Source organism: Ruegeria sp. D4, assembly GCF_056534475.1.
On the sequence record NZ_JBQFPJ010000003.1, the window covers coordinates 170,238 to 227,497 of the forward strand.

Annotated in this window: 54 protein-coding genes (2 of these 54 cut by a window edge); 18 read left to right on the forward strand and 36 right to left on the reverse strand. The window is 59.4% G+C overall.

Going from position 1 to position 57,260, the window contains the following annotated elements; genetic code table 11:
* Window positions 1-692, forward strand: the 3' portion of a protein-coding gene (locus tag ACR0MI_RS06740) for a CoA transferase (RefSeq protein ID WP_170613501.1). Its footprint begins 664 nt before the window's first position; the window shows 692 of its 1,356 coding nt (coding positions 665-1,356); its start codon lies off the left edge, out of view; its stop codon occupies window positions 690-692.
* Between the two features lie 189 nt (window positions 693-881).
* Here the strand turns inward: ACR0MI_RS06740 and ACR0MI_RS06745 are convergent, their stop codons facing one another.
* Window positions 882-3,263 (reverse strand): mechanosensitive ion channel domain-containing protein, encoded by a 2,382-nt coding sequence (locus tag ACR0MI_RS06745; protein ID WP_170613503.1) that lies wholly within the window; start codon window positions 3,261-3,263, stop codon window positions 882-884.
* 172 nt (window positions 3,264-3,435) lie between these two features.
* On the opposite strand from ACR0MI_RS06745, the gene ACR0MI_RS06750 reads away from it, so the two are divergent.
* Genes ACR0MI_RS06750 through ACR0MI_RS06785 form a run of 8 tightly spaced genes read left to right on the forward strand, consistent with a single transcriptional unit; the run spans window position 3,436 to window position 10,135 of the window.
* Window positions 3,436-3,576, forward strand: a complete 141-nt coding sequence (locus ACR0MI_RS06750; RefSeq protein ID WP_170678349.1) for a hypothetical protein — start codon at window positions 3,436-3,438, stop codon at window positions 3,574-3,576.
* 59 nt (window positions 3,577-3,635) lie between these two features.
* A complete protein-coding gene (locus ACR0MI_RS06755; RefSeq protein ID WP_170613505.1) occupies window positions 3,636-4,850 on the forward strand; it encodes a glycosyltransferase in 1,215 nt (404 codons plus the stop codon).
* Window positions 4,847-6,094: a glycosyltransferase family 4 protein gene (locus ACR0MI_RS06760; RefSeq protein ID WP_170619445.1), complete on the forward strand. Its 1,248-nt coding sequence runs from the start codon at window positions 4,847-4,849 to the stop codon at window positions 6,092-6,094. Before ACR0MI_RS06755 ends, ACR0MI_RS06760 begins: the two co-directional genes overlap by 4 nt.
* Window positions 6,094-7,170, forward strand: coding sequence for a glycosyltransferase family 4 protein (locus tag ACR0MI_RS06765; RefSeq protein ID WP_170619446.1), 1,077 nt, complete (start codon window positions 6,094-6,096; stop codon window positions 7,168-7,170). Before ACR0MI_RS06760 ends, ACR0MI_RS06765 begins: the two co-directional genes overlap by 1 nt.
* Window positions 7,167-7,751, forward strand: coding sequence for a histidine phosphatase family protein (locus tag ACR0MI_RS06770; protein WP_170613511.1), 585 nt, complete (start codon window positions 7,167-7,169; stop codon window positions 7,749-7,751). Before ACR0MI_RS06765 ends, ACR0MI_RS06770 begins: the two co-directional genes overlap by 4 nt.
* Window positions 7,748-8,890 carry a glycosyltransferase gene (locus tag ACR0MI_RS06775; RefSeq protein WP_170613513.1) on the forward strand — a complete coding sequence of 381 codons (1,143 nt, stop codon included), beginning with the start codon at window positions 7,748-7,750 and terminating at the stop codon, window positions 8,888-8,890. The genes ACR0MI_RS06770 and ACR0MI_RS06775 overlap by 4 nt, the downstream gene beginning before the upstream one ends.
* Window positions 8,887-9,672 (forward strand): polysaccharide deacetylase family protein, encoded by a 786-nt coding sequence (locus ACR0MI_RS06780; RefSeq protein ID WP_170816774.1) that lies wholly within the window; start codon window positions 8,887-8,889, stop codon window positions 9,670-9,672. Before ACR0MI_RS06775 ends, ACR0MI_RS06780 begins: the two co-directional genes overlap by 4 nt.
* The gene (locus tag ACR0MI_RS06785; RefSeq protein ID WP_170816773.1) at window positions 9,659-10,135 is read left to right on the forward strand and encodes a class I SAM-dependent methyltransferase; all 477 of its coding nucleotides are present in this window, start codon (window positions 9,659-9,661) and stop codon (window positions 10,133-10,135) included. Before ACR0MI_RS06780 ends, ACR0MI_RS06785 begins: the two co-directional genes overlap by 14 nt.
* A gap of 20 nt (window positions 10,136-10,155) precedes the next feature.
* Here ACR0MI_RS06785 and ACR0MI_RS06790 read toward each other — a convergent pair whose 3' ends face one another.
* Window positions 10,156-11,298: an alpha-D-ribose 1-methylphosphonate 5-triphosphate diphosphatase gene (locus tag ACR0MI_RS06790; RefSeq protein ID WP_170613519.1), complete on the reverse strand. Its 1,143-nt coding sequence runs from the start codon at window positions 11,296-11,298 to the stop codon at window positions 10,156-10,158.
* A 53-nt stretch (window positions 11,299-11,351) separates the two neighbouring features.
* On the opposite strand from ACR0MI_RS06790, the gene ACR0MI_RS06795 reads away from it, so the two are divergent.
* On the forward strand, window positions 11,352-12,035 hold the full coding sequence (locus ACR0MI_RS06795) for a DUF1045 domain-containing protein (protein WP_170613521.1): 684 nt from the start codon (window positions 11,352-11,354) through the stop codon (window positions 12,033-12,035).
* Here the strand turns inward: ACR0MI_RS06795 and phnN are convergent.
* The 4 genes from phnN to ACR0MI_RS06815 are packed head-to-tail and all read right to left on the reverse strand — an operon-like array spanning window position 12,017 to window position 14,897.
* The gene (gene phnN / locus ACR0MI_RS06800; RefSeq protein WP_170613523.1) at window positions 12,017-12,565 is read right to left on the reverse strand and encodes a phosphonate metabolism protein/1,5-bisphosphokinase (PRPP-forming) PhnN; all 549 of its coding nucleotides are present in this window, start codon (window positions 12,563-12,565) and stop codon (window positions 12,017-12,019) included. The genes ACR0MI_RS06795 and phnN overlap by 19 nt on opposite strands.
* Window positions 12,562-13,245, reverse strand: coding sequence for a phosphonate C-P lyase system protein PhnL (phnL, locus tag ACR0MI_RS06805; protein ID WP_170613525.1), 684 nt, complete (start codon window positions 13,243-13,245; stop codon window positions 12,562-12,564). The genes phnN and phnL overlap by 4 nt, the downstream gene beginning before the upstream one ends.
* A gap of 24 nt (window positions 13,246-13,269) precedes the next feature.
* Window positions 13,270-14,040, reverse strand: a complete 771-nt coding sequence (gene phnK, locus ACR0MI_RS06810; protein ID WP_170613527.1) for a phosphonate C-P lyase system protein PhnK — start codon at window positions 14,038-14,040, stop codon at window positions 13,270-13,272.
* Complete coding sequence (locus ACR0MI_RS06815; protein WP_480440678.1) at window positions 14,037-14,897, reverse strand: alpha-D-ribose 1-methylphosphonate 5-phosphate C-P-lyase PhnJ; 861 nt, start codon at window positions 14,895-14,897, stop codon at window positions 14,037-14,039. The genes phnK and ACR0MI_RS06815 overlap by 4 nt, the downstream gene beginning before the upstream one ends.
* A 13-nt stretch (window positions 14,898-14,910) precedes the next feature.
* Between ACR0MI_RS06815 and ACR0MI_RS06820 the strand changes: the two genes are divergently transcribed.
* The gene (locus ACR0MI_RS06820; RefSeq protein ID WP_480853964.1) at window positions 14,911-15,153 is read left to right on the forward strand and encodes a hypothetical protein; all 243 of its coding nucleotides are present in this window, start codon (window positions 14,911-14,913) and stop codon (window positions 15,151-15,153) included.
* Between the two features lie 6 nt (window positions 15,154-15,159).
* On the opposite strand, the gene ACR0MI_RS06825 is transcribed toward ACR0MI_RS06820, so the two are convergent.
* Genes ACR0MI_RS06825 through phnG form a run of 4 tightly spaced genes read right to left on the reverse strand, consistent with a single transcriptional unit; the run spans window position 15,160 to window position 17,881 of the window.
* Window positions 15,160-15,756 carry an HAD family hydrolase gene (locus ACR0MI_RS06825; RefSeq protein ID WP_170613529.1) on the reverse strand — a complete coding sequence of 199 codons (597 nt, stop codon included), beginning with the start codon at window positions 15,754-15,756 and terminating at the stop codon, window positions 15,160-15,162.
* Window positions 15,753-16,844: a carbon-phosphorus lyase complex subunit PhnI gene (locus ACR0MI_RS06830; RefSeq protein WP_170613531.1), complete on the reverse strand. Its 1,092-nt coding sequence runs from the start codon at window positions 16,842-16,844 to the stop codon at window positions 15,753-15,755. Before ACR0MI_RS06830 ends, ACR0MI_RS06825 begins: the two co-directional genes overlap by 4 nt.
* Window positions 16,845-16,847: 3 nt before the next feature.
* The gene (gene phnH / locus ACR0MI_RS06835; protein ID WP_170613533.1) at window positions 16,848-17,423 is read right to left on the reverse strand and encodes a phosphonate C-P lyase system protein PhnH; all 576 of its coding nucleotides are present in this window, start codon (window positions 17,421-17,423) and stop codon (window positions 16,848-16,850) included.
* Window positions 17,420-17,881 (reverse strand): phosphonate C-P lyase system protein PhnG, encoded by a 462-nt coding sequence (phnG, locus tag ACR0MI_RS06840; protein ID WP_170613535.1) that lies wholly within the window; start codon window positions 17,879-17,881, stop codon window positions 17,420-17,422. Before phnG ends, phnH begins: the two co-directional genes overlap by 4 nt.
* A 103-nt stretch (window positions 17,882-17,984) precedes the next feature.
* Between phnG and phnF the strand changes: the two genes are divergently transcribed.
* Entirely contained in the window at window positions 17,985-18,695 is a 711-nt protein-coding gene (gene phnF, locus ACR0MI_RS06845; RefSeq protein WP_170613537.1) for a phosphonate metabolism transcriptional regulator PhnF, read from the forward strand.
* 156 nt (window positions 18,696-18,851) lie between these two features.
* Here phnF and ACR0MI_RS06850 read toward each other — a convergent pair whose 3' ends face one another.
* The 5 genes from ACR0MI_RS06850 to phnC all read right to left on the reverse strand — a co-directional run bounded on the left by ACR0MI_RS06850 (window position 18,852) and on the right by phnC (window position 23,598).
* Window positions 18,852-19,469: an LbetaH domain-containing protein gene (locus ACR0MI_RS06850; protein ID WP_170613539.1), complete on the reverse strand. Its 618-nt coding sequence runs from the start codon at window positions 19,467-19,469 to the stop codon at window positions 18,852-18,854.
* A gap of 24 nt (window positions 19,470-19,493) precedes the next feature.
* Complete coding sequence (gene phnE / locus ACR0MI_RS06855; RefSeq protein ID WP_170613541.1) at window positions 19,494-20,861, reverse strand: phosphonate ABC transporter, permease protein PhnE; 1,368 nt, start codon at window positions 20,859-20,861, stop codon at window positions 19,494-19,496.
* Window positions 20,858-21,739, reverse strand: coding sequence for a phosphonate ABC transporter, permease protein PhnE (gene phnE / locus ACR0MI_RS06860; protein WP_155148826.1), 882 nt, complete (start codon window positions 21,737-21,739; stop codon window positions 20,858-20,860). The genes phnE (ACR0MI_RS06855) and phnE (ACR0MI_RS06860) overlap by 4 nt, the downstream gene beginning before the upstream one ends.
* Window positions 21,740-21,805: 66 nt before the next feature.
* Complete coding sequence (gene phnD / locus ACR0MI_RS06865; protein WP_155148824.1) at window positions 21,806-22,708, reverse strand: phosphonate ABC transporter substrate-binding protein; 903 nt, start codon at window positions 22,706-22,708, stop codon at window positions 21,806-21,808.
* A gap of 68 nt (window positions 22,709-22,776) precedes the next feature.
* The gene (phnC, locus tag ACR0MI_RS06870) at window positions 22,777-23,598 is read right to left on the reverse strand and encodes a phosphonate ABC transporter ATP-binding protein (protein WP_170613543.1); all 822 of its coding nucleotides are present in this window, start codon (window positions 23,596-23,598) and stop codon (window positions 22,777-22,779) included.
* 207 nt (window positions 23,599-23,805) lie between these two features.
* Between phnC and rpe the strand changes: the two genes are divergently transcribed.
* Window positions 23,806-24,492, forward strand: a complete 687-nt coding sequence (gene rpe / locus ACR0MI_RS06875) for a ribulose-phosphate 3-epimerase (protein ID WP_170613545.1) — start codon at window positions 23,806-23,808, stop codon at window positions 24,490-24,492.
* 131 nt (window positions 24,493-24,623) lie between these two features.
* On the opposite strand, the gene ACR0MI_RS06880 is transcribed toward rpe, so the two are convergent.
* Window positions 24,624-25,562: a transferrin-binding protein-like solute binding protein gene (locus tag ACR0MI_RS06880; RefSeq protein WP_170815896.1), complete on the reverse strand. Its 939-nt coding sequence runs from the start codon at window positions 25,560-25,562 to the stop codon at window positions 24,624-24,626.
* Between the two features lie 237 nt (window positions 25,563-25,799).
* Between ACR0MI_RS06880 and ACR0MI_RS06885 the strand changes: the two genes are divergently transcribed.
* On the forward strand, window positions 25,800-27,056 hold the full coding sequence (locus ACR0MI_RS06885) for a tetratricopeptide repeat protein (protein ID WP_170613549.1): 1,257 nt from the start codon (window positions 25,800-25,802) through the stop codon (window positions 27,054-27,056).
* Between the two features lie 218 nt (window positions 27,057-27,274).
* Here ACR0MI_RS06885 and ACR0MI_RS06890 read toward each other — a convergent pair whose 3' ends face one another.
* The 5 genes from ACR0MI_RS06890 to rpsL form a co-directional block, all read right to left on the reverse strand.
* Complete coding sequence (locus tag ACR0MI_RS06890; protein WP_480853971.1) at window positions 27,275-28,987, reverse strand: amidohydrolase; 1,713 nt, start codon at window positions 28,985-28,987, stop codon at window positions 27,275-27,277.
* A 238-nt stretch (window positions 28,988-29,225) separates the two neighbouring features.
* Entirely contained in the window at window positions 29,226-30,401 is a 1,176-nt protein-coding gene (gene tuf, locus ACR0MI_RS06895) for an elongation factor Tu (protein ID WP_170613553.1), read from the reverse strand.
* Window positions 30,402-30,461: 60 nt separating this feature from the next.
* Window positions 30,462-32,579, reverse strand: a complete 2,118-nt coding sequence (gene fusA / locus ACR0MI_RS06900; protein ID WP_480853973.1) for an elongation factor G — start codon at window positions 32,577-32,579, stop codon at window positions 30,462-30,464.
* Between the two features lie 18 nt (window positions 32,580-32,597).
* The gene (gene rpsG / locus ACR0MI_RS06905; protein ID WP_039529242.1) at window positions 32,598-33,068 is read right to left on the reverse strand and encodes a 30S ribosomal protein S7; all 471 of its coding nucleotides are present in this window, start codon (window positions 33,066-33,068) and stop codon (window positions 32,598-32,600) included.
* Window positions 33,069-33,083: 15 nt separating this feature from the next.
* Window positions 33,084-33,455, reverse strand: coding sequence for a 30S ribosomal protein S12 (rpsL, locus tag ACR0MI_RS06910; RefSeq protein WP_005621086.1), 372 nt, complete (start codon window positions 33,453-33,455; stop codon window positions 33,084-33,086).
* Window positions 33,456-33,823: 368 nt separating this feature from the next.
* Here rpsL and ACR0MI_RS06915 point away from each other — a divergent pair, with 368 nt between their 5' ends.
* Window positions 33,824-34,630 (forward strand): putative rhamnosyl transferase, encoded by an 807-nt coding sequence (locus ACR0MI_RS06915; protein WP_170613557.1) that lies wholly within the window; start codon window positions 33,824-33,826, stop codon window positions 34,628-34,630.
* Here ACR0MI_RS06915 and ACR0MI_RS06920 read toward each other — a convergent pair.
* From ACR0MI_RS06920 to rplJ, 6 genes are all read right to left on the reverse strand, one after another.
* Window positions 34,615-35,484, reverse strand: coding sequence for a DMT family transporter (locus ACR0MI_RS06920; RefSeq protein ID WP_170613559.1), 870 nt, complete (start codon window positions 35,482-35,484; stop codon window positions 34,615-34,617). The two genes, ACR0MI_RS06915 and ACR0MI_RS06920, sit on opposite strands and share 16 nt — an antisense overlap.
* A gap of 233 nt (window positions 35,485-35,717) precedes the next feature.
* Window positions 35,718-36,497, reverse strand: coding sequence for a methyltransferase domain-containing protein (locus tag ACR0MI_RS06925; RefSeq protein ID WP_170613561.1), 780 nt, complete (start codon window positions 36,495-36,497; stop codon window positions 35,718-35,720).
* A gap of 205 nt (window positions 36,498-36,702) precedes the next feature.
* Window positions 36,703-40,944, reverse strand: a complete 4,242-nt coding sequence (gene rpoC / locus ACR0MI_RS06930) for a DNA-directed RNA polymerase subunit beta' (RefSeq protein ID WP_170816770.1) — start codon at window positions 40,942-40,944, stop codon at window positions 36,703-36,705.
* Between the two features lie 50 nt (window positions 40,945-40,994).
* A complete protein-coding gene (gene rpoB / locus ACR0MI_RS06935) occupies window positions 40,995-45,131 on the reverse strand; it encodes a DNA-directed RNA polymerase subunit beta (protein WP_170613565.1) in 4,137 nt (1,378 codons plus the stop codon).
* Window positions 45,132-45,381: 250 nt separating this feature from the next.
* Entirely contained in the window at window positions 45,382-45,759 is a 378-nt protein-coding gene (rplL, locus tag ACR0MI_RS06940; protein WP_170613567.1) for a 50S ribosomal protein L7/L12, read from the reverse strand.
* An 80-nt stretch (window positions 45,760-45,839) separates the two neighbouring features.
* The gene (gene rplJ, locus ACR0MI_RS06945; RefSeq protein WP_170613569.1) at window positions 45,840-46,358 is read right to left on the reverse strand and encodes a 50S ribosomal protein L10; all 519 of its coding nucleotides are present in this window, start codon (window positions 46,356-46,358) and stop codon (window positions 45,840-45,842) included.
* 422 nt (window positions 46,359-46,780) lie between these two features.
* On the opposite strand from rplJ, the gene ACR0MI_RS06950 reads away from it, so the two are divergent.
* Window positions 46,781-47,758 (forward strand): phosphotransferase, encoded by a 978-nt coding sequence (locus ACR0MI_RS06950; RefSeq protein ID WP_170816769.1) that lies wholly within the window; start codon window positions 46,781-46,783, stop codon window positions 47,756-47,758.
* A gap of 95 nt (window positions 47,759-47,853) precedes the next feature.
* Here the strand turns inward: ACR0MI_RS06950 and rplA are convergent, their stop codons facing one another.
* Both rplA and rplK read right to left on the reverse strand, forming a co-directional pair.
* Entirely contained in the window at window positions 47,854-48,552 is a 699-nt protein-coding gene (rplA, locus tag ACR0MI_RS06955; protein ID WP_170613573.1) for a 50S ribosomal protein L1, read from the reverse strand.
* A 1-nt stretch (window position 48,553) separates the two neighbouring features.
* Window positions 48,554-49,003, reverse strand: a complete 450-nt coding sequence (rplK, locus tag ACR0MI_RS06960) for a 50S ribosomal protein L11 (RefSeq protein ID WP_010440985.1) — start codon at window positions 49,001-49,003, stop codon at window positions 48,554-48,556.
* Between the two features lie 313 nt (window positions 49,004-49,316).
* Here rplK and ACR0MI_RS06965 point away from each other — a divergent pair, with 313 nt between their 5' ends.
* Window positions 49,317-50,177 carry a hypothetical protein gene (locus tag ACR0MI_RS06965; protein WP_170816768.1) on the forward strand — a complete coding sequence of 287 codons (861 nt, stop codon included), beginning with the start codon at window positions 49,317-49,319 and terminating at the stop codon, window positions 50,175-50,177.
* Entirely contained in the window at window positions 50,174-50,938 is a 765-nt protein-coding gene (locus ACR0MI_RS06970; RefSeq protein WP_170613577.1) for a hypothetical protein, read from the forward strand. Before ACR0MI_RS06965 ends, ACR0MI_RS06970 begins: the two co-directional genes overlap by 4 nt.
* A 132-nt stretch (window positions 50,939-51,070) precedes the next feature.
* Here ACR0MI_RS06970 and nusG read toward each other — a convergent pair whose 3' ends face one another.
* The 7 genes from nusG to ccoP all read right to left on the reverse strand — a co-directional run.
* Window positions 51,071-51,604, reverse strand: a complete 534-nt coding sequence (gene nusG, locus ACR0MI_RS06975) for a transcription termination/antitermination protein NusG (RefSeq protein WP_170407498.1) — start codon at window positions 51,602-51,604, stop codon at window positions 51,071-51,073.
* A 201-nt stretch (window positions 51,605-51,805) separates the two neighbouring features.
* Complete coding sequence (secE, locus tag ACR0MI_RS06980) at window positions 51,806-52,003, reverse strand: preprotein translocase subunit SecE (RefSeq protein ID WP_050605011.1); 198 nt, start codon at window positions 52,001-52,003, stop codon at window positions 51,806-51,808.
* A gap of 67 nt (window positions 52,004-52,070) precedes the next feature.
* The gene (gene ccoS, locus ACR0MI_RS06985; RefSeq protein ID WP_170613579.1) at window positions 52,071-52,229 is read right to left on the reverse strand and encodes a cbb3-type cytochrome oxidase assembly protein CcoS; all 159 of its coding nucleotides are present in this window, start codon (window positions 52,227-52,229) and stop codon (window positions 52,071-52,073) included.
* A 4-nt stretch (window positions 52,230-52,233) separates the two neighbouring features.
* Window positions 52,234-54,411 carry a heavy metal translocating P-type ATPase gene (locus ACR0MI_RS06990; protein ID WP_170816767.1) on the reverse strand — a complete coding sequence of 726 codons (2,178 nt, stop codon included), beginning with the start codon at window positions 54,409-54,411 and terminating at the stop codon, window positions 52,234-52,236.
* Between the two features lie 4 nt (window positions 54,412-54,415).
* Window positions 54,416-54,874: a FixH family protein gene (locus ACR0MI_RS06995; protein WP_170613583.1), complete on the reverse strand. Its 459-nt coding sequence runs from the start codon at window positions 54,872-54,874 to the stop codon at window positions 54,416-54,418.
* 2 nt (window positions 54,875-54,876) lie between these two features.
* Window positions 54,877-56,304, reverse strand: coding sequence for a cytochrome c oxidase accessory protein CcoG (ccoG, locus tag ACR0MI_RS07000; protein WP_170613585.1), 1,428 nt, complete (start codon window positions 56,302-56,304; stop codon window positions 54,877-54,879).
* Between the two features lie 339 nt (window positions 56,305-56,643).
* A protein-coding gene (gene ccoP / locus ACR0MI_RS07005) for a cytochrome-c oxidase, cbb3-type subunit III (RefSeq protein WP_170613587.1) crosses the window boundary here: on the reverse strand, window positions 56,644-57,260 show its 3' portion. 247 nt of this gene lie beyond the right edge of the window; the window shows 617 of its 864 coding nt (coding positions 248-864); its start codon lies beyond the right edge, outside the window; the stop codon is at window positions 56,644-56,646.

Below are 57,260 nucleotides of genomic sequence, written 5' to 3' on the forward strand. Positions count from 1 at the left end.
TGCGGATCGATCCCCCCGGTTGGGACGAGCCCGGGGTCATTCCCGACATCTCGCTGGGCAAACGATGCACCTATCTGAACTTGAAATCTCCTGCCGGGGTTCAAAAGTTGCATGACCTACTGGCCGAGGCGGACGTCTTTGTTCACGGCTATCGTCCCGGCGCACTGGACGCGCTTGGATTGACCAAAACCAAACGGGATGAACTGGCCCCGAACCGGGTTGAGGTGACACTGGACGCCTATGGGTGGCAAGGCCCCTGGTCGACCCGACGCGGGTTTGACAGCCTTGTCCAGATGAGCGCCGGGATCGCCGATGCCGGGCGCATCTGGGCGCAGGCGGACAAGCCTACCCCCCTGCCCGTGCAGGCGCTGGATCACGCCACCGGTTACCTGATGGCCGCATCAATCCTGTCGGCGCTTGCTCAGGCCGCGCGGGGGAACCCGGTGATGCACGCCAAACTGTCACTTGCACGCACCGCAGAGTTGCTGGTGGCACTCAGCAAATCCGACCCCGAGGTCGAGATGCAGGGTGCCACCCCGCAGGACTATGCCCAGGCTACCGAGGTTTCGGGTTGGGGGCCTGGCCACCGCCTGAAATCCGCGCTGAGCGTCGGGACTGCCAGGATGCACTGGCCGCTGCCCGCATCAAGGCTTGGCACCTCCCCGCCGCAGTGGGCTGGTCTGTCTGCCTGACGCTTTTCCGACAGACCCTCGCTCGCAAAAACCCCAACCGCTCTGCACGTTCTCGGCCCGCCGTGGCTCAAAGGCGTGTCAGTTTATCCCACTCATCCAAAGAGCCACCGCTGCGCGGGACGCGCGGCCCAGCCCAACTCTTTGCTGGCGTCTCGTCAGAGACGCCGGTCAAAGGGGCGGGAGGATGCGCTATCTGTCATCGCCGCCGCCCGGGCCAATATCGTCAAGATAGTCTTCATCAATCGCCGCCTGCACTGCGCCTGTTACGGCCTCGCGCTGCTTGGGCGTCAGGTCCTCGGCATTCTTGTCATCGGCCAGACGCACGGTGACCTCGCGGTGGGCGAAACGAATGCCCTCGCGCGCGAACAGCTCGCGAATTTCCTGATAGACCTTCTTGCGCACCAACCACTGGTCGCCCGGCTTGGTCATGAACTTGACCCGGATGATCATCGCTGAATCCTGCATCTCGATCACGCCTTGCGATTTCAATGGCTGAATGAAGTTCTCGCCGATCACCGGATCGCTCAGCAACTGCTGGCCCAGCTTCTTGATTAGCTTGCGCACTTGCTCGACATCGGTGTCATAGGTCACACGCAGCGGCAGCTTCATGATCACCCAGTCGCGTGAGTAGTTGGTCAGCACCTTGATCTCGCCAAACGGAATGGTGTTGAGCGCCCCAAGATGGTGGCGCAGCTGGAAGGACCGGACCGAGATTTTCTCAACTGTCCCCTTCACGTCGCCGATATCGATATATTCGCCTTTACGGAAGGCATCATCCATCAGGAAAAACGCGCCCGAGAAGATGTCCCGCACCAGCGTTTGCGAGCCGAACCCGACGGCCAGACCAACAACACCGGCACCCGCGAACAGCGGACTGACGTTGATGCCCAGCTCCATCAGCACAATCAGAACTATGGTCACGACGACAACTGCAAGGATCGCACCGCGGAACAGCGGCAGCAGGGTGGCCAGACGGCTTTGCCCCCCTTCGCCGCCTTCATCGCCCAGTTCCGCTTCGCCGACATCGACCTCTTCTTCGGCGATTTTGGAATCGATCCAGATGCGGAAGAAATGGAACAGGATATAGCCCATGAAGATGATTACCATCACATCGAGCACCCGCTCGATCGGAAGATCCTCGCTCCAGTTGGCGTCCGGGTTCCAGATCACCACCAGTGCGTAGGCACCAACCACAAAGGCCAGAATGCCCGCAACGCGCCGGGCCAGATCCTCGTAGGTCAGGATGGTGTGCTTTCTCTGCTCAGCTTCAGGTGTTTCCGCTGCGCCTTGCCCCTCTTCGGTTTCGGCCTCTTCCGCGCGGGCGTTCATTTCCTCGATCTGACGGTTACGGTCGAAATACCGCTCCAACAGATAGTTCATGGCGCCGTAAGCAATCACGACGGACATGAAAATGAGATAGCTGCTGGCGACAATCGGTATTGAGTTCTGATTTTCCAGCAACAGATCCACGGCCAGTTTCAGCCAGCTGAACACCAGATACACGATCAGCACAGGAGCCCAGGCGAACGAGATGAACCGCAATATCCACGACACCTGATCCGGCGCGCGTCCGCCGCGAATGGCGTTCGAGATAGCACGGGCATTGAATAGGATCATGAAGACATTGGCGACAGCGCCCAGCATCGTCAGACTTCCGTAGACCATCGCGTAGACGTTGTAGTTCAGCCCGAAATCGGCAACCCAGGTGGAAAACAGAACGACCGAAATGTCATAGGTCGCGATGGCCGAAGCCCAGATGTACAACCGCTTTGCGTCCCTGTCGGAAAAGGGTGGCAGTCGGTATTGGCTCAGGTAGGGCGACAGGACCATCCGCCACAGATCCGACACTGTCCGCGACAGGAAGAACGCCGTGAAGATGGCTGTGACCGTGAACTGGATCGAGATGTCCTCGGCCTCGCCAAGAAACAGATACCCCACGATCAGCGCCAGCAACATGGCAAACACGGTGGCCCCGATCCCCATCAGGAAACGGAACACCAGGAACGGCATCTTCTCACGGTACCCCTGGGGGTTGTCCTTGGATCGCGCCACCACGATACGCCGCGCGATACGCTTGCCGTAGATCTCGATGGACAGCCACCGTCCCAGCAGCAGGAACAGGACATTCCAGGCCAGAACCTCGACATAGGTCATGATCCGCCCGTCCGGGCTGGTCTGGCGCAGAATGTACTGCACTTCGAAGATCGAATAGGGCAACGCCTCCAGCCGCGACTGAACCGACTCCCGGAAAGTCCTGAACCTCTCCTGCGCCTTCATCAGTTGCGAGCCTTCACCCATCGGGTCGTTCTCGTCGCCCGCAGCCGCACCGGCGGCTCCGGTGGTTCCGGCAGTTGCGACCTGCCCGGCGCTGTCGATCACGATCACGCTTGCGCCAGCTTCGGTCGCGGCGCGGATGGCTGCGGCTATGTCTCCGTCGGCGCTCGTCTCGGCACTGGTGTCGCCAGCAGTCGGGTATCCCGGAATCAAAGATGTCTGAGCGACGGCCCCCGTTCCGGCAGCAAGCACTGCCCAGAAAGTGAAAACCAGCGCGGCAAACAGTTTGAAGTGCATGGGTTTAGGTCCAGTTCGCATGTTGCCGCACAGAATACTCAAGCGTTTACAGGTGTTCAAATTATCCAACCTTCCCATCTCGATAAAGTGTCCAGCCGTGTTCCTGGCGCACAGTTTTGGACAAGGCTGTTTTCAACCTGACAAAAACTGAATATGACCAATCCTGTAACAAGTGAACACCGTCAGACCGGTTTGGGCGGGACAATCCGGTGCCACGCGCCTGTTCTGCTCTGGAATTGATGTTGCCAAATCGCAATGCATGGCGCATTTGCAGGTCGGGCAGCGCTCGTTTGGCGGGCAGAGACTGAAATAATAAGATACGGGTGCATTTGCGCGGATACTGCACCGAAATGACAAAAAACGGGCGAAGGCATGAGCCTAGAACGACATAGTGAGATATCCGGCCGCGCGCCGCGCATTTTGTTTTACAGCCACGATACGTTCGGGTTGGGACATTTGCGCCGTTCCCGTGCTTTGGCCGCCGCAATCACCCAGGCAGATCCGACGGCCTCCGCGCTGATCCTGACGGGCTCGCCCGTGGCGGGGCGGTTTACGTTTCCACGCCGCGTCGACCATGTGCGCCTGCCCGGTGTCACCAAGCGGGCCGACGGTTCATATGCCTCGCAGACCATTGGCATGGGCATCGAAGAAGTCACGGAGCTGCGCGCGCGCCTGATTCAAACCGCGGTCGAGCAGTACGATCCTGACGTCTTTGTCGTGGACAAAGAGCCGACAGGGTTTCGGGGCGAGTTGCTGCGCACATTGGAAACCCTTGAACGTTCGCGCCGGACACGGCTTGTCTTGGGTCTGCGGGATGTTCTGGACGAGCCCGAGGTTCTGGCCGCCGAGTGGGCCAGAAAGGACGCAGTGGCCGCGACGGAGCGGTTTTACGACGAAATCTGGGTATACGGCTTGCGATCGGTCTACGATCCGACCAAGGGGCTGCCGCTCAGCCCGGCGGCGCAATCCCGTATTCACTGGACAGGTTATCTTCGGCGCGATCTTGGCCCCGTTGGCGACCCACCCAAACAGCCTTATGTGCTGATCACGCCCGGCGGCGGCGGAGACGGCAAGGCGCTCGTCAATCTGGTGCTGTCCGCTTACGAAAGCGACCCCGACCTGTCGCCAAGGGCGGTGCTGGTCTACGGACCGTTCCTGTCGGGCGAATTGCGGGAAGAGTTCGAAACGCGCGTTGCCGCGCTTGATGGGCGTGTTACCGCGGTAGGATTTGAATCGCAGATTGAAACCCTGTTTGCCGGCGCCACCGGAGTTGTCTGCATGGGTGGTTACAACACCTTTTGCGAGGTTCTGTCCTTTGACAAACGCGCGGTCATCGTACCGCGCACGACACCGCGCCTGGAACAGTGGATCCGGGCTTCCCGGGCCGAAAACCTGGGCCTGATCCGCATGCTGGACGAACGCCGGGAAGGGTTGACAACCGAGGCAATGATCCAGGCCATTCGCAATATTCCGCACCAGCCGCTGCCGTCAGAAGCCATCCGGGGCGGATTGTTGGGCGGGCTGGATTACGTGACCGATCGCATTGAGGTTCTGCTGGGCCGCAAACGGGAACGGGCCACCGGATGACCGCAGACCTGCCGAAACTGGCGGTGCTGGTCAAAGGTTGGCCGCGCCTGTCCGAGACGTTCATCGCCCAGGAACTGGTGGCCCTGCAAGAGGCTGGCCACCGCTTTGATATCTGGTCCCTGCGCCACCCAACGGATGTCAAACGCCACCCTCTGCACGACCGATTTCAGGGTCGTGTCCATTACCTGCCCGAGTACTTGTACGAAGAACCCGGCCGTGTCTGGGCTGCCCGTCATGTGGCGCGGGCTTTGCCTGGCTACAAGCAGGCGTATCGGGCCTGGCGCGATGATCTGCGCCGCGACCCTAGTCACAATCGCATCCGGCGCTTCGGGCAGGCCTGCGTTCTGGCCGCCGAACTGCCGGAGCAAACGCTGGCGCTTTATGCGCATTTCATGCACACGCCTTCCTCAGTCGCGCGATATGCCGCGATCATGCGGGGATTGCCGTGGAGCTTTTCCGCCCACGCCAAGGACATCTGGACCTCACCAGAATGGGAGAAGCGGGAAAAACTGCGGTCCGACACGTTTGGTGCCACCTTCGGGGCCACTTGCACCGCAATTGGCGCAAAACACCTGCGTGGGCTTTCTGATGATCCCGCGCGGATTGAACTGATCTATCACGGGCTGGATCTGTCGCGCTTTCCGTCCCCTCCCAACCGTATGATCCGGGCCGCAAACGACCCGTTTCACATGCTGTCCGTCGGCCGGTTGGTCGAAAAAAAAGGGTTTGACCGACTGATCGACGCATTCGCCCTGTTACCGGATGCACTGGACTGGCACTGGACCCATATCGGGGGCGGTTCATTGAACAAACAGCTGCAGGAACGGGCCGTCGCTGCGGGTTTGGCGGACCGGATCAGCTGGAAAGGTGCCTGCGATCAGCCCGAAGTGATCGAGGCGATGCGGCGTGCCGACCTGTTTGTTCTTCCCAGCCGGATTGCGGTGGACGGCGACCGTGATGGTTTGCCCAACGTGTTGATGGAAGCGGCCTCTCAGCAGTTGCCAATCCTGTCCACCCCGGTTTCCGCCATTCCCGAGTTCATCGAGACCGGCGTGCACGGTGTTCTGGCGGACGATGATCCCGCAGCGCTGGCATCCGCAATGTCCGGTGTTGCCGCCGATCCGGAAGAGGCGGCCAGAATGGCTGCGGCGGCTTACAAGCGCCTGATCACCGAATTCCAAATGGATCCCGGCATTGCCCGGCTGTCCGCCCGCCTGAACGCCTTGTGTCTGGAACCTGCCTGATGGCACGGGTTGCCTTTTACGCCCCCATGAAATCTCCGGACAGCCCGGTTCCCTCGGGCGACCGCGAAATGGCGCGCAATCTAATGAAGGCGATCGGCGCGCAGGGGGACAAGGTCGACCTCGTTTCCACGCTCCGCATCTATGACAAGACCGGAGATACCGGAATCCAGCAGGCGCTGCATGCCGCGGCACGGGTCGAAGTGGAACGCGTTCTGGACACGATGCCAGCCGAAACGGCTCTGTGGGTGACCTATCATAATTATTACAAGGCCCCTGATCTGCTGGGGCCACAGGTCTGCAAGGCCCGGGGTATTCCGTATGTGCAACTAGAAAGCACCCGCGCCTCCAGCCGGCTGAACGGCCCATGGGCCGATTTTGCCAGCGCTGCGCACCGGGCCTGCGATGCGGCGCGGGTGATCTACTATCACACCGCCAACGACCTGATCACGCTGGAACGGGACCGATTTGGCGATCAAATCCTGGCCGAGTTGCCGCCGTTTCTGCCCATTGCAGATCTGCCCGCCGTTTCGGAACGCAACGGGCCCATGCTGGCGGTCGGCATGATGCGGCATGGCGACAAGCTGACCTCGTACCGGGTTCTTGCCGACGCACTGGCCCAGCTTGACGGGGAATGGGCCTTAAATATCGTTGGCGATGGGCCCGCCCGACCCGAAGTCGAAGCACTGATGGCCCGGTTTAACGGGAAGGTGCGTATTCTGGGTCTGCTGGACCGGGCCGGGGTCCAAACTGCCTACCTAAAGTCGTCCTTTCTTGTCTGGCCCGGCGTGAACGAAGCCTATGGCATGATCTATCTTGAGGCTCAGGCCTGTGGCCTTCCGGTTGTTGCGCAGGACAGACCCGGTGTTTGCGATGTTCTGGCCCCCTCGGACCATCCGACTGTCGAAGCGGGCGCTCAAGGCCTGGCCGACCGGATGCAGCTGTTGCTGAATGACTCGGTCCTGCGCCGCGCGCTGGGAGAAAACGCGCGCGCGCATGTGGCAGCGCGCAACCTGATGCCCGAAGCCACCAGGCGCTTCTGGCAACACGCCCGCCCGCTATTGGGGGTGCCTACATGACCCGGCTTGCCCTTCTTCGCCATGGCCACACGCATTGGAACCGTGCGGGGCGCATTCAGGGGCGCAGCGATATTGCACTGGATGACGACGCGCAAGCCGAGCTTTCGGGTTCCGCCCTCCCTTCCCCGTGGGACACGGCCGAGCTGTGGTCCAGCCCTCTGACGCGTGCAAGCGAAACGGCGCGACTGGTGTCCGGACGCGCGCCGCAGACATCAGACGCCCTGATCGAAATGAACTGGGGGGCCTGGGAGGGTAAGCGTGGCGTTGACCTGATCGCAGATGCCAGCAGCGGTTACCGCCATATCGAGGACTGGGGATGGGATTTCCGCCCCCCAAACGGAGAAAGCCCGTCCGACGTCCGAGCCCGTCTGGCCCCTTGGCTGTCAGGCCTGCAAAGGGACACACTTGCCGTCTGCCATATCGGTATCATGCGGGTCATTCTGGCGCAGGCCTGGGGGTGGGACTTTAACGGCCCCGCACCCTTCAAAATCAAGCGCAACCGGCTGTATATCGTCGACATGAGAAACATGCACCCTGATCCCGAACCGGTTCGCCTGCTGCGCCCGAAGGGCAGTTCATGAAGGTTCTGATCGTAGTCACGCACCTGTTGGGCACTGGTCATCTCAGCCGTGCCCTGACACTTGGGCGCGCCTATGCGCGGGACGGGGCTGAGGTGTTGGTCGTATCTGGCGGGATGCCCGCACCGCAACTGAACAGTGCGGGGCTGACGCTTTTCGGGCTGCCTCCCCTGCGGTCGGATGGAACGGACTTCACGCGACTTCTGACCGAAACAGGCTCTGTTGCGGACGACATATATCTGTCAGCCCGGATCGTCGCGCTGACGCAGGCCGTTCGGCGTTTTCAGCCGGATGTTCTGATCACCGAACTGTTTCCGTTTGGTCGGCGCTCGCTGGCCCGAGAGTTCACGGCTGCCCTTGAAGCAGCACATGGCCTGCCGCGCCGCCCGCTGATTCTGGGGTCGATCCGCGACATCCTTGCGCCGCCCTCCAAACCAGAGAAAGCTCATCGCGCACTTGCGATGGTGATGCGGTACTATGACGGCATCCTTGTCCACTCGGACCCAAAATTCACGAAACTGGATGTCAGTTGGCCTGTCACGGCTGAGCTGTCCGAGCGGTTGCACTACACCGGTTTTGTTGCCCCACCGGCACCGCAACCGCACGCGGACGGCGTCGGCCGGGACGAGGTCATCGTCAGCGCCGGTGGCGGATCGGTGGGCCAGCCGATCTTTCGCGCGGCCATCGAGGCCGCCCAAAAGATGCCAGACAGGCGCTGGCGCCTGCTGGTCGGCGGACGAGACGCAAGCGCGCGCATCGCCGATCTGTCGAAACAGGCCGAAGGCACCAACATCACGCTGGAACCGGTCCGGCCGGATTTTCGTGAAATGCTTCCAATTGCCGCCGCTTCGGTCAGCATGTGCGGTTACAACACTGCGCTGGATATTCTGCAAAGCGGAACGCCGGCGGTTTTCATACCCTTTGACGACGGCAATGAGGTCGAACAGGGTTTGCGCGCTCAAAGCCTTGCAGATCTTCTGGGCATCGGGGTGCTGCCCAGCGCCCGGTTAAGCGGCACTGCTCTGGCCGAGGCTGTCGGCACAGTCTTGTCAGACGGTGCACGCGTGGTTCCGACACAAGGGTTCGATGGCGCACGGAAAGCCGTCGAGATCACGAAAACGCTGCTGGAGCGGTGCCGATGACCGCAAACTGGAACCCTCTGACACACGAACTGAAACTCTGGTCGGATGCAGAGTTGACCCTGCCGCTTTGGTGGCGGGACGACGATGCGGTAACCGTGACGCCGCAGCTTGAAACCCTGTCGGCTCTGTCTTGCCGCATCGGCCTGCCCGTACATCTTGCCGTAATCCCCCGCGACGCAGACCAAGCCCTGGTCGATTATGTCGCGCAGCATTCCGAACTGGTCCCGGTGGTGCACGGGTGGTCCCATCAAAACCATGCGCCGACCACCGAGAAAAAAGCTGAATTCCGCCTGCATCGTCCAATGGCGCAAGTTGCGCAGGACGCGGGGGCTGGGTTTTCGACTCTGCACAAACTGTTCGGCGACCGGCTCAGGCGTGTTTTCGTTCCGCCATGGAACCGCATCACCCCCGAAGTGGCGCAGGTTTTGCCCGATCTCGGCTATCGCATTCTGTCAACGGCAACGCCGCGTGCGTCAAGGCTGGCCGCGCCTGGTCTGGAACAGGTGAATACCCATCTGGACCCGATCGACTGGCGTGGGACACGGGGACTTGTTGATCCGGACATACTGATCACCCGAACCGCAGGCTTCCTGCGCGACCGGCGCGAAGGTCGCGCGGACAATGCCGAACCGTTTGGCGTGCTGACCCACCACCTGGTGCACGATCCAGACATCTGGCGATTTACCGAAACCCTGCTGGCCAGATTGCTGGACGGACCCACAGAAATCTGGGTCGCCCCCCCCATCCGATACACCCACGGAGTACCCGATGAGCCGACTTGATTCCATGCTGCGCCGCCTGACCGCGCAACGCGACGGTCTGAACTGGGCTGCAGCCCGGATCGCCGAAACACCTGGGGATATTCTGGATATGGGACTTGGCAATGGCCGGACCTATGACCATTTGCGGGAGATCCTGCCCGACCGGCGCATCTGGGTCATGGATCGCGTGTTGCAATGCCATCCCTCCAGCACACCCCCGGCCGAAGATTTTCTGCAGGGCGAGGCAGAACCGATGCTGGAAAAGCTGGCAGAAAACGGCCCCTGCATCGCCATGGCCCACTATGATTTCGGACGCGGCATCAAGGAAGAGGATGTTGCCGAGGCCACCCGCCTCAGCCCGCTGATCGCGCGGGTCATGCTGCCGGGCGGATTGCTGATCTCCGGCCAGCCCCTGGTGGGATTCAAGCAATTTGCCGGACCCGAGACCATAGCCCCGGACCGCTATCTGTTCTACAGGACCTGAGCGGCCTTTACCCTGCCGCTCTAAGCGACGCGGCGCCCTCGCGACCAAGCCGCGCTCAGCGCCGGAATACCATCGCGCAGGCGAAAGCGGATCAGATCGGCACGCAAACCCGCGCGCAGTTCACCCCGATCGGCCAGACCGGCGGCCTGCGCGGGGGTCTGTGTCACTGTCTTCAGGCCCTGCGCCATGTTGCCCCACAGCTCACCCAGCATCGTGGCGGACAGCAGCAGCGCCGACGGCACGTAGTCCGAAGACAGAATATCCAGATGTCCAAGTTCGGCCAGATCACGGGCGGCCACATTGCCCGAATGCGAACCACCCCGGATCACGTTCGGCGCGCCCATCATAACCTTGATGTCATGCGCATGGCAGGCCTGCGCCGCCTCGACCGTTGTGGGAAACTCGGCCAGACGAATGCCGTGACCGGCTGAGATACGAACCTGATCTGCTGTGGTGTCGTCATGGCTGGCAAGAACCGCACCGAACCTACGGGCGGCCTTGACCGCCTCGGTTTCGTGTTTGTCACCATTGCGTTCCCGCAGCCCCCTGAGCTGGGCCACGTGCCGCGTGAACATCGCGTCATCCATCGCGTATTTGCCCTTCAGATAGGCTTCAAGCTTGTTCATGTCCCGGAACTGCCGCTGCCCCGGCGTATGATCCATCAGCGAGACCAGCCCGACACGATCTTCGGGGCCGAATTCGGCCAACTCCTCGATCAGCGTTTCCGAACAGACCTCGGCCCGCAAATGCAGAAAATGGCTGATCTTCAATGCGTCCTGCTCGCGCAACTGCCACAGCTCGCGCGACAAACCCCGGGCATATTTTCCGTAACGCCCCGCGCCCGAAGGTATGGAACCCACGCGCATGGCATCAAAGACGGTCGTAATGCCGGTGCTAGCAAGTTCCGCATCATGGGCAATGATGGCCGCGGCGTGCGGCCAGTGTACGTTTGGACGCGGCTGAATGTGACGCTCCAGATTGTCGGTATGCAATTCGACAAGACCGGGGCTGACGTAATCGCCTTCGCAATCCGCCGCCCCCTTGGGGACTGCCACCCCAGTATCGACCTGAGCAATGGTTTCGCCGAGGATGCGAATGCTGCCCGTAACCGTTTCATCGGGCAAAACAAGCGTCGCATTGGCAAGGATCAATTCTTCTGTCATCTGAACTTCACGCAGTTTGGGCTATGGATCGGCCACACAGGTAGGAGGCCAATGTGACATTCACGCGATACGCGATCTATTTTGCGCCACCCGGCGACGCGGACTGGACAAGGTTCGCAACAAGCTGGTTGGGTTGGAACATGGAAACGGGCTCCGTGGCAGCGCATCCGTCCGTGGACGGCGTTGACGTAGCCACCGTCACCGAGGTTCCGCGCAAATACGGCCTGCATGCGACGATGAAACCGCCCTTCCGCCTGCACAAAACCCGAACAGCCGCAGAACTGCAGGACGCCTGCATACGACTGGCGGCATCCTACGCTCCGGTCAAGTTGGAGGGTCTGGAGATTGCGCGGCTCGGCCGCTTCCTCGCCCTGTGCCCCTTGGGAGACACCGCGAAACTTGGCGAACTGGCCGCCGCTTGTGTTCGCGATCTTGATACGTTCCGCGCCCCTGCGACCGACGCGGATCTGGCCCGCCGTCGTGGCAACGGCCTGACACCGGAACAGGACGCCAATCTGGTCAACTGGGGCTACCCTTACGTGTTGGATTCGTTCCGATTTCACATCACGCTTAGCGGCAAACTGGACAAACCCACCCTTCGCAGCGTTCAGGCAGCGCTTGCAACACACCTTGAACCGATGCTGCCAAACCCGTTTCGGATCGACGACTTGGCATTGGTGGGCGAGGCTGAAGACGGTCGGTTCCATCTGATCCATCGCTACGCTCTTTCCGGCTGAAGCCGGGACAGGATCTCATCCACTGTGGCATCAAGGGGCCCTGAGTTGTCGATTTCGATCACCCGGTTCAAACCTTCGGGCAGCGGAGCCTCCGCCCGACCCAGACGACGCGCTTGTTCCGCTGCACTTTCACGTCCGCGCGCCGACAGGCGTTGTGCCAGAACGTCCGGATCTGCGGTCAGCGTCACGACAATCAGCTCACCAAACACATCCTGCGCCTGCAACAGGACCGCACGCGACAGGTTGACCAGCAACGCCTCGGCCCTGCGGCGCTGATCCGCGACCCCGCCCGGAATTCCGTACTGCAACCCATGGGCGCACCAATGCAGCGCAAACGCGCCATCCTGTGCCATTAGTCGGAACATCTCGACCGGAACACGTTCGAAATCTTCACCGCCTTCGCCTTCGGGTCGCGTGATCACCCGCCGCACCCGCTGAATGCCGTCCACCCGCGCCTCCAACGCCTCCATCACACTGTCCTTGCCCACACCCGAAGGGCCAACAATCGCTATGACGGGGGCCAAGGTCATGCAGCCACCCCCGGCGTGAAATCCGAGACGTTGACCTCGCGATCGCACACCCGCTCCCGCGCCGCGACATCGTGGAAAATCCCGACAATCGCAGCGCCGCGCTCCTTCGCCTCCTGGATCAGCGACAGGACGGTTTCACGATTTTGCGCATCCAGACTGGCTGTAGGCTCGTCCAGCAGCATGGCAGGATATTCATGCGCAAGACCACGCGCGATGTTCACCCGCTGCTGTTCGCCGCCCGAAAATGTCGTCGGGCTGAGTGTCCAAAGGCGTTCGGGAATACTCAGACGCCGCAGCAACCCGGCCGCGCGGTCCAAGGCCGCCTGCCTGTCGCAGCCAACCGCCAACAACGGCTCGGCCACTACCTCAAGCGTCGGCACCCGGGGCACCACGCGCAGGAACTGGCTGACATAGCCCAACGTCTCTCGCCGTAACGCCAAAATCTCGCGCGGTTCAGCCCGCGCCACATCCACCCCGCCGACCCGCACCTGACCCGAGGCGGCCAGATAATTTCCGTAGATCAGCCGCATCAGGGTCGACTTGCCCGCTCCGGAGGCTCCGGTCAGGGCCACGCATTCACCCGGTCCGACTTGCAGACAGGCACCTTCCATCACCGGGATCACCGCGCCGCCCTGATTGTGCAGGGTGAAGCTCTTGCTCACGTTGACTAACTCAATCATCGCACTTCATCTTTTCCCAAATAGTCAAACCTGCAGAACGCTCGACACAAGCAGCTGCGTATAGGCGTGTTGCGGGTCGTCCAGCACCTGATCCGTCAACCCAGCTTCGACCACGCGACCATCCTTCATCACTATCAGCCGGTCTGCCAGCAGGCGCACCACGGCCAGATCATGGGTGACAATAATGGCGCTAAGCCCCATTTCACGCACAAGCCCACGCAGCAGATCCAGCAGACGCGCCTGAACCGAGACATCCAGTCCGCCGGTTGGCTCATCCATGAACACCAGCCGCGGTCCGGTCACCAGATTCCGCGCGATCTGCAACCGCTGCTGCATCCCGCCCGAAAACGCGGTCGGGCGGTCATCGACACGCTCTGCCTCGATTTCGACCCGGCCCAGCCAGTCGATGGCCTTGTGGCGGATATTGCCGTAGTGACGATCGCCGACCGCCATCAGCCGCTCGCCGATATTGCCGCCGGCACTGACCGACATGCGCAAACCATCCCGCGCATGCTGATGCACAAAAGCCCAGTCGGTACGGCCAAGCATCCGACGTTCGGGTTCCGACATGGTAACGGTGTCAACCGGTCCATTCGCCCGAGTTTCAAAGATCACCTGACCCGCATCCGGTTCCAGATGCCCCGCCAGGCAGTTCAGAAGGGTCGACTTGCCTGACCCGCTTTCGCCCACGATCCCCATCACCTCGCCAGGGTAGAGGTCGAAGCTTACATCCATGCACCCGATCCGTGCACCATAGCGTTTCCGGATGCCTTTGACCTGCAACAAAGGGGTCATGCCGCGCTCTCCTCAGCCAATCGGCCCACATGGCCTGCCTCACGGCGTGACCGGCAATAGTCAGTGTCAGAACAAACAAACATCCGGTTGCCCGCATCATCCATGATCACCTCGTCCAGATAGCTGTCCTCGGCCCCGCACAGATTGCACGGATGGTCGGCCTTCGTCGCTTCAAACGGATGGTCTTCGAAATCGAGGCTCACGACTTTGGTGTGCGGCGGGACCGCGTAAATCCGCTGCTCCCGGCCCGCGCCAAACAGCTGGATCGCATCCATTTCAAGCTTGGGGTTGTCGAATTTCGGGATCGGCGACGGGTCCATGACATAGCGGCCCGACACCTTGACCGGATAGGCATACGCGGTCGAAATCGCGCCGTGCTGGCTGATATCCTCATACAGCTTCACATGCATAAGCCCGTATTCCTCAAGGCTGTGCATCTTGCGCGTCTCTGTCTCGCGCGGCTCCAGAAAACGCAGCGGCTCCGGGATCGGCACCTGATAGACAAGTATCTGATCTTTGGTCAGCTTCGCCTCGGGGATGCGGTGGCGGGTCTGAATGACTGTGGCCTTGGCCGTCTCTTCGGTTGTCGCGACGCCCGCCGTATTCTCGAAGAACTTGCGGATCGACACCGCATTCGTCGTGTCATCCGCGCCCTGATCGATCACTTTGAACGTGTCATCAGGCGTCAACGTCGCCGCTGAAACCTGCACACCCCCGGTGCCCCAGCCGTAAGGCATCGGCATTTCACGGCTGGCAAACGGCACCTGATAGCCCGGAATGGCAAGGCCTTTGAGGATGGCCCGGCGTATCATTCGCTTGGTTTGTTCGTCCAGATATGCGAAGTTATACTCAGTCATTTGGCGTATCGTTTTGTTTTTTGGTGTTTTTGTGGACGTAATGTTAATTGGTTCGTTCTTATTGATCGTTTTCTTCTATTTGCTTTGGCACACCCGCCATGCAAAACGGCGACGTGAGGCGCAACAACGCGACCCAACAGACGAATGGAGCGCGATCGGCGCTCCGACGCAGACCTCTCTCGGCAAAAATCCGCCAGCCCGCGCGGATACACCGGAGCGTTCCCCAGCTCACTTCGCCCCGGACGGACAATCCTGAACCCCGTCACAGGAAACCCCTTTCGGTCAGTTCTGCCTCCAGCGCCCGCGGCGTCGTAAAGTGAATACCATCCATGCCAACCGCACGCGCGCCTTCGACATTGTGCAGACCGTCATCGATGAACACACACTCCTCGGGCGCAATACCGGCACGAGCGCAAAGCAGTTCGAAAATTCGCGCGTCGGGCTTCATCACGCCCTCCTGCCCCGAAACGACCAATGTTCCGAACACCTCGCCCAGACGCGGGTGCACCTTCAGTCCTTCTGGCCAGGTTTCGGCTGACCAGTTGGTGATGGCATGAACTGGAGTACCCTGCGCCCTGAGCCGGTCCAGAACATCCCAGGTTCCATGGATCGCGTTTTCAACGGTACGCGTGTACAATCCTACATATGCCGCAAAAAGGCGCTGGTCCTGCGGATCGTCAAGTTCCTGTGCCAGATCGGCAAAACGCTCGCCATTGTCTCCGCGCGCATTGCGCGCCAGGAAGTCCGTACGTTCGATAAACGCATGTGCGGCGTCTTCCGACCCAAGCGCCTCGGCCCAGGCCAGATGCGGTTTCCAGTCGACCAGTACACCGCCAATATCAAAAACAACCGCCTTCATTCTGCTGCCTCCTTCCCTGTAATCCGTTCTTCGGCTTCCCGGCGCAGTTTTCGCACCAATTCCAGTTCAGACTGGAAATCCACGTAGTGCGGCAACTTGATATGCTCGAGAAAGCCCGTGGCCTGAATGTTGTCCGCGTGGCTCAGAACAAACTCCTCGTCCTGGGCCGGGGCGCCCAGATCGTCCTCGCCCAGTTCTTTCCAGCGCAGGGCACGGTCAACCAGAGCCATTGCGATGGACTTTCGCTCGGACTGGCCGAAGACCAGACCATAGCCGCGCGTAAACTGCGGCGGTTCGGTTTTGGACCCTTTGAACTGGTTCACCGTTTCGCATTCGGTCAGTTCGACCTCGCCAATCTCGATGGAAAAGCCCAACTCTGGGATGTCCATCTCGACCGCGACCTTGCCAATCCGCAACTCTCCCACGAACGCATGATTGCGGGCATAGCCGCGCTGGGTCGAGTAAGCCATGCCCAGCACAAACCCCTCATCCCCGCGCGTTAGGGATTGCAGGCGCAGTGGCCGGTTAGACGGGAACTCCATCGGCTCGCGTGTCAGGTCTCCCGGTGTCTCGTCGCTGGGCGGTTCATCCTGAATGATATCCTCACCCTTCAGGAATTCGGTGATATGCGGTGTTGGTTCCTGCCTGGCAGACCCTTCGGGCGCAGCAGCCACCTCTCCGTCAGCGGCCAGTTTGAAATCCAGCAGACGGTGCGTGTAATCAAAAGTCGGCCCAAGAACTTGTCCACCCGGCGCATCCTTGAAGGTGGCCGAGATGCGGCGATCACATGCCATGCCACCCGTCTCAACCGGACTGGAATAACCAAACCGCGGCAGTGTCGTGCGATAGGCCCGGATCAGGAAAATCGCCTCGATCAGATCACCGCGCGCCTGTTTGATCGCCAGCGCCGCAAGATCTGGATCGAACAGGGACCCTTCGGCCATCACGCGGTTCACGGCGAGGCTCAGTTGTTCCCGGATCTGCGCAAGGCTCAGCTCGGTAACATCCGTTGATCCGCGCCGTTCCTCGGCCAACCAGGCATGGGCGTTTTCGATGGCTTTCTCGCCACCTTTGACAGCAACATACATCGCTTAACCCTCTGCCCTGATCTGCGTGCTGCGCGGCAACGCCGCGACCTGGGTGCCACAGGTGAAAAAGAAGTCACATCCCAGCGGGTAGAGCGCCGCATTGCCTTGCAAAGCCGAGACGTCCGGCAGCGACAGATGCGCCACCTCCTTGATGCCCGGCCCGCTGAGTGCCGCGCCCTGCTGTTCGAGCGCGTCGCATTCCACGATCAGCGTGGCAGACCGGTCGGGATATTCCGGCGTGCCAATCCGGTAGGAGTTCAGCGGCATGAGATCTTCCCAGCGGCCAACCGAGAAATCGGCCTCGGCCGCGGGAACAATCGGCGCTCCGGTATGGAAGGTCAGCCATTTCCGCACCGCTTCGGTATCAGCCTCCCCAGCAAGGTGAACGCGGGTTTCAGGATCACATAGGGTCAACAGCAACGTACCCGCCGCTATGGACAAAGGTGCAGGGGGTTCAGCACCAGTCAGGTCACGCACCTCTCCGGGTCGCGCCATGACGGTCATTGCCGCACGAAAGGCATGTGCGGCATCAATCGGCGCATTTAGGAACCCACCCGAGAATTGGGTTTGCGCGCTCATTGATTTTCTCCGCGTACCATGGTGAAGAACTCGACTTTGGTGGCCGCTGCCTTGGCCGCACGTGCCGTCTTGGTGGCCTGCATCTCCCGTGCGAGCGGATCAATCACTTTTGCCCGGACCATGTCGGCAGACCCGGTCTGCATCAGCGCATCGACCAGAGCCGCCGTTCGGGCCTTATCCCGGGATCGGCCCTGAACATAGCCGTGCCCGACCGTGCCATCCTCCAGCACCAGTGAGCATCGCGTCACTGTCATCTCACCCAGATTAAACGGGGCACCCGTGCCACCCGTGCGACCGCGCACCATGACGCCACCGATTTCGGGCGCACGCAGCCATTCATATGTCGGGTTCAGCTGCAGGCCGTCCCATAGCGCCATCAGGGCATCCTGCGGCGCCCGGGCCAGCACACCCATCCATGCCTGCCTGGTTTCGGCTGATTTATCTGTCTGTTCCACCATCAAAGCCTCTTGGCCAGGTTGTCTATTTTTACTATACAACTAGACAAATATTACACCTGTTGATCTCGAGTCGCAATCTCCGCAGCCGTGAAGTTTTTATGACATGAGCAAAACACCGATCTGGAAAAGCATCGCCCTGACCCTGACCTCGGACATAGCCGAGGGCCGCTACAACACCGGCGACCGCCTGCCGACCGAAGCGCAATTGGCCGCAACCCATGGCGTAAACCGGCATACCGTTCGACGGGCTTTGTCCGATCTGGCCGAGCATGGGTTGGTCCACGCCCGGCGCGGTGCAGGCGTGTTTGTTTCGGCCCGCCCCACCGACTACCCGATTGGCAAACGTGTCAGATATCACAAGAACATCTCGGCCAGCGGCAAGATCCCGGGCAAACGGGTACTGGCCCTGACGACCCGCACATCTGATGAGGCCGAAGCGGAAGCGCTCGGCCTGCAAACAGGTGACCCGGTTCATGTCTATGACGGCTTGTCTCTGGCTGACGGGCAACCTGTGGGTCTGTTTCAGAGCGTCTTTCCGGCAGAGCGATTTCCCGACCTACTGGACGCCCTGTCCGAAAACGCATCGGTGACAAAGGCCCTGCAAACCTGCGGTGTACCGGATTACACCCGTATTTCGACCCGCCTGACCGCGCGGTCCGCCAGCGCAACGCAGGCACTGCATTTGCATTTGACCGAAGGTGCCCCCGTGCTGCATTCGCTGGGGATAAACGCTGATCCTGACGGACAGCCCGTTGAATATGGCAAGACCGTATTCGCGGGTGAGCGCGTAACACTAACCCTAAGCGAAGAATAAAACGGGATTGCTCCCGCCCGTCTTCAACCTCCTGACGGAGGCCTCATCCCGTTGGGCATAGCGCCGCGCAATGCGCGGCGCCGGGCCCAAGGCCGCCAAGGGGCGTCGGCGCAGCCGATGTCCCCGCAGGCGCGGGAGCCGTCTTGGCTGACTTGATCACGCCTCGTGTTTTTCCAGAAATGCTTCGGCAGACATGGCACGGAAATCTGGCAGGGCAATACGAAGCCTGCTGTTGTCCCAATCCCACCAGGCCAGTGCCATCATGCGATCTGCAATATCCTCGGGAAAGCGACGACACACTGGTTGTGCAGTCACACCAGCAACAATCGTGTATGGCGCTACATCCTTGGTGACAATCGCACCAGAGGCGACGACCGCGCCATGGCCGATGGTAACCTCGGGCTTGATGATCGCGGCATGACCAATCCACGTGTCATGGCCGATAAACGCTGTGCGACCCGCGCGATGGGCAAACCAGTCGGCATCGTCCTCGGCATCGTCCCAATAGTCAGCTGACCGATAGTGGAAATGATGCAGCGAGGCTTTCTCCATCGGATGATCGGTCGCCCCGATCCGAGTGAAGCTGGCGATGTTCGCAAACTTGCCGATCCGGGCATTGGCGATGTCGCAGGTCCGGTCGCAATAGGAGTAATCGCCGAACTCGGAATTCGCCACGCGGGTACCGGCACCGATCTCGACAAACTCGCCAAAGGTGCTGCCGGCAATCTGGCAATCGGGATGGATGAACGGCTGGTCGGAACGCAGTCGCGCCATGGTCTTTTTGTCCTTGTTCTTAGGTCACGGCAATAGGAACGGCTTGCCCTTGCGATCCCGCGGTTTGCGCGTCTTTCCGGTTTCACCCTGGATCAGACGTCGGCGCAGCCAGCCCGAGAACCAATCCATCAACATCACCATCAGGATGATCAGGACGATGTAATAGGCGACCTCTTCCCAGTCTTTTTGCGTGATGATGGCCTGCGTCAGCAGCAGGCCGATCCCGCCGCCGGTGATCGCACCGATCACGGTAGCGCTGCGGGTGTTGGATTCGAGGAAGTAAAGCAACTGGCTCAACAACACCGGAGTGATCTGCGGGATCACCCCAAAGCGATAGCGCTGTGGCGCGTTCGCTCCGGTGGATTGCACGCCTTCGATCTGCTTCTGATCCACATTTTCCAACGCCTCCGAGAAAATCTTGCCGAATGTGCCTGTGTCCGTCACCAGAATGGCCAGTGCCCCCGTCAACGGGCCGGGACCAAAGGCCCGGGCCAGAACAACCGTCCAGATCAATGCGTCCACGCCACGGACAAAATCGAACACCCGGCGCGTGATAAAGCGTACCGACCGCAACGGATTGAAATTGCGCGTCGCCATGAAGGCCAGCGGCAATGCGATCAGGCCAGCCCCAAGGGTTCCCAGAAAGGCCATCAGAATGGTCTCAAAGATCGCCCAGGCCACATCTTGATGCCGCCACATCTTGTTGGTCCAGAAGTCATTGAAGATCGCACCGGCTTCACCTGATGCGGCACGCCCCATCAACTCCGAGAAGGATTTTCCGTAATACGGGCTATCCAGCGTGAACCAGAACAGCTCCCAACCAGTGAAATAGCGGAATACTTCTGATCGGTTGCGGGTAACCGTCAGACGGCCCGCATCCGTCGTGATCGCCAAACGGTTCTTGGAGACATTGATCCATTCAGGCACATCCTCTGACGGCAATTCCGCCTGCACGCCAGCGGATCGGCTGGGTGTCGCGCGTACCCTACCATAACCCGGGATGTCGTACTCGACCGTCTCAGGACCAAAGCGCACAACGTGTCCGTCTTCCAGATCGATTACGGTCGTCTCACCCAACGCGACCCAATCCGGCGCGGTCCCCTCGGGATAGGCACCCTTGCGCTCACCCTCGATGGCAACCGAAACTTCACCATTGCGGTTGTCGCGCTCGACATGGGTTTTGTAGCTGTAGCTATCCGAAACCAGCGTCTTGCCGTTTTCCCAATTGGCGCGTTCGGCCAGCCCTGGCACGTCAAAGGCAAAGAAGACATAGATCAGGTACAGGACAACCAATCCCGGCAATCCAAAGTTCACGATACGCTTGCGGCTGAACAGGCGGTCGGCCTCGGCCTTGAGGTCATCTATCGACAGGTCGGTGGCAAAGGTACTCATGCCGTAGCTCCTTTTTCCGACCCGTGGGTCAGGCGGTCGCGCAGCAGCCCGGACAGCTGATCCACGATAACGATGGTGACGAAAAGCAGGATGAAGATGGCCGCGGCCTCATCGTAACGCCCCTGCCCCCAGGACATGGCGTTGCGCAACTCGTAGCCCAGACCACCCGCACCGACGAAGCCCAGAATGGCCGAGGCGCGAATGTTGATCTCAAAACGCAGCAGGGCGTAGCTGACATAATTCGGACCGACTTGCGGGATCACGCCCAGATACATGCGTTGTGACCAGTTGGCTCCGACCGACTGCAATCCTTCCACCGGTTTGAGCGAGGCGTTTTCATTGACCTCCGAGAACAGCTTGCCCAGCGCACCCGCCGTGTGAATGGCAATGGCGATCATCGCCGGGATCGGGCCACCACCCAGAATGAAGATCAGAACCAGTGCAATCACGATCTCGGGAATGGCGCGGAAGATATCCGAGATCCGGCGGAAGACCGGGATCAGGGATGGCCAAAGCGCCATGCCCCGCGTCGACATCAGCGCCAGAAACGTTCCGCCGATGGTCCCAACCAAAGTTGCCGCCGCCGCGATGTTCAGTGTCTCGATCAATGCGGGAAAAAACTCGACAAGGTTCGCCGGCATAGCGCCGATCTTTTCCCAGGCTTCCGACAACACCTCGGCCGGATAGTCCAGAATGCGATGCCAGCCGTCGGTGAAGCTCCCCGCATTGCGGCTGTCGGCAGTGCGGAATCCCGCAGCCATCAAAGCCACGAACAAGATCAGAAGGATACCACCATAGACCCTCTTGCGTCGCGTCATCGCTGTATATTCGTCGCGGATCTGATCGACGCTTTGGGACCCTGCAGTCAGGTCTGTCATGGAATGCTCCTGAGGGGAAAACGGGGTCCGGTATCGAACCAGACCCCGATCATTGGATAGGCAGGCTTAGTTGGACTTAAGCTTGCGTGCTTCGATGATGATTTCGTAGGCGTCATGCGTGATCGGCTCGAACGCTTTTGCCTCACCCGCGGCAACACCGTAGAAGCATTCGCGGTCTTTCTCATGCAGGCCAGCCATCAGGGCAGTCATCTTTTCTTTGACATCCGCAGGCAGCGCGGTGCGCAGAACTACCGGACCTTCCGGGATCGGCTTGGATTTCCAGATTTCGACCATGTCGTTCATGTCGACCAGACCGGCATCAACAGCGCGGCGCAGGGCACCCGAGTTGTAGCCGTCTTCCCAGTTGCCCAGACCGTCAGCCCAGGTAACGCCACCGTCAACGTCGCCATTGTTGACTGCAACGATGGTCTGCTCGTGACCGCCGGTGAACTTCACTTCACCAAAGTAGTCGCCCGAATCCATGGTCGCACCAGTGGCCTGCGGGATTTCGATCGACGGGATCAGATAGCCCGAGGTCGAGTTCGGGTCACCAAAACCAAAGGTCTTGCCCTTCATGTCATCCAGCGAGGTGATGCCGCTGTCCTTGCGTGCAAACCCGATCGAATAGTAGCCGTAGCCGCCGTCGACATTCACTTTGACCAGAACCGGCTCAACCGCCTCAGGATCGCTCAGATAGGTTTTTGCGTAGCCCGACGCGCCCAACCATGCCATGTCGATGGTGCCGCCCAGCAGACCCTGAATAACGCCGTTATAGTCGGCAGGGGCAAACAGCTTGGTCTCAACGCCCAGCGCTTCTTCGGTGTATTCCCGCAGGCACTCGTTGTTGTTCAGACGGTCCTGAGCGTTTTCGCCGCCCAGAATACCGATGCGGAATTCGCTGATGTCCTGAGCCATTGCAGGTGCGGCCATGGCAGTGGTCGCAACAAGGGCAGCCATTAGTTTTTTCATCTGTCTCTCTCCAGTTTGATTGCCCCGACCTCTCATCGGGCCGGGCGATGAAAGGTCGTGGGGGTGGCTCAGATGGTGGCCTCGGCTTCCATCAGGGCCTTCTGGGTGGCGCCGAGCGTTTCGATCTCGGTCGATGTCGCCTCTTCCGAGAAGCTGGCGTCGGCGCCATAGATTTCGCGGGCAACCCCGGTGGTCAGCTGCTCGGGCAACCCGTCAAACACGATGCGCCCGTCACGCATGCCAACCACGCGGTCGCAATAGCGGCGCGCGGTGTCCAGCGTGTGAAGGTTTGCGATGACGGTGCGGCCGTCCTCTTCGTGGATACGGCGCAGGGCCTGCATCACGACCTGCGCATTCATCGGGTCCAGCGAGGCGATAGGTTCGTCGGCCAGAATAATCCTGGGATCCTGCATCAGGGCACGTGCGATGGCGACGCGTTGCTGCTGCCCCCCCGACAGGGCCTCAGCCCGCTTTGGCGCATGTTCGGCAATGCCAAGACGATCCATTATGTCGATGGCGCGATGGATATCCTCCATCGGGAACAGGTTGAATATCGTCGCCAGTGTCGAGTGTCGGTTCAGCGTCCCGTGCAGCACGTTCGACACGACATCCATGCGCGGCACCAGATTGAACTGCTGGAAAATCATCGCGCACTCGGCCTGCCAGGACCGTTTTTCCCGGCCTTTCAGTCGGGTAACATCGCGGCCTTCGTACAGAATGCGGCCATTGCTGGAATCGGTTAACCGGTTGAGCATTCGCAACAGCGTCGATTTACCCGCCCCGGACCGGCCGATGATCCCGATCATGCAAGGTTTGTCCACATCCAGCGTTGCCGCATCGACAGCAACGTTGTCACCAAATCGCTTGGTCAGTTTTTCGATACGCAGCACGTGCCACCCCCAAATCGTGTTGGTGGCCAGCTACAGACGGCACTCAACGGGGATGTGTCGGTTCGATGAAAGTTTTGTAACTGCGATCCGTGCTGCAAGTATCGGCCACCCGGCTCCAAGCCCCGCAAACGCGGGATTGGGCCTACCCTTTGGCATCAATCGCGGCTATATGCGCGGGCAACAAGTTACCTGCGCACGAGGCCAGCCATGAGCTTTGACCGTTCCATCAAGATTGCCCCATCCATCCTGTCCGCCGATTTCGCCAATTTCGGACAAGAAATTCAGGCGATCGAGGCCCAGGGCGCCGACTGGGTGCATGTCGATGTGATGGACGGTCATTTTGTGCCGAACCTGACCTTTGGTCCGCCTGCGGTAACGGCATTCCGCCCGCATGTGAAGACAGTGATGGACGTGCATCTGATGATCACGCCGGTCGACCCCTACATTCAGGCTTATGCCGATGCGGGTGCCGACATCCTGACCGCCCATGTCGAGGCAGGCCCACATACGCACCGCACCTTACAGGCGATCCGAGCCGCCGGGATGAAAGCGGGCGTTGCGCTGAACCCGGGAACTCCTGCCGAGGCGGTCGAGCATCTGCTGGACCTGACGGACCTCGTTTGCGTCATGACGGTGAACCCTGGATTTGGTGGCCAGAAATTCATCGATATGACCGCAAAGATCCGCCGCCTGCGGCAGATGATCGGTGATCGCCCGGTTCACATCGAGATTGATGGCGGCGTTGATCCCCAGACGGCACCGTTGGTCGCAGCCGCCGGGGCGGACGTACTGGTCGCCGGTTCCGCCGTATTCAAGGGCGGCTCGGTCTCCCGACCCGAAGTATACGGTGCAAACATTCAGGCAGTCCGGGCGGCCGCAAACTCCGCACTCTAGGCGTCATCGCGGCCAGAGAACCCTGGGGAACTCTTGGCAACGAAACCCAAGCCCGCATGTAACAGGCTTGGGACACCGGCATTCAGCCCTGATAGCAAGAGCCTTTACACAGGAAGGCTCTTGCAGGGTGATCAATCTGCGCCGAACGCTCCGATATAAGACACACCGTTCGCGCCAGTGGTCTGGAATGTTCCGCCAACTTCTTCCGCATTGGGGCCGTAGAAAACACCATGGGCCTGACCGCTGGTTCCCGAACCGGCGACATTCGCCACGAACCCCGAGTTCGAAACGCTGCCGGTACCTGCGAAATCCAGCTCTGGGGCGAGACCGGTGCCCCCTCCGACCAGCAGGCTGTCTGCCACGGTATTGGTGCTGCTCATCGAAACGGTGGAGAAATCTGTCGACACATTGACTTCGGAAACCGTCTGATAGTGGGTTCCATCGGCGCGCCGTGCAATCCCGGTGCTGGCACCCTGATAGCTGGCGGTCTGCCCGCGCGGCATGTCGGCGGTCGGCGTAACCGAGCCATAGGACCCGGCGCCCGCAGTACCGGACGGCTGGTTCCGGTCATGCAACCACGCGCCAAAGGTCTGATACTCGAACCGTGTCCGGGTTGGGTCCAGAATGGTTGCACCGGAATTCAAATCCGGAGAGTTGAAGGTGACCGCTGCCGTACCCTGATCAATCCTGTCACCATTGCGGCTGTCCAGATTGAAACTGGATCCCCCCGAAACAGCCGTCGCCGCAACGATGTTTCCGCCGCTTGTAATCAGCGTCAGATCCGATGGAATCGGGCCAGTCTGGTTTTGAACGATGACTTGACCATTCACCTGATTTGACGAATACGCCTGCACGACTGCCCTGCCATTCAAGGTTGCAGTGCCATCCTGCGGCAGATTGATTTTCTGCGCCAGCGTTGTTGAAATCGGCCCTTCGGCAGAATTTCCACCACCAGAGGACGAATCACCACCGCCGCCGCCATCAAAATCAAGACCGGCGGCTCCGCCGCATGCGCCAAGGAATAATACGGGGATGAATGCTGCAATCAGGCAACGTGTTTGGGAATTCATAACTGCTCCATAGTCAAATCTGAAACGGCACATTAGTTACTCACCCATAAGGCGCAAGTGATGCCGCCCGTGCAATCTATAGGATATGTTTTTGTTGTTGAAAATGCGACAGGCACCGTGGGCCGAATTGACGCAAAAGTTTGTTTTCACGGCAAAAATGCTTTCCCGCAACAACAATAATAGACCGCGCCGCTCAATTTCGTTCTGGCGCCGGATGACGTCCAAAAAGGCTTGTTCTTGACCCGTATTCTGCTTACCGCCCTCAGCTTTCTGTTTGTCCTGTTACCCAATACCGAGGTCCGCGCCCAGTCAGAAAACAAAGTTCCAGTCGCTGCGTTTGTCGACGAAACGGAAATCGAAGCTTTGTTTCTAAGTGGCCTTGCGGATCTGCAACGCGGACAACCGCAAGCTGCAATCGAAAAGTTCTCCTCGATACTGGCGGCCAATCCGAATCTCGTGCGGGTCAGGCTGGAACTTGCCCGCGCATTCTTTCTGGCCCATCAGTGGGACCGGGCACGAAACGAGTTCTTTGTCGTTCTTTCCGGCGATCTGCCGGACCCTGTGCGCGCCCGTGTTCTCAGCTACATCCGGCAGATCGACGCCCGCCGGGGGTTCGACTGGGATCTCAGCCTCGGCCTGACCACCGTCGGCAATCCGCGCAAATACGACACGGACCAGATCACACTGAACCTGTTCGGGCTGAAGCTGCCGTTCACGTTGGACCGCGACACCTCGACCGAGCTCGGCCTGCGCGTCACCGGAGCTGCGAATTTCCGCAAACCGGTCGACCTGTCCTTTTCCACCCTCGATACCGTTGCATTTGCATCATTGGCGTTTGACGTGACCGAGGCGCGAACCTCGAACTACGATGACTACATTTTTGTCGGAAGGTTCGGTCTGCGCACCCTCGCCTCGTTGACCACCGTGTCTTTCGGGCCGGCCCTCTCGACCCGACTTGTCGGCGGCAATGTGTTCGAAAACCGCATCGCTCTGGAAACTGCGTTCGAACGCAGAAACCTGCTCGGGGGATCTGTCTTTGGCCTTGTATCCGCGTCGCGCCTGCACAACCCGACAAACAGCGCGCTGGACGGTCATGAGTTTCAGGCCGAACTTGGTGTCCGCCGGTCCATCGGCGGGCGGGGATCCATCGGGTTGAGCGCGCTGATCCAGGACAAGTCAGTCGAAGGCGATCTGGACAATTACTTGCGCAAGCGATTGACCCTGTTTGGTCAGGTCGACACACGCGGCGGCTTCACGTTTCGTCCGTCCGTCTATCTTGAAAACAGGATATTCCAATCACCCAGCCCGATCCTCACCGCCTCGCCGGACGAGACGTCGTGGGGTACGGCAGTCAGGGTCGAAAAAAACGATCTGTTTTTTGGCAACGGCTTCTCGCCGTTCATGCAACTGGAATACAACCGAACTCAGTCTGATATCAGGGCCTACAGCTATATGGAAACCGAGTTTGAGCTGGGCTTCGAGCGGCGTTTCTGAAAACGGGCGGTCCGGTCCGCAGGGCAAACCGCTTGCAGGAGTGGAACGGCCTTATGTTCAGCAGAGTCCGCACCCCGAGATCATTCGCGAAGAAGTCTCGGCCGTGTACGAAGCAAAAAAGGGCGTCCCGCAGGGCGCCCTTTCCGTAGCATTTCGCAGATGCGATTTACTCGATGATCTTCGACAAAAAGCCTCAGCTTTCCGCGAAAAAACTCATGTTAATTCCGCACGAGCCATGGGGTTTCGACCTTCATCCCTTGATAAACCGCATGCAGAAAAAGGTGCGCGATTACTGGATCATTCGAAAACGGCGAGAATTGCAGATTGCCTTCCCTGATACCGTCTTCGGCCTCATAGACAACTTCGTCCCCCTTTATGGTCACAAGTACTTCAAGTTCGGCCAGCTTCTCGGGATCAACAGCAGTTGGATCGTCGGACAAAATGACGAAATCGGCGACTTTTCCAACTTCGATTGAGCCCTTCTGATCTTCTTCGAAATGTTGCCAGGCGGGCCAAATTGTCATGGCTTTCAACGCAGTCATCACATCAACCCTCTGGTGCGGCCCAAGAATGTCACCAGACCGTGTTCGACGTGTAACCGTCGCCGCAAGGACACGCATACTGTCCGGAAAGGCGACCGGGGCATCGTGATGCGTGCCGAACATCATGGCCCGCTCACGCAGCCACCCTGTTGGAGAGATATTGTCGGCATTCACTGGACCGACTGTGTGTTCCCGGTGCCAATCACCCCAGTAAAATGTGTGCATAGGGAAAAGCGTCGGGAACACTCCCAACCGTTTTATGCTGGCAACCTGGTCCTCTCGCAGAAACTGACCGTGAACCAGAACAGGGCGGTTGCCCGGATCCCCATACTTTATCTGCGCCTCTTCGAGGGCCGCAATCAGCATGTCAGATGCCCCTTCACCGTTGGAATGCACGAGGATCTGGAAACCGTTCTCGAAACACCAGTTCACGGCATCCTGGAGTTGCTCCATCGTGATGGCGGAGTATCCTGCATACCCAGCTGCATAGTTGCCAACCGGATCGTAATAGGGTCGATCCCGCAAAGCCGTGAAGCCCTGCGGCGATCCGTCAATTGTCAGCTTGCAGCCACCTACCCGAACCCTGTTGTCATAATCCGCCGAGGTGTTTGCGCCAATATACTCCCTCGACTCAAGAACATCTGGAAACGCGACAACGTCGATAGGAAGTCCTTCTTCGGCGGCAACTTTCTTGAGAGCTTCGACGATTTCACCCGATGACCGGCCTTCTTGCCCGGTCGTATACCCAAACTTTGCCCAAAGTTTGGTTCCGGCTCGGGCAAATGCTGCCAGACCTTCCTCGCCCAGACTCCCCAATATCGGCACCAGAACCGAAAAGAACGCGTATTCTTCCAGAACACCATTTGGTTCCCCGGCCTCATCGCGTTGAATGACACCGCCCGGAGGAGCCTCTGAGGCCGCTGTGATACCTGCCAACTCCAGGGCTTTCGAGTTTGCCACACCCAGGTGCCCAGACTGATGAATAATGACAACGGGCAGGTCCTCGGACACCACGTCCAACTCTTGTCGTGTTGGGTGACGCAGTTCCTTTAGTTGCGCATTGTCGTAACCGAAGCCGATAATCATTTTGACCTTTTCAACGGCCTGCGCATTCTCCTCGGCCCAGTCAGTCAGTGTGGATTGCAGACTGGCGATATCAGTGACCTCCCCGTCCGGTGGCGCAAGAAGGTTAGCGGACAAAGCCTGCACCCCGCCCAAAACGACATGCCCGTGGCTATCGACGAAACCTGGAAGCATCGCGCGCCCTTCCAGATCATAGGTTTCGGTTTCTTCACCCTGATGCGCCGACAAGTCAGACAGCGACCCAACGGCAAGAATGCGCCCATCTTTAACTGCGACGGCTTCGGCGGACGGGGCCGCGTCGTTCATCGTAACGATTGGCCCGCCGAGATAAATCCTGTCCGCGATTTGTTGTGAGGACGCCGAGGTAGCTGAGAGAGCAACTGCTGCGACAAGACAAACTGAACGCGCCGAAAAGTGCATCTTAGGACCTCTTTCTAATTGCAATGTCTCAATACGAAAGAAGTTAGCATTACAGAAGGCTCTGGAAAAACACAAAAAGGGCGCCCCGAAGGACGCCCTTTCCGTAGCTTTTCGCAGATGCGAATTACTCGATGATCTTCGACACAACGCCGGCGCCGACGGTGCGGCCGCCTTCGCGGATGGCGAAACGCAGACCGTTCTCCATCGCGATCGGTGCGATCAGCTCAACGCCGAACGACACGTTGTCGCCGGGCATGACCATCTCGGTGCCTTCCGCCAGGGTCACGGTGCCGGTCACGTCCGTCGTACGGAAGTAGAACTGCGGACGGTAGTTCGCGAAGAACGGGGTGTGACGGCCGCCTTCTTCCTTGGTCAGGATGTAGGCTTCGGCTTCGAACTTGGTGTGCGGTGTCACCGAACCCGGCTTACACAGAACCTGGCCACGCTCGACACCGTCACGGTCAACACCGCGCAGCAGGGCGCCGATGTTGTCGCCGGCTTCACCACGGTCCAGCAGCTTGCGGAACATTTCCACACCGGTGCAGGTGGTTTTCGCGGTGTCGCGGATACCAACGATTTCGATCTCGTCGCCAACGTTGATCACGCCACGCTCAACACGGCCGGTCACAACGGTACCACGGCCCGAGATCGAGAACACGTCTTCGATCGGCATCAGGAACGGCTGATCAACAGCGCGCTCGGGGGTGTCGATATACTCATCAACAGCCGCCATCAGTTCGCGGATCTTCGCTTCGCCGATTTCCGGGTTGTTGCCTTCCATCGCCGCCAGAGCCGAACCTGCGATGATCGGAATGTCGTCGCCGGGGTAGTCGTAGCTGGACAGCAGTTCACGAACTTCCATCTCAACCAGTTCCAGCAGCTCTTCGTCGTCGACCTGGTCAACCTTGTTCATGAACACGACCATCTTCGGGATGCCAACCTGGCGGCCCAGCAGGATGTGCTCGCGGGTCTGCGGCATAGGGCCGTCAGCAGCGTTCACAACCAGGATCGCGCCGTCCATCTGGGCAGCACCGGTGATCATGTTCTTGACGTAGTCGGCGTGGCCGGGGCAGTCAACGTGCGCATAGTGGCGCGCATCGGTCTCGTATTCCACGTGGGCGGTCGAGATGGTGATGCCGCGCGCTTTCTCTTCCGGCGCACCGTCAATCTGGTCATACGCTTTGAAGTCACCGAAATACTTGGTGATTGCCGCCGTCAGCGTGGTCTTACCATGGTCAACGTGGCCAATCGTGCCGATGTTGACGTGCGGTTTTGTACGCTCAAATTTTTCCTTTGCCATGATGGCCTCCTTTTTCGGTAATGAAGGGAGCCCGTTACCCGAGCTCCCTCAAATCTTCGCTTATGCGTATTTCGCCTGGATCTCTTCCGAGATGTTTTGCGGAACCGGATCGTAGTGGTCGAACTGCATGGTGAACTGGGCACGGCCCGACGACATCGAACGCAGGGTGTTGATGTAGCCGAACATGTTCGCCAGCGGAACAAACGCGTCGATCGCGATTGCGTTGCCGCGCGGCTCTTGTCCAGACACCTGGCCACGACGCGAGGTCAGGTCACCGATGATACCGCCGGTGTATTCTTCCGGGGTGATCACTTCGACCTTCATGATCGGTTCCAGCAGTTTCGCGCCGGCTTTGCGCATGCCTTCACGCATACACATCCGCGATGCGATTTCGAACGCCAGAACGCTCGAGTCAACGTCGTGGAACTTACCGTCCAGCAGGGCAACCTTGAAGTCGATCACGGGGAAGCCAGCCAGCGGGCCGCTGTCCATGACCGAGTTGATGCCTTTTTCAACGCCGGGGATGTATTCCTTCGGAACGGCACCACCAACGATGCGGCTTTCGAACGAATAGCCTTCGCCCGCCTCAGTGGGTTGGATCTCCAGCTTGACTTCCGCGAACTGACCCGAACCACCCGACTGTTTCTTGTGGGTGTAGGTGTGCTCGACAGGCATCGAGATGGTTTCACGGTAGGCCACCTGCGGTGCACCAATGTTCGCTTCAACCTTGAACTCACGCTTCAGACGGTCGACCAGGATATCCAGGTGAAGTTCGCCCATGCCCTTCATGATGGTCTGACCCGATTCCAGGTCGGTTTCCACGCGGAAGGACGGGTCTTCGGCGGCCAGACGGGCCAGACCCTGGGACATCTTCTCCTGGTCGCCCTTGGTTTTGGGCTCGACCGCGATCTCGATTACCGGATCGGGGAAGGTCATGGTTTCCAGAACCACCGGATCCTTCGCGTCACACAGGGTGTCACCGGTGGTGGTGTCTTTCAGACCCGCCAGCGCGATGATGTCGCCTGCAAACGCTTCTTCGATCTCTTCCCGGTTGTTCGAGTGCATCATCATCATACGACCGATGCGCTCTTTTTTGCCTTTGGTCGAGTTCAGGATCGAGTCGCCCTTGTTCATGACACCCGAATAGATCCGGGTGAAGGTCAGCGAACCGACGAAGGGGTCGTTCATGATTTTGAACGCCAGGCCCGAGAAGGCCATGTTGTCGTCGGCACGACGTGCGATGTTACGAACTTCTTCCTCGTCACCGGGTTTGAAGCCCATGTAATCGACAACGTCCAGCGGGCTGGGCAGATAATCGATCACAGCGTTGAGCAGCGGCTGAACACCTTTGTTCTTGAACGCCGAACCACCCAGAACCGGAACGAAGTGCAGCGCCAGCGTGCCCTTGCGCAGAAGATTGCGCAGGGTCGGAACATCGGGCTCTTCGCCTTCCAGGTAGGCCATCATCGCGTCGTCGTCTTCTTCGACGGCCGCTTCGATCATCTTGCCGCGCCATTCGTCAGCCATGTCTTTCAGGCTGTCACGGATCGGGGCCTTGACCCAGCTTGCGCCAAGGTCTTCACCCTGCCACAGCCACTCTTCCATGGTGACCAGGTCGATCAGGCCTTCCAGTTCGGACTCGGCGCCGATCGGAATACCAACCGGAACAGCGCGTGCGCCGGTGCGGTCTTCGATCATGCGAACGCAGTTGAAGAAGTCTGCGCCGATCTTGTCCATCTTGTTGACGAAAACCATACGCGGAACCTTGTAGCGGTCAGCCTGACGCCACACGGTTTCGGTCTGGGGCTCAACACCGGCGTTTGCGTCCAGAACGCAGACGGCACCGTCGAGAACCGCCAGCGAACGCTCAACTTCAATGGTGAAGTCAACGTGGCCGGGGGTGTCGATGATGTTCAGGCGGTGCTTTGGGGTATCGGCGGTCTGACCGTCCTCGGTGCGCTCCCAGAAGGTGGTGGTCGCAGCCGAAGTGATGGTGATGCCGCGTTCCTGCTCCTGCTCCATCCAGTCCATGGTGGCTGCACCATCGTGCACCTCACCGATGTTGTGGGATTTACCAGTGTAATACAGGATACGCTCCGAGCAGGTGGTCTTACCTGCGTCGATGTGCGCCATGATACCGAAGTTGCGGTATAGTTCGAGCGGATATTCGCGTGCCATTTGGATAAGCCTCTGGGATTACCAACGGTAATGGCTGAAGGCTTTGTTCGCCTCGGCCATCTTGTGGGTGTCTTCGCGTTTCTTGACGGCGGTACCGCGGGACTGAACGGCGTCCAACAGTTCGCCTGCAAGGCGCTCTTCCATGGTGTTTTCATTGCGGCCACGGGCGGCGGTGATCAGCCAGCGGATGGCCAGAGCTTCGCGGCGCTCGGGGCGCACTTCGACCGGAACCTGATAGGTTGCACCACCAACCCGGCGCGAGCGAACCTCGACCGACGGTTTGATGTTGTCGAGCGCTTCGTGAAACACTTCGACCGGGGCGCGCTTGATCTTGTTCTCAACGCGGTCAAACGCGTTGTAGACGATGCGCTCTGCGACCGACTTCTTGCCGTCGATCATCAGGTTGTTCATGAATTTGGTCAGCACCTTGTCGCCAAATTTGGCGTCAGGCAGGACTTCGCGTTTTTCGGCGGCGTGTCGACGTGACATATCAGCCTCTCCTTCTTACTTGGGACGCTTCGCGCCGTATTTCGAACGGCGTTGCTTACGATCTTTGACGCCCTGAGTATCCAGAACACCGCGCAGGATGTGGTAACGCACACCGGGAAGGTCTTTCACACGGCCGCCACGGATCAGAACAACCGAGTGCTCCTGCAGGTTGTGGCTTTCACCCGGGATGTACGAGATGACCTCGAACCCGTTGGTCAGGCGCACCTTGGCAACCTTACGCATAGCCGAGTTCGGCTTCTTCGGTGTGGTGGTGTAAACACGTGTGCAGACACCGCGTTTCTGCGGGCACTGCTCCAGGTGCATGGACTTCGAGCGTTTTACTTTCGGCTGCCGCGGCTTGCGGATCAGCTGTTGAATAGTTGGCATTCCGGTTTCTTCCCCGTTTTGCAACACACATGACATGCACGCGCGTTGCGTGCGGTTAAACTTGCTGCACTCATGCGTCCACAAGCGCAAAACCCGCGAGCGTTCCCATTCCGAGGTGAACGTCGCGGTTTGTTATCAGAGGGCGCGAACTGCAAAATTGTCCGGGCCTTGACCAGTTCATTACTGAAATCGGTTATGGGGCGGCCCCCGGTACCGAGATGACGCGCGTAATAGGGGGAGTCGGCCCAAGTGTCAACAGTGCCCTGTCAAACCGGCTTTCGCGGCCGCGACAAAGGAGCGGTCTGCCGCTTGCGATGCACCTAATGCAGGGGCATAGTCCCGGCAAGACCCTAGCTTCCGGACATCCAATGCAAGTCATCGGCCTGTGCCGCTTTTCCTATCCTGCCCTCGGCGGTTTTCAGATCGAACACAAGACCCCGGAGGACAGGCGGCGTTATCTTTACAGTCCCAGGCGGCTGGAAGAACGGTTCAGGCTGTTCGAATCCAGCACCCTGCCCTGTTTTCGGGAACAGACCGATGAAGATTTCCAGCTTCTGATCGTGATCGGGGACTGCATGCCCACACAGGACCGTGACCGGCTGCAAGACCTGACGGCCAACATTCGTCAGGTCCGGATCATCGAAAGAAAGCCTGCCCGACATCGCAGGGTCATGCAGGATATCCTGAACGCTGCACGTCAGGACCCGGACCAACCCTGCCTGCAGTTTCGCCATGATGACGATGACGCCGTTTCCGTCGACTTCGTCGAACGGCTTCGTCTTGCGGCGCAGGATTGCCGGGTACTTTTTGAAAACAACCCTGCGGTCGGCATTGATTTCAACAACGGATTTCTGGCCCGCATGGACGCGATAGGTATTCGGGCGTTGAATGTATACAGCGATCTCGTCACCGCCGGATTGGGAATGCACGTTCAGGGCGGTTGCCCGCTGACGATCATGAATTTCGCCCACAACAAGATCGCTCGGCGCATGCCCGTTGTCAGCTATCCGGACGCGCCCATGTGGGTGCGTTCACTGAATCAGTTCAACGACTCGCCCCAGACCCGCAACAGCAAGGCCGGTCTGTCAGACCTCAGCCCCGAACAGGAAGGCGAGTTCATTGCGCGCTTTGCCATTGACCAAAACGTCGTTCGGAGGGTTCATTCCGCCGGTTGATGCGACCGCTCGCGGAACAGTGTAAACAGGCCCGCGCCCACGACCAAAGCCGCGCCAAGCATTGTCACGGCATCCGGCCAGTCGCCGAAAACGGTCCAGCCTAACCCCAGCGCCCAGATCAGGCTGGAATACCGGAAGGGCGCAACAAATCCGACCTCACCAACCCGCATCACCATGACGCTCAACAAATACCCCATCAGAACAAACACCGCGGCCGATGCAACCAGCAGGCCAGAGCCGGCCGTGACTGGCACCCATCCTTCAACGACCGAAGCAACCGCGGCCGCGGTCGTGATCGAAAACGATGTCGCCAATGTCACAACCATCGATGGCACATCCGCCGACATACGCCGCGTGATCAGATCGCGCGCCGTGACCGAAGCAACAGCGATCAGCGCATAAAGCGCATAGATACTGAACCCGTCCGGGCCGGGACGGACGATCAGCAACATTCCGGCAAAGCCCATGGCAATCGCGGTAATACGCCGCCAACCGATATGTTCGGAAAAGAAAAGCGCGGCACCCAGGGTGACCGTCAGCGGAAGCGCCTGCAGCACGGCAGTGACATTCGCCAGCGGCATATGCTTCAGCGCGGTCAGGAAAAAGAACGTTGCCGACAATTCGCTGAGACAGCGCAGCGCGACCAGCCACTTGTCATGGTGCGAGAAATTCAGGTGCAACGCCCCAAGATGCCGGGCGAGAATGAACACCAGACACGAGGCCAGCAACCCGCGCAACGCAACCAGTTGAAACAGCGGCAAATCATCAAGCGCCACCTTCACCAGCGTGTCATTCACGGTAAACGCGGCCATGCTGCCCATCATCAGCAAGGCGCCTTTTAGGTTTGGGGTCATTTCAATCAGGCCCGGTCTCAAATCAATCGAGGCATTGGCGCTTTTGGGACCAGTTTTGTCAACTCATACCAGTGACGCCGAAAGGTCATCGGGCTGCGTTGGCAACCAGGGTTCAGCATTCCCCTGCGGAGGCTTGAAAAACACACCAATTGATTGCAGCCCAAAGTTGGCGGCCGCTTATCGAAGTTCATGTTCATGCGACGACCGCGCGCGCTCGCACTCAATTTCACGGTTCAGCTTGATTTCCGCGCCACGACAACAAACTGCGAAACCGAAAAGAAAAAGCGACCCTGCTCCGCAAGTCTGACTTGTTCGTCGAACCAAGCTTGTGCGACAGCTGACTCAATTTTTGCACTGTTCACTACAAATTGCTTCATGAGATGCATCATCATGATAGCAATCCCATCCGGCTTTAACTGATGATCCGTCATCGTGATCGATACGACATCCTCCACACTATGCCCGCTTTCCCTGATTAGGGCTGGCAGTCGTTCCGGAACTGTTCCACTGGCGAAGTGTTCGTTCCAGATGGAAAGCACAAGCTGCATTCTTTCCGGTTCATCGCTGAACCAAATGAGACTGCCGAAATGAAGATCGCTGATCACAAACCGCCCTGCAGGTTTGAGGCAACGCATCGCCTCGCCGAAGGCCGCCCCTATATCTTCAACATACTCAAATACTTGAACAGAAACAGCTTTATCAGCGATTTCATCCGCTAGTGGCAGATTACCGGCAACACCTTCAAGAAACTCAACGCAGGAGTAATCCAGGCATCTGTTCTTTCCGACCGCCAGCATATCTTTACTTGGATCCACGCCCACGATCCGACCCGACGGGCCAACTGCGCGCGCGAGCTCTGCGGTCAGCAGACCATTTCCGCAACCAATATCCAAGATGGTCTCGCCCGGACTTGGATTGAGAGCATCAAAAGAAGCGCGTCTTCTTCGAATAATGTCGGCACCCTGATAGGCAACGTCCAATATCTTGGCGGTTTCCCGGTCAAACTTGAGCATTTTCGCCCCCAGCATCAAGTCTTAAGCTTACCACATTGCAGCGCGGCCTTATTGAATATCTGCAAGACCACCCAAAACTTAGGAAAATTTTGCCAGCGCCAAAGCCCGACGCGTTCTTGAGACTTAAGAAAAATGGCGGTGGTGGCCTCACAAAGAAAAAGGCCCCGCGATTTCGCGGGGCCTGATCTTCAGCATTTTATGGCGCTCACTCGCGGCTTTCCGGTGTTTCCACCAGCACGTCCAGCTCGTCGCCAACCATGTCGTCGTCGATCATCGGCGCTGCCAGGGCAGCGGCCGCTTCGGCCTCTTCCCGGCGGGCTTCGATCACGACATTGTCGCGCGACTGGGCAACCTGACGCACTGCCTGGGTGGCACCACCGGTACCGGCCGGGATCAGGCGGCCGACGATGACGTTCTCTTTCAGGCCAACCAGCTTGTCCTTCTTGCCCTGAACCGAGGCTTCGGTCAGCACGCGGGTGGTTTCCTGGAACGACGCCGCCGAGATGAACGAACGCGTCTGCAGCGAGGCCTTGGTGATCCCCAAGAGGATCGGCTCGCCCTGTGCCGGACGACCACCGCGGGCGATGGTCTTCTCGTTCGCCGCGTCGAACTCCTGCTTGTCGACATGCTCGCCCTTCAGCAGGGTGGTGTCGCCTGAATCCAGGATCTCCCACTTCTGCAGCATCTGGCGCACGATAACCTCGATGTGCTTGTCGTTGATCTTCACGCCCTGCAGACGATAAACGTCCTGCACTTCGTCGATCATGTAGTTCGCCAGAGCCTCGACACCCATAATGGACAGGATGTCATGAGGTGCCGGGTTGCCGTCCATGATGTAGTCACCCTTCTGGACGAAGTCACCTTCCACAACCGGGATGTGCTTGCCCTTGGGCACCATGTACTCGATCGGCTCCAGTGACTCATCAGCCGGTTCGATGCTGATGCGGCGCTTGTTCTTGTAGTCGCGTCCAAAGCGCACGTAACCATCGGCTTCTGCGATGATCGCGTGATCTTTCGGACGACGGGCTTCGAACAGTTCGGCCACACGCGGCAGACCACCGGTGATGTCCTTGGTCTTGGCGCCTTCACGCGGGATACGCGCAACGACGTCACCGGCTTCGATCTTCTGACCATCTTCGACCGACAGGATCGCATCCACCGACATCGGATAGTGAACCGGGTTGCCCGCATCGTTGCGGACCGGCTCGCCATCTTCACCGACCAGAATGATCTCGGGCTTGAGGTCGCTGCCTTTGGGGGCCGCGCGCCAGTCGATCACGATCTTCTGGGTCATGCCGGTTGCTTCGTCGGTCTCGTCGCGGACGGCAAGGCCCGAAACCAGATCGACGTATTTTGCAGTACCGGCTTTCTCGGCGATGATCGGCAGGGTGTACGGATCCCACTCGAACAGCTTGTCGCCACGAGCCACCTTGGTGCCGTCCTTGACGAACAGCTTCGAGCCGTAGCCCAGTTTGAAGCTGGCACGCTCTTCGCCATGTTCGTCGTTGATCAACAGCTTCATGTTCCGGCCCATGACCAGGCTTTCACCTGCGGCATTGATCAGAATCTGCGGGTTCTCAAATGTGACAACACCTTCCTGGTTGGCTTCCTGGAACGACTGCTGGCCACCTTGCGCAACACCACCGATGTGGAAGGTCCGCATCGTCAGCTGCGTACCGGGTTCACCGATGGACTGGGCTGCGATGATGCCGACAGCTTCGCCAGTGTTCACCATCGTACCGCGCGCCAGGTCACGACCATAGCAGGTGGCACAAACGCCTTCCTCGGACTCACAGGTCAGAGGCGAGCGGATGCGGGTCGACTGAACACCGGCCTCATCAATGGTGTCGGCCATACGCTCGTCGATCAGCTGACCAGCAGCCACGATCACCTCTTCCGTACCCGGACGCAGGATATCGTCAGCGGCCACACGGCCCAGAATACGCTCGGCCAGCGAGGCGACGACCTCACCATCGTTGACGGCCGCTTCGGCAGTGATCGCACGGTCGGTGCCGCAATCGATCTCGCGCACGATGCAGTCCTGCGCCACGTCCACCAGACGACGGGTCAGGTAACCCGAGTTCGCCGTCTTCAGAGCGGTATCCGACAGACCCTTACGGGCACCATGGGTCGAGTTGAAGTATTCAAGAACGGTCAGACCTTCCTTGAAGTTCGAGATGATAGGCGTCTCGATGATGTCACCGTTCGGCTTGGCCATCAGGCCGCGCATACCGCCCAGCTGTTTCATCTGAGTGACCGAGCCACGCGCGCCCGAGTGGGCCATCATGTAGACCGAGTTCGGCTCCATGTCCGACCCGTCTTCGGCCTTGGCGACGTCCGAGATGGTGCTCATCATTGCCTCAGTCACGCGGTCGTTACACTTCGACCAGGCATCGACAACCTTGTTGTACTTTTCGCCCTGAGTGATCAGGCCGTCCATGTACTGCTGTTCAAAGTCTTTCACCTGGTTGCGGGTGTCATCAACGATGCCCCACTTGTCGTTCGGGATGACCATGTCGTCCTTACCGAACGAGATGCCCGCCTTGAACGCTTCCTTGAAGCCCATCGACATGATCTGGTCACAAAAAATGACCGACTCTTTCTGACCGCAGTAACGGTAGACGGTGTCGATCACCTGCTGCACTTCTTTCTTCCGCAGCAGGCGGTTGACCAGCTCGAACGGCGCCTTGTTGTTCATCGGCAGCAACGCACCCAGACGCAGACGGCCCGGAGTGGTTTCATAGCGCTTCTGAACTTCGTTGCCTTCGTCGTCGATCTGCGTGATCCGCGCGGTGATTTTCGAGTGCAGGTGCACTTCACCCGCGTCCAGCGCATGCTGAACCTCGTCGATCGAACCAAAGACCTTGCCTTCGCCCGGCATGCCTTCGCGTTCCAGGGTCACATAGTACAGACCCAAGATCATGTCCTGCGACGGAACGATGATCGGTGCGCCGTTTGCAGGCGACAGAACGTTGTTCGTCGACATCATCAAAACACGGGCTTCCAGCTGGGCCTCAAGGCTAAGCGGGACGTGAACGGCCATCTGGTCCCCGTCAAAGTCGGCGTTAAAGGCCGAACAGACCAGCGGGTGAAGCTGGATGGCTTTACCTTCGATCAGGACCGGCTCGAACGCCTGAATGCCAAGACGGTGCAGCGTCGGCGCACGGTTCAGCATGACAGGGTGTTCGCGGATCACCTCGTCGAGGATATCCCACACTTCGGGACGCTCTTTCTCGACCAGTTTCTTCGCCTGTTTCACGGTCGAAGACAGACCCTTGGCTTCAAGGCGCGAGTAGATGAACGGCTTGAACAGTTCCAGCGCCATCTTCTTGGGCAGACCACACTGGTGCAGCTTGAGTTCCGGACCGGTCACGATGACCGAACGGCCCGAGAAGTCGACGCGTTTACCCAGAAGGTTCTGACGGAAGCGGCCCTGTTTCCCTTTCAGCATGTCCGACAGCGATTTCAGCGGGCGCTTGTTGGCGCCGGTGATCACGCGGCCACGACGGCCGTTGTCGAACAGAGCATCCACGGATTCCTGCAGCATCCGCTTTTCGTTGCGGACGATGATGTCAGGTGCACGCAGTTCGATCAGACGCTTCAGACGGTTGTTCCGGTTGATGACGCGGCGATACAGATCGTTCAGATCCGAGGTCGCGAAACGGCCACCATCCAGCGGAACCAGCGGACGCAGTTCCGGCGGGATAACCGGGATCACGGTCATCACCATCCACTCGGGGCGGTTGCCCGACTCGAGGAAGGATTCAACAACCTTCAGACGCTTGATGATCTTCTTGGGCTTCAGCTCGCCGGTTGCTTCGGCCAGATCAGCGCGCAGCTGCTCGGCTTCGGCTTCCAGATCAATCTGGGCCAGCATCTCACGGATGGCTTCGGCACCGATATTCGCGGTGAACGCGTCCATGCCATAGGCATCCTGCGCATCCATGTACTCTTCTTCGGTCAGCATCTGGCCGTAGGTCAGGTCGGTCAGACCTGGCTCGATGACGACATAGTTTTCAAAGTACAGAACGCGTTCCAGATCGCGCAGCGTCATGTCCAGCATCAGACCGATGCGGGACGGCAGCGATTTCAAGAACCAGATATGCGCAACAGGCGCGGCCAGTTCGATGTGGCCCATACGCTCGCGGCGGACTTTCTGCAGGGTGACTTCCACACCGCATTTCTCGCAGACAACGCCGCGATACTTCATCCGCTTATATTTGCCGCACAGACATTCGTAATCTTTGATCGGGCCAAAGATACGCGCGCAGAACAGGCCGTCACGCTCGGGTTTGAACGTCCGGTAGTTGATGGTTTCGGGTTTCTTGATCTCGCCATAGGACCAAGACAGGATCCGCTCGGGCGACGCCAGCGAGACCTTGATCTCGTCGAAAACCTTCGGCGGAGTCAGCGGGTTGAACGGGTTGTTGGTGATTTCCTGGTTCATTTGTTACCTCAAATCTTGCGGAAGGGGGGACGGGAGAAAGGGCAGCGCCCTTACTCCTCAACCTCCGCATCCAGGAGTTCCATATTCAGGCCGAGGCCACGGACTTCTTTCACCAGAACGTTGAACGATTCCGGTACGCCCGCTTCAAAATTATCCTCGCCCTTGACGATCGACTCATAGACCTTGGTCCGGCCGGCGACGTCATCCGATTTCACGGTGAGCATCTCCTGCAGGGTGTAGGCGGCGCCGTAAGCTTCCAGAGCCCAGACTTCCATCTCACCAAAGCGCTGACCACCGAACTGCGCCTTACCACCCAGCGGCTGCTGGGTCACCAGGCTGTACGGCCCGGTCGAACGCGCGTGGATCTTGTCGTCCACAAGGTGGTGCAGTTTCAGCAGGTACTTGATGCCTACAGTGACCGGACGCGCGAATTGCTCACCGGTACGACCGTCGAACAGAACCGACTGACCGCTTTCCGAGAAGCCCGCACGCACCAGCGCGTCGTTGACGTCAGCCTCTTTGGCACCGTCGAAGACCGGGGTTGCGATCGGAACACCGCGGGTCACGTTGCCCGCAGCCTCGATCAGGCCATCCTCGTCCAGACCGGTGATGCCTTCTTCGTAGACATCCTCGCCATAAGCCAGCTTCATCGCTTCGCGAACCGGGGTCAGGTCGCCGGAACGGCGGTATTCACCCAGAGCTTCGTCGATGTTCAGACCCAGACCGCGTGCGGCCCAACCCATGTGGGTTTCAAGGATCTGACCAACGTTCATACGCGAAGGCACACCCAGCGGGTTCAGACAGAAGTCAACCGGCGTACCATCGGCCAGGAACGGCATGTCTTCCATCGGAACAACCTTGGAGATCACACCTTTGTTCCCGTGACGACCGGCCATCTTGTCACCCGGCTGCAGCTTACGCTTCACCGCGATGAAGACCTTGACCATCTTCATCACACCCGGCGGCAGGTCGTCGCCACGACGGACTTTCTCGACCTTGTCCTCGAAACGGGCGTCCAGAGCACGCTTTTGCACTTCGTATTGTTCGTTCAGAGCTTCAACGATCTGTGCGTCCTGCTCACCTTCCAGCGCCAGCTGCCACCACTGACCACGGGTCAGAGTTTCCAGCAGTTCCTCGGTGATCACCGACCCTGCCTTGACGCCTTTCGGGCCTTTGACAGCGGTTTTACCCAGGATCAGACCTTGCAGACGCGCATAGATGTTGCGGTCCAGGATCGCCAACTCGTCGTCCCGGTCACGGGCCAGACGTTCGACTTCCTCACGCTCGATCTGCAGCGCACGCTCGTCTTTTTCAACGCCGTGACGGTTGAAGACGCGGACCTCAACGACCGTACCGTAATCGCCCGGCTTCACGCGCAGCGAGGTGTCGCGCACGTCAGATGCTTTCTCACCAAAGATGGCGCGCAGCAGCTTTTCTTCCGGGGTCATCGGGCTTTCGCCCTTCGGAGTGATCTTGCCGACCAGAATATCGCCCGGCTCAACATCCGCGCCGATGTAAACGATGCCCGCCTCGTCGAGGTTGCGCAGCGCTTCTTCACCGACGTTCGGGATGTCGCGGGTGATCTCTTCCGGGCCCAGCTTGGTGTCACGGGCGGCGACTTCGAATTCCTCGATATGGACCGAGGTAAAGACGTCGTCACGCGCGATACGTTCCGAGATCAGGATCGAGTCTTCGTAGTTGTAACCGTTCCACGGCATGAACGCGACGACCACGTTCTTACCAAGGGCCAGTTCACCCATATCGGTCGACGGACCATCAGCAATAACCTCGCCCTTCTGGACGGTGTCACCCACCTTGATCAGCGGACGCTGGTTGATGCAGGTGTTCTGGTTCGAACGCTGGAACTTGCGCAGACGATAAATGTCAACGCCAGCGTCGCCCAGTTCCAGATCTTCAGTGGCACGGATAACGATACGCTGGGCATCGACCTGGTCGATGATACCGGCGCGCTTCGCCTGAATCGCAGCGCCTGAGTCGATCGCGACCTTTTCCTCGATCCCGGTACCGACCAGCGGTGCCTCGGCGCGCAGCAGCGGAACCGCCTGACGTTGCATGTTCGAGCCCATCAGAGCGCGGTTGGCGTCGTCATTTTCAAGGAACGGGATCAGCGATGCAGCGACCGAGACCAGCTGTTTCGGCGACACGTCGATCAGGTCCACATTCTCGCGCGGGGCGAGGGTGTAGTCACCGGCCTGACGGGTCGAAACCAGATCGTTGATGAACTTGCCGTTCTCATCCAGCGTCGCGTTCGCCTGCGCCACGGTGTGGCGCATTTCCTCGGTCGCGGACATGTAGTGAACCTCATCGGTCACCTCAGCGTCTTTGACGACGCGGTAAGGTGTTTCGATGAAGCCATATTTGTTTACGCGGGCAAAGGTGGCCAACGAGTTGATCAGACCGATGTTCGGACCTTCCGGTGTTTCAATCGGGCACATCCGGCCATAGTGGGTCGGGTGTACGTCACGAACCTCAAAGCCCGCACGCTCACGTGTCAGACCACCGGGGCCAAGCGCCGAGAGACGGCGTTTGTGGGTGACTTCCGACAGCGGGTTGGTCTGGTCCATGAACTGCGACAGCTGCGACGAGCCGAAGAATTCACGAACAGCAGCCGCAGCCGGTTTCGCGTTGATCAGGTCCTGCGGCATGACGGTGTCGATCTCGACCGACGACATACGCTCTTTGATCGCGCGCTCCATGCGAAGCAGCCCAACGCGGTACTGGTTTTCCATCAGTTCACCGACGGAACGCACACGACGGTTGCCGAGGTGGTCGATATCGTCCACGTCGCCCTTGCCATCACGCAGTTCAACCAGCGCCTTGATGCAGGCCACGATGTCTTCGCGGCGCAGGGTGCGCAGGGTGTCCGGCGCATCCAGAGCCAAACGCATGTTCATCTTCACACGGCCAACGGCGGACAGGTCGTAACGCTCGCTGTCGAAGAACAGTGTGTCGAACAGGGCCGACGCAGCTTCGACGGTGGGCGGCTCGCCCGGACGCATGACGCGGTAGATGTCCATCAGCGCGCTTTCGCGGCCCATGTTCTTGTCCTGCGCCATGGTGTTGCGCATGTAGGGGCCAACGTTGACGTTGTCGATGTCCAGAACCGGGATGTCTTTGAAGCCCGCATCCAGCAGTTCCTTGACGGTACCGCCGATCAGGTCGCCGTCCTTGTCATATTCCAGGGTCAGTTCATCACCGGCTTCGACATAGATCGCACCGGTTTCTTCGTTGATGATGTCCTTGGCGACGAATTTGCCAACGATATGATCGAACGGAACCAGCAGGTCGGTGACGGCACCCTCGTCAATCAGTTTCTTGACCGCGCGCGGCGTGACTTTCTTGCCCGCTTCTGCAATCACCTCACCGGATTTCGCGTCGATCAGGTCATAGGTCGGACGGGTGCCACGTACACGCTCGGGGAAGAACGGCGCGATCCAGCCCTTTTTCTTGTCCAGCTTATAGGACACGGTGTTGTAATACGCGTCCATGATCGCTTCCTGATCCAGACCCAGCGCATACAGCAGGGTTGTCACAGGCAGTTTGCGGCGGCGGTCGATACGGGCGAACACGATGTCCTTGGCGTCGAACTCGAAGTCCAGCCAGCTGCCGCGATACGGGATGATGCGGCAGGCAAACAGCAGCTTGCCCGAGGAGTGGGTCTTGCCCTTGTCGTGGTCAAAGAACACACCGGGCGAACGGTGCATCTGGGACACGATCACACGCTCGGTACCGTTCACGATGAACGTTCCGTTCGGCGTCATCAGGGGCATGTCGCCCATGAACACGTCCTGTTCCTTGATGTCCTTGACCGACTTGGCGCCAGTGTCCTCGTCGACATCAAACACGATCAGGCGCAGGGTTACCTTCAGCGGAGCGCTGTAGGTCATGTCGCGCTGCATGCACTCTTCGACGTCGTATTTGGGTTTTTCCAGATCGTATTTCACGAACTCCAGAACGGAGGTTTCGTTGAAATCCTTGATCGGGAAGACCGACTGGAACACACCTTTGATGCCTTCGCCGTCTGTGGGCTGCTCTGCATCGCCGGAGCGCAGGAAAAGATCATAAGAAGATTTCTGCACCTCAATGAGGTTCGGCATCTCCAGCACTTCGCGGATTTTGCCGTAATATTTACGAAGACGTTTCTGGCCAAGGAACGTTTGAGCCATGTCAGATGTCACCTTTCGATGTTCTCAGCGGGCAAAGACACCGTCGGGCCCCGGCATCTTGCACATTCGAGACGACACGTCCGGATCAATTCATGGCCACCGTCCCGAAGGCGGCCTCCCGATCCGACAACCGTGTCTTAGAAAACGCCCCAACCCATGAGGCCCTTTCTAAGACAGGTTCGGCTGGACCCGGATTTCTCCGGACCCAGCCAAATTTTCAGGCGCATCAGCGACGCACCAGACAAAGGGCTTAGGCCAGTTCGACCTCTGCGCCAGCTGCTTCCAGCTTGCCTTTGACTTCTTCGGCTTCGTCTTTCGACACGCCTTCTTTGATCTTGCCGCCGGCTTCGACCAGTTCCTTGGCTTCTTTCAGGCCCAGACCGGTGATGCCGCGAACTTCTTTGATCACGTTGATTTTCGAAGCGCCGGCGTTCTTCAGAACGACGTCGAATTCGGTTTTTTCTTCCTCAGCTGCGCCACCGGCGGCGTCGCCACCAGCTGCCATGACAACTGCGCCGCCTGCTGCGGGCTCGATGCCGTACTCGTCTTTGAGGATGGTTTTCAGTTCTTGTGCTTCCAGCAGGGTCAGACCCACGATGCTTTCTGCGAGTGCTTTCAGATCAGCCATTGTATTAGCTCTTTCCGTTTTACAGTGTGTGTTCCAACGTCAGGGCAAATGCCCCACGCAGATCATTCAGTGCCAACCGCTTACGCAGCTTCCGCCTTCTCTTCGATGGTGGAAAGGATGCTTGCGATGTTGCTTGCAGGTGCGCCAATCGCGCCGGCGATGTTCGAAGCAGGTGCGCCAATGCAGCCCACGATCGAAGCAATAAGCTCCTCACGCGACGGCATTTTCGAAACGGCTTCAACGCCTTTGCGGTCCAGAGCGTTCTCGCCCATTGCACCGCCGAGGATTTCAAAATTCTTGTTATCCTTGGCGAAGTCCTCGGCCACCTTGGCTGCTGCCACGGGGTCCTCGGAATAGGTCAGAACGGTCATCCCTGTCAGCAGGTCGGCCATGCTTGCACACGGCTTACCCTCAAGGGCGATTTTGGCGAGCCTGTTCTTGGCAACACGCACGGAGCCACCCGCGTCACGAGCACGTGCGCGAAGGTCCTGCATCTCGGCAACTGTCAGACCGGCGTAGTGCGAAACCACTACGACGCCAGAGCTTTCGAAGATTTGGCCGAGTTCCTCGACCACTTTCTCTTTCTGGGCTCTATCCACAGTTCTCTCCAAGTTAGGGATGTCAGACATCCCGGCTCATATTTGCCGCGGCTTGCGCCCCGGCGTTCAGGTCCGTTGTTACGGGATTGGCCAAAACTCGCCCGAGGGTGGGACCCTCAGAATTCTTTGGTCTTACCCGTCTCAGGCAGGGAATTAAGGAACCGTATGGCCCCACCCACCGTCTTGGACGAAACAAAATAAAGCGCACGACGAATCGCACGCTTTACTTCGTAGTCCTACTTAGGGCAGACACGCTCGGTTTCCAAGAGGTAAATTGCACGAAAAACGGGTTTCCCGGGCGTGTCTGCACCGGTTCTAACAAGGATAAATCGCGCCAACCGCACATTGACACCAAGGACGCACTGCGGTCCTGTCAAAGTCTATAACCCCGATCCCGATCCGAACTGGCGCGCGTCCTTAAAATGCTGATCCTTTCTCAACAAGAGCGCGACCGGACATCCCAATATCTGGATCAGCTTTCCCGAAGTGGCAAGATCGACCCCATCCGCGAACATTCCTGTATCTACCGGTCTCACGATTTCCCCGAAACACGGCTTGTTCTTAAGCTTGAAACCCAAGGGGCGATGTACGCGCTGAAGGCCGACACCCAAGCCCCCATAACCGACCGGCTACGCAAGGAGTATAATTTGCTCTGTCAGCTTGCCGAATACTTCGACGACAAGAAGACGTCGCAGGTTGTGCGTCCGATCTACCTCTCCTCCGCAGGTGACTTCATGGTCACCGAATACATCAAACGCCCCACCGCCGTCGATCTGATCTACAACGGCCCCGACAACGATCAGGTCGCCCAGGTCTATCGCCGCGCCGGAGCATGGCTGAACGATCTGCACGGGTTTCGCCCGCCAAAAGACTATGGGTTCCGGCCCAAATGGATGACCGACAGCATCCGGGACCTGTCGGAAAACCTGCCCGCCAATCTTGCCGGCACAAGTCAGCGAATGATCAACACGATGCTGGCCGAGGCCGCGCGCCTGAAAGGGACGCCGGATATTCAGGTGTTCGCGCATGGCGATTTTCACGGTCTCAACCTGATCATGGGGCAAGGGAAAACCATCGGGCTGGATTTCACCGAGGCACGCGAAAAGCTGGCCGTATACGACATCGTCGACTTCCTGAAGGCCGACATATTCCGCGACAGTCAGCCGTCAGATGTGGATCGCAGCGGCATCCTGAAACGAAACAAGGACATGTTCTTCCGCCAGTACCGCCATCCAATCAATATGGACATTCTGGATTTCTGCATTCGCGGACGCCTGCTCAAGGACTGGCTGTTTCTTAGCCAGCCAAGCCATGTTTGCAGCGAATTCGAAGACCACCGGCGCACCCGGCTGGTGATACGGCTGAAACAGGCATTCAACCTGCCCCGAAGTTCAGGTTGATCCGGCATCTACTGGAATTCAAGCGACCCAAAAACGAAAGAACCCGGATGGCTGGCACCACCCGGGTTATTTCGTGTTTTTGCAGAGGCTGAGGCTTATTCGCCCGAAGCCTGCGCAACATCAACAGTCACGCCCGGGCCCATGGTCGAACTCAGCGCGATTTTCTTCATGTAGGTGCCTTTGGCGCCCGACGGCTTGGCTTTGGCAACAGCCGAGACAAATGCGCGGACGTTTTCGACCAGCTTGGCTTCGTCGAACGAAGCTTTGCCAACACCGGCGTGCACAACGCCGCCTTTTTCCGCCTTGAACTGAACTTCACCGCCCTTGGCTGCTTCCACGGCCGCTTTCACGTCCATGGTCACGGTGCCGACCTTCGGGTTCGGCATCAGGTTGCGAGGACCCAGAACCTTACCCAGACGGCCAACGATCGGCATCATGTCCGGGGTTGCGATGCAGCGGTCGAATTCGATGGTGCCGCCCTGAATGGTTTCCATCAGGTCTTCTGCACCGACGATATCTGCGCCTGCTTCTTTCGCTTCGTCAGCCTTGGGGCCACGAGCGAAAACAGCAACGCGCATGTCTTTGCCGGTGCCGTTCGGCAGGCCGACAACGCCGCGCACCATCTGGTCTGCGTGACGGGTGTCAACGCCCAGGTTCAGAGCGATTTCGATGGTCTCGTCGAATTTCGAGGTTGCATTGCCTTTGACCAGGGCAACGGCTTCTTCGACCGACAGGTTTTCCTTGCCGGCGACAGCTTCGCGCGCAGCGCGGGTACGTTTACCGAGTTTTGCCATCTTATTTCACCTCGATGCCCATGGAGCGGGCCGAGCCCAGGATAATCTGCATTGCGCCTTCGACATCGTTGGCGTTCAGATCTTTCATTTTGGCTTCGGCGATTTCACGAACCTGCTTCGAGGTCACGGTTGCCACGGTCTCACGACCTGGGTTTTCCGCGCCGCGGGGACGGTTACGCTTGCCAACCGGCTTAAGGCCAGCCGCTTTTTTCAGGTAGTAAGACGCGGGCGGCGTCTTGATGTCCATGGTGAAGGACTTGTCCTGATAGTAGGTGATCACGGTCGGGCACGGAGCGCCGGGCTCCATGTCTGCGGTCTTGGCGTTGAACGCCTTGCAGAATTCCATGATGTTGATGCCGCGCTGACCCAGCGCCGGACCAACTGGCGGCGACGGGTTCGCCTGACCTGCAGGAACCTGCAGCTTCATTGTACCAGCAAGCTTCTTGGCCATTTGGTTTTCCTTTCAACTTAGGTGAAACGCGTCTCACCCAGATTATGTTGCGTGGTCCGATCCGGGATCGCGATCCCTGCAATCTCCCACGAGAGAATCTCGCCCGAAGACGATAGAGGCGGCATGTACAGCGGAACGGAGGGGTTGGCAAGTGGCTGGCACCCTATTCCCAAGTGACCCATTTGTATACCAGTCGGGCTTCGGTGAGGCCAGGGAACTGACGGAACAAAATGATTTTGTTGAATACATAAGTTGCGTCGGAGACGCAGGTGGGTATCTTGGTGAAACTTGGACACAAAAGAGGTGGTCAGGGATGGGATCATCTCGGCTGAACAAGGGATTACTGATCTGCGTTCTTTTTGCCATGCTGCCGGGCTGTGGCAGCAGGGCTCAGGATCAGGGCGAAGGGTCTGGATCGGCAACCCAAACCGACGGCATCAACAGCACGGCGTCCTCCGGCGCAACAGGGATCGACCCCGCCAATTACGCCGGTCGGTTTCAGATCAAGTTCACCAAGGAAGTCCCCGTTCGCGACATTCCGGTGCCTTTCACGGTCTACAGCGGCCTAGAAGAAGCCAGCCCTACCCGCTTGCGGTTGAGGGCGTTCATGGACTTGCGCGGCTTGCAGGAAAAGGCCCCCCAGATACTGACGGGCCCGCTTGAAGAAAGCTGCAAACGCCAAATCTACCTCGAGATTCGGGATGTCACTGCCAAGGATGACACCGTCAGGGTCGAAGGCTCGGCCCGTGCACGGTTTACAACCTGCAACCGGCGCCAGGAACCGGGCTTTCGTTATTTCGGGGGAACCGTGGACGCGGTTGCGGTCGCCAAGGCAGAGGTGAAAGGCCAGTGCCTTACATTCAGTATCGAAGACGTTGATCTGAACCCGCGCGGGTTCATCGGCGCTGTCTCCAACCTCTTCGGCCTGACCAGCCGCATCAATGAAGCCGTCCTTGAAAAGGGTGGCGAGTTTTTGGCGGCCAATCCGGTCTGTCCGCCCTTGCCCGAAGAATTCACGGTTCTCGACCCGAATTACGAATCCGGAGGCACGCGCGAGATTGCGCCCGGCGGGCTGGGCGCAGCCATCACCGGATCGGCTGATGTCAGCGCAGAGACCATCGTCAAAGTCCTTGGTGGGCTGCAGGACCTCGGCGTATTGGAGTTTGCCAAATGAGACGTTGGTTGGTTTTCCCGGCCCTGATGGCCGCTGCGCTGGGTGCCCATTCGTCCGGCGCACAAGAAGTGACTTTTGTCATCGATGCAACCCAGCAGGTCCGGGAAACCGAACTGCCATACAAGCTTGATCTGAGCCTGAACGCTGTTGCGCCCACTCGGATCGGGGTGGGCGCCCTTCTCGATCTTCGCGAAATCCAAAAAACGGTGCCCGAGCGATTGGCGGACAATGCCATAATCGACAATTGTGGTCTGCAAGTGCGCCTGGACGATTTGAGCCTGCAAGCTCTGGACGATGCGATCAATCTGGATGGCGACGTGACCATCACGATTTTCGAATGCAGCCGGACCAGTGAACGCGACTTTCAGCGGGGTGAACAGAAAAGGGCAATCCTGGCGAACATGGCCACCCAAGCGACCGTCGAACTGCGTGACAATTGTGCCTACTTCAAACTCATCGATCTGACGCTTGCGGCCCCGGAAGAACAGCGCGAACAGCTTCTGGAGGATGACACGCTCGAATCTGCCAAGGAACTTATGCTGGCCGCTGTTGACCTTGTATTGAACGAAACCCCCTTGTGCCCGGAATTACCCCCCGAACTCGCGTCCCTTGACCCCACTTACGACAATGGCGGTCCAAAGGAGATCGGAGAGGGTGGGCTTGGTGTTTTTCTGGAAGGATCGGTGGATGTCAGCCCTTCGACCATTCTCGACATTCTGACGGTTCTTCAGGAACAACAACTGATCCCCGGCCGACCATAACCGAAAAGCGCTTTCATTGCCGGGGAAGTAACCTGCAGTTTTTGCCTGGGCCTGATTCACTGGCCCGGCACAACAAAAAAGCGCCACGTTGCCCAAGGCATCGCGGCGCTTCGAAACGCGTTGGCGAGCTTGTCAGCTCTGCTTGGTCACCTGTGTGAAGTCCAGCTCGACCGGGGTTTCCCGGCCAAAGATCGAGACCGAGACCTTCAGCTTCTGGTTCTCGTCGTCCACGCCTTCGACCATGCCGTCGAAATCCTCGAACGGGCCGTCGTTGACCTTGACCTTTTCGCCGATCTCGAAAGTGATCATCAGCTTGGGCGCTTCTTCACCTTCCTGAACACGGTTCAGAATCTGGTTCACCTCGGCGTCGCGCATCGGCATCGGGCGGCCCTGCGGACCGAGGAAACCGGTGACGCGGTTGATCGAGTTAACCAGGTGGTAGCCCTGATCGGACATTTCCATATGCACCAGCACATAGCCGGGCATGAAGCGGCGCTCGGTCGTAACCTTCTTGCCCCGGCGCACTTCGATCACCTCTTCGGTGGGCACCAGAACTTCGTCGATATCGTCCTCAAGGCCCTGCTCGGCCACCGACGTGCGGATCTGCTCTGCGATCTTCTTTTCGAAATTCGAAAGAACGCTGACCGAGTACCACCGTTTCGCCATGAACCTGTCGTCCTTGTTTGCCTTAGGTCGCATCCGCACATCCGGATGTACCGTCATTGAAATTCTGTCGCGAGACCCGGAACAAAAAGCGGCGCGCAGCCCGAATCGCCGCACGCCCATTCCGGATAGTTCCGCGTGAACTACTCTGACATTGCGCGCGGCGCAAGGGGGCAGCCGCGTTTCCGCACTGCCCGTCCCGTCTTAGCTGAACGCGCCCAGAATCAGCTGCAGCCCGCCGCGAATGCCAAGATCCACCAGCGCAAAGAACACGGCCGTCAACGCCGCCATGATGAACACCATGACCGTGGTCAACAGCACCTCGCGCCGGGTCGGCCAGACGACCTTGGATACTTCGGCACGGACCTGCTGGATGAACTGGATCGGGTTTGTGGTGGCCATGAGGCTTTGTCTCTCTGCTAGCGGATGCGCCCGACATAGCCGGGCATTGCGGCAATTTCAAGGGCGGTTAGGGCTTGGGCTTGTCGTCCCATTCGTCGCTCAGAATCCGCCGGGCATCGCCTTCGGGATCGTCGTACTGGTTCGACCGCACGGTATAGACAAAGGCTACAAGACCGACACCGCCCAAAAGCAGCGAAATCGGAATGAGATAGGCCAGAACTTCCATCAGATCACCTCAGCCGCAAGGCGTTCAGGGACACGGTGATGGACGAGGTCGACATCGCCAGCGCCGCGATCAGCGGCGTTGCCAGCCCGGCCACCGCCAGGGGCACCGCGATGACATTATACACGGTTGCAATCTGGAAGTTTTCACGAATCCGCCTGGTCGCTTTTGTGGCCGTGTCGCAGGCATCGGCGATGGGCGACAGGTCGTTGCCCAACAGCACGATATCCGAGGCAACCCGCGCCGCATCCAGCGCCGAGGCGGGCGAGATCGACACATGCGCCGCCGCAAGGGCGGCGGTATCGTTCAGGCCATCCCCCACCATCAGAACCTTTTTCCCGTTGTCGCGCAGGTCCTGAACACGCTGCGCCTTGTCCTGTGGCAGCGCTTCGGCCACCCAGTTTGCGATACCCAGATTTCCAGCCAGCTTTTCCACTGCAGCCCGTGTATCGCCTGAAATCAGGATCACATCCTTGCCCGCTTTCCTAAACGCCTCAACCGCGCTGGCCGCGCCCGGTCGCAGAGCGTCCGCGAACACGAACGGCACGGGTTTACAGCTCCCGACCGCAAGCCATGCTGACGTCTGGGTGCCGGGTTCGGCTCCGACCCAATTCGCCCGGCCCAGCCGAACGCGCTGTCCTTTATGTTCGCCTTCGGTGCCAAAACCTGGCACTTCGACCACAGCGTCAAGGCAGGCCGGCCTGATACCCGCGTCACGCGCCGCTTTGGCCAGCGCGACGGAAAGCGGATGCGCCGACGCCTCGGCCAGCGCCAGCGCAACTTCCAGATCGGAACGGGTATGATCCGCCAGATTGGTCAGTTCAGGCGCACCCGATGTCAGCGTGCCGGTCTTGTCGAAGACAACAGTATCCACCTCGGCCAGACGCTCCAGCGCTGTAGCGTGTTTGATCAACATACCCTTACGGAACAGCCGCCCCGATGCCGCCGTCGTCACCGCAGGCACCGCCAGCCCCAGCGCACAGGGGCAGGTGATGATCAGAACCGCCGCCGCAATGTTCAGCGCCGTGCGGATATCGCCGGAATAGATGTACCAGCCCATAAAACTGAGCGCCGATAGGACGTGCACCCCGGGCGCATACAGCTTGGCCGCCTTGTCAGCCAGCGAGGTATACCGCGACCGGCCCGATTCAGCGATGGCCACCAGATCGGCCATCCGGTGCAGCGAGGTGTCCTCGCCCACCGCTGTCGCCCGGATCGTCAGCGGACCGGTCAGATTGACCTCGCCCGCGCTGACTGTCAGCCCAGCTTCGGCAAAAACCGGCAGGGTTTCCCCGGTCAGCAACGAGCGGTCAAGTTCCGACCGGCCCGAAACGATCTCTCCGTCCACGGGCATACGGCCACCGGGCCGAACGAGGATCAGGTCACCGACGGCCAGCGTCGCGACGGCCACCTCCTCTTCCGTGCCGTCGACCAGCCGGATGGCGCGCGGCACTTCAAGCGCCGTCAGTTCCTCGGCCGCGGACCGGGCAGCGGCGCGCGTGCGATAATCCAGATACCGTCCGGCCAGCAGGAAGAATGTCAGCGTCAGCGCAGCGTCGAAATAGGCATGTTTGCCGCTCAGCGCAGTTTCCCAAAGCGAGGTGATCAACGCCAGCAGGATGGCCAGCACGATCGGCACATCCATGTTCAGACGGCGCACGCGCAGGGCGCTCCAGGCATTGGCGAAGAACGGCTGCGCTGAAAAGGCGATGGCAGGCAACGCAATGGCCGCCGAAATCCAGTGGAACATGTCGCGCGTCGCGTCCGTGGCCCCGGACCAGACCGACACCGACAGCAGCATCACGTTCATCGACGCAAACCCGGCCACCGCCAGCCGCATCAGCAAATCCCGGCCCGCCTTGTCCGTCTGCGTGGCCGACAGCGCACCGGTATCCAGTTCATGCGCCTCAAACCCCGCCTGTTTCAGCACCGGGATCAGATCGGCGGCGCGGATCTCAGGCGCGGCCTTAATCATCGCCCGTTTCAGGGTCAGGTTGACCCGCGCATCCTCGACGCCCGGAAGCGCGTTCAGTTCCCGCTCGATCGTCGAGATGCAGGCCGAACAGTGAATGCCAGGCAGGGACAGGGCGATCTGGACATCCTCGGGAACCGTACGCGCAGGCTCGGCCGGGGCCGCGACGCAGCCGGGACAGGCCATGGTTCCGGGTGAGGGTTGCGCCGTCATCAGCCTAGCCTTTGACGTAAAGCGGAATACGCTGCGAGAAGGTCGCCCCTTCGCCATCCTTGGCGACAAGCCGGATGTTCCAGTTGCCCTCTCCAAGGGTCGCCGGGGTGGAATATGCGGTTCCGTCAAACACAAAGTCGGGGGTGAAATCCTCGCGCACATGGGTCGCCCGCCCCACAACGGCCTGCAATTGATCGACCCTGACCGGCTCGCCTTGCGCGTCGTTGATGTGCAGGATCAGCAAGCCGCCCTTGGTCTCGGCCCGCACGTCCCAACCCAGCGCCTGCTGTTCCTGCAGACGCTCGTTGAACTCCTGGCTGGCGACATACGAGTTTTTGACCTCGAGCCCGGGAAAGGTTTTGACCGCACTGTAGGCCAGTACAAGATTAACACCGATGATCACGCCGAAGGCGGCGACAAACACGGCCAGCGCGTGCTTTCCGGTAAACTGTCGTTCTGCCATTCTCAGTTCCCTCGTCCGTTGAACGTGGTGTCCTTGTACGCGCGTTCACCGCTGATCAGATCCTCGACCCAGATACGAACCGGCGTCGCGTCGGTGTTGGCTGGGTCGGTGTCCTTCAGGGCGGTTATGTAAACGCGGCTCAATTGTGCCGTATCCGCGCTGACATTCACAGTGTCTATGATCGTTCCTTCAATCTCCAGCCGCATGGCCGGGTCTCCGGTCAGGGACAGTTTAAACAACCGATCCTCGCCATGTTTGTTGCGCAGACGCACGTCGTAGGTATTGCGGATCGTGCCGTCTGACAGGGTGACAAAGGTCGGATTGCGTACCGGCGCCACGGTCAGGTCGATGTCGGAACGGATGAACAGGGCAAACAACAGGCCTAACCCAACCAGCGCCCACAGCGCGGTGTACATGATCGTGCGCGGGCGCAGAATGTGCTTCCAAACATTCTTGGCCGGCTGCCCCGAGCGTTCATGCGCCTCGTCGCTCAGCGCCATATAATCGATCAGGCCGCGCGGCTTGCCGATTTTGGCCATCATGTCATCACAGGCATCAATGCAGAGCGCGCAGGTGATGCACTCCAATTGCTGACCGTCGCGGATGTCGATGCCAACCGGGCAGACATTCACGCAAGCCATGCAGTCGATACAATCGCCCAATTCCGTGTCAGCGGTCCGCTTGCCCTTGCCGCGCGGCTCGCCCCGCCATTCGCGGTAGCCGACGACCAGCGTGTCTTCATCCATCATTGCCGCCTGAATACGGGGCCAGGGGCAGGCGTAAATGCAGATCTGTTCACGGGCAAACCCGCCGAACAGAAAAGTCGTACCTGTCAGGATCAACATGGTTGTGTAGGCGATCGGATGCGCGTTGCCCGTCACCAGATCCCGCGCCAGTGTCGGTGCATCCGCGAAGTAAAAGATCCAGGCCCCGCCGGTGGCCAGTCCGATCAGAAACCACGCCCCCCATTTCGTCGCCCGCAGGCGGGCCTTGCGGAAATCCAGTTTCTTCTGCCGATGCAGCCGCAAACGTGCGTTCCGGTCGCCCTCGATCCAGCGCTCGACCAGAATGAACAGGTCGGTCCACACCGTCTGCGGGCAGGCATATCCGCACCAGACCCGGCCCAGGGCCGAGGTGAACAGGAACAGTCCAAGCCCCGCCATGATCAGCAAGCCGGCGACAAAATAGAACTCGTGCGGCCAGATTTCGATCCAGAAGAAATAGAATCGCCGGTTCGCAAGATCCAGCAACACGGCCTGATCCGGCAGGCTGGGACCCCGGTCCCATCTGAACCATGGGGTGATGTAATAAATCCCCAGGGTCACAGCCATGATGATCCATTTCAGGTTACGGAATGGACCCGACACGCGCCGCGGGAAAATCGGCTCACGTGCTGCATAAAGGCTGGGGGCAGGGTCGGAATCGCTCACGGGCTGGCTCCACGTCTGGCTTTGATCAGGCGTCTTTTCCCAGATCATGCGCTGACCAACTTTGACATGTGTCAAATGCGCATCGGGCAGACACCTTTTGTCACACCTAGCACATTTTCGGTCGGTTTCAGCGAAGAAAGGATAGGCCGCAAACCGGAAAACCGGCAGGTTAATCGGTGACATCCGACGAAGATGGCCACACCGGAAACTGGACCCGGGCAAGTCCTGGTTCTATTCTCGGGAAAGTCGGCACCGGCTGTTCAGGAAACGCGCGAACAGATGGAACAGCCGGTGCCTAAGCCTTCGGGCGGCGAACCGCCCGAAGGTGTTCACTTATCTTTATTGACCGCCACCCAGCTGGTGGACGTAAGCCGAAACGGCGCGGATCTGTGCCTCGGTCAGGCGGTTTTCCCACGCGGGCATGACCCCGAAGCGGCTGTACGTAACCGTCTCGGTCAGCGCCTCTTCCGAGCCGCCGAACAGCCAGATCGCGTCGGTCAGGTTCGGTGCACCTTGCGTGACGTCGCCGGTCCCGTCCTCGCCATGGCAGGACGCGCAGTTGTCCTCGAACACGACCTTGCCAGCCTGTGCCGAAGCATCGTCGGTCTGGGCGTTGGTCAGGGACATGACATACTGAACCACCTGCGTGATCTCTTCCGCTTCGAGGATTTCACCAAAGGCAGGCATTTCGGAATAGCGCGCATCGTCGCTTTCTTCGTTTCGAATGCCATAGGCCACAGTGTACTCGATATCCTCGAGCGAACCGCCCCACAACCAGGCGTCATCCAACAGGTTCGGGAAACCCGGCGCACCCTGCGCACCCGAGCCGTGGCACTGCGCGCACCACGTGCGGAACACAGCGCCACCCGAATTGACGGCGTATTGCTGCAACTCGGCATCCTTGGCGATGTCTTCCAGCGGCGTTTCCACCAGCTTCGCGTTCCAGGGCGCATTGG

Coding starts and splice junctions, on each gene's coding strand:
- ACR0MI_RS06765 (WP_170619446.1), top strand. CDS start 6,094: ATGGCACGGGTTGCCTTTTACGCCCCCATGAAATCTCCGGACAGCCCG.
- ACR0MI_RS06890 (WP_480853971.1), bottom strand. CDS start 28,987: ATGAACGACGCGGCCCCGTCCGCCGAAGCCGTCGCAGTTAAAGATGGG.
- phnL (WP_170613525.1), bottom strand. CDS start 13,245: ATGATTGAGTTAGTCAACGTGAGCAAGAGCTTCACCCTGCACAATCAG.
- ACR0MI_RS06830 (WP_170613531.1), bottom strand. CDS start 16,844: ATGTATGTTGCTGTCAAAGGTGGCGAGAAAGCCATCGAAAACGCCCAT.
- secE (WP_050605011.1), bottom strand. CDS start 52,003: ATGGCCACCACAAACCCGATCCAGTTCATCCAGCAGGTCCGTGCCGAA.
- phnD (WP_155148824.1), bottom strand. CDS start 22,708: ATGAAAAAACTAATGGCTGCCCTTGTTGCGACCACTGCCATGGCCGCA.
- phnE (WP_170613541.1), bottom strand. CDS start 20,861: ATGAGTACCTTTGCCACCGACCTGTCGATAGATGACCTCAAGGCCGAG.
- fusA (WP_480853973.1), bottom strand. CDS start 32,579: ATGGCACGCGAATATCCGCTCGAACTATACCGCAACTTCGGTATCATG.
- ACR0MI_RS06915 (WP_170613557.1), top strand. CDS start 33,824: ATGCAAGTCATCGGCCTGTGCCGCTTTTCCTATCCTGCCCTCGGCGGT.
- ACR0MI_RS06745 (WP_170613503.1), bottom strand. CDS start 3,263: ATGCACTTCAAACTGTTTGCCGCGCTGGTTTTCACTTTCTGGGCAGTG.
- phnN (WP_170613523.1), bottom strand. CDS start 12,565: ATGACCTTGGCCCCCGTCATAGCGATTGTTGGCCCTTCGGGTGTGGGC.
- rplL (WP_170613567.1), bottom strand. CDS start 45,759: ATGGCTGATCTGAAAGCACTCGCAGAAAGCATCGTGGGTCTGACCCTG.
- ACR0MI_RS06850 (WP_170613539.1), bottom strand. CDS start 19,469: ATGGCGCGACTGCGTTCCGACCAGCCGTTCATCCATCCCGATTGCCAG.
- phnH (WP_170613533.1), bottom strand. CDS start 17,423: ATGAGCGCGCAAACCCAATTCTCGGGTGGGTTCCTAAATGCGCCGATT.
- rpoB (WP_170613565.1), bottom strand. CDS start 45,131: ATGGCTCAAACGTTCCTTGGCCAGAAACGTCTTCGTAAATATTACGGC.
- phnE (WP_155148826.1), bottom strand. CDS start 21,739: ATGACAGACCTGACTGCAGGGTCCCAAAGCGTCGATCAGATCCGCGAC.
- ACR0MI_RS06785 (WP_170816773.1), top strand. CDS start 9,659: ATGAGCCGACTTGATTCCATGCTGCGCCGCCTGACCGCGCAACGCGAC.
- ACR0MI_RS06790 (WP_170613519.1), bottom strand. CDS start 11,298: ATGACAGAAGAATTGATCCTTGCCAATGCGACGCTTGTTTTGCCCGAT.
- rpsG (WP_039529242.1), bottom strand. CDS start 33,068: ATGTCACGTCGACACGCCGCCGAAAAACGCGAAGTCCTGCCTGACGCC.
- phnK (WP_170613527.1), bottom strand. CDS start 14,040: ATGACCCCTTTGTTGCAGGTCAAAGGCATCCGGAAACGCTATGGTGCA.
- tuf (WP_170613553.1), bottom strand. CDS start 30,401: ATGGCAAAGGAAAAATTTGAGCGTACAAAACCGCACGTCAACATCGGC.
- ACR0MI_RS06970 (WP_170613577.1), top strand. CDS start 50,174: ATGAGACGTTGGTTGGTTTTCCCGGCCCTGATGGCCGCTGCGCTGGGT.
- rpe (WP_170613545.1), top strand. CDS start 23,806: ATGAGCTTTGACCGTTCCATCAAGATTGCCCCATCCATCCTGTCCGCC.
- ACR0MI_RS06920 (WP_170613559.1), bottom strand. CDS start 35,484: ATGACCCCAAACCTAAAAGGCGCCTTGCTGATGATGGGCAGCATGGCC.
- nusG (WP_170407498.1), bottom strand. CDS start 51,604: ATGGCGAAACGGTGGTACTCGGTCAGCGTTCTTTCGAATTTCGAAAAG.
- ACR0MI_RS06990 (WP_170816767.1), bottom strand. CDS start 54,411: ATGACGGCGCAACCCTCACCCGGAACCATGGCCTGTCCCGGCTGCGTC.
- ACR0MI_RS06925 (WP_170613561.1), bottom strand. CDS start 36,497: ATGCTCAAGTTTGACCGGGAAACCGCCAAGATATTGGACGTTGCCTAT.
- ACR0MI_RS06815 (WP_480440678.1), bottom strand. CDS start 14,897: ATGACTGAGTATAACTTCGCATATCTGGACGAACAAACCAAGCGAATG.
- rplK (WP_010440985.1), bottom strand. CDS start 49,003: ATGGCCAAGAAGCTTGCTGGTACAATGAAGCTGCAGGTTCCTGCAGGT.
- ACR0MI_RS06965 (WP_170816768.1), top strand. CDS start 49,317: ATGGGATCATCTCGGCTGAACAAGGGATTACTGATCTGCGTTCTTTTT.
- ccoS (WP_170613579.1), bottom strand. CDS start 52,229: ATGGAAGTTCTGGCCTATCTCATTCCGATTTCGCTGCTTTTGGGCGGT.
- rpoC (WP_170816770.1), bottom strand. CDS start 40,944: ATGAACCAGGAAATCACCAACAACCCGTTCAACCCGCTGACTCCGCCG.
- rplA (WP_170613573.1), bottom strand. CDS start 48,552: ATGGCAAAACTCGGTAAACGTACCCGCGCTGCGCGCGAAGCTGTCGCC.
- phnG (WP_170613535.1), bottom strand. CDS start 17,881: ATGGTGGAACAGACAGATAAATCAGCCGAAACCAGGCAGGCATGGATG.
- ACR0MI_RS06755 (WP_170613505.1), top strand. CDS start 3,636: ATGAGCCTAGAACGACATAGTGAGATATCCGGCCGCGCGCCGCGCATT.
- ACR0MI_RS06775 (WP_170613513.1), top strand. CDS start 7,748: ATGAAGGTTCTGATCGTAGTCACGCACCTGTTGGGCACTGGTCATCTC.
- ACR0MI_RS06880 (WP_170815896.1), bottom strand. CDS start 25,562: ATGAATTCCCAAACACGTTGCCTGATTGCAGCATTCATCCCCGTATTA.
- ACR0MI_RS06770 (WP_170613511.1), top strand. CDS start 7,167: ATGACCCGGCTTGCCCTTCTTCGCCATGGCCACACGCATTGGAACCGT.
- ACR0MI_RS06825 (WP_170613529.1), bottom strand. CDS start 15,756: ATGAAGGCGGTTGTTTTTGATATTGGCGGTGTACTGGTCGACTGGAAA.
- ACR0MI_RS06760 (WP_170619445.1), top strand. CDS start 4,847: ATGACCGCAGACCTGCCGAAACTGGCGGTGCTGGTCAAAGGTTGGCCG.
- ACR0MI_RS06995 (WP_170613583.1), bottom strand. CDS start 54,874: ATGGCAGAACGACAGTTTACCGGAAAGCACGCGCTGGCCGTGTTTGTC.
- ACR0MI_RS06950 (WP_170816769.1), top strand. CDS start 46,781: ATGCTGATCCTTTCTCAACAAGAGCGCGACCGGACATCCCAATATCTG.
- ACR0MI_RS06780 (WP_170816774.1), top strand. CDS start 8,887: ATGACCGCAAACTGGAACCCTCTGACACACGAACTGAAACTCTGGTCG.
- phnF (WP_170613537.1), top strand. CDS start 17,985: ATGAGCAAAACACCGATCTGGAAAAGCATCGCCCTGACCCTGACCTCG.
- rpsL (WP_005621086.1), bottom strand. CDS start 33,455: ATGCCAACTATTCAACAGCTGATCCGCAAGCCGCGGCAGCCGAAAGTA.